Annotated in this window: 50 protein-coding genes and 1 riboswitch (2 of these 51 cut by a window edge); of the genes, 22 read left to right on the top strand and 28 right to left on the bottom strand. The window is 70.4% G+C overall.

What is annotated here, in order from left to right:
• The 5 genes in view from ACGFZQ_RS05675 to ACGFZQ_RS05655 are tightly spaced (at most 2 nt apart) and all read right to left on the bottom strand, a layout consistent with a single transcriptional unit that may run on beyond the window.
• A protein-coding gene (locus tag ACGFZQ_RS05675; RefSeq protein WP_393839329.1) for a NuoI/complex I 23 kDa subunit family protein crosses the window boundary here: on the bottom strand, nucleotides 1–264 show its 5' end (the start). 288 nt of this gene lie to the left of the window's left edge; the window shows 264 of its 552 coding nt (coding positions 1–264); it begins with the start codon at nucleotides 262–264; its stop codon lies beyond the left edge, outside the window.
• Between the two features lie 2 nt (nucleotides 265–266).
• Nucleotides 267–1,235 carry an NADH-quinone oxidoreductase subunit H gene (locus ACGFZQ_RS05670; RefSeq protein ID WP_393839328.1) on the bottom strand — a complete coding sequence of 323 codons (969 nt, stop codon included), beginning with the start codon at nucleotides 1,233–1,235 and terminating at the stop codon, nucleotides 267–269.
• Entirely contained in the window at nucleotides 1,235–2,929 is a 1,695-nt protein-coding gene (locus ACGFZQ_RS05665) for an NADH-quinone oxidoreductase subunit C (RefSeq protein WP_393839327.1), read from the bottom strand. The genes ACGFZQ_RS05670 and ACGFZQ_RS05665 overlap by 1 nt, the downstream gene beginning before the upstream one ends.
• Entirely contained in the window at nucleotides 2,926–3,537 is a 612-nt protein-coding gene (locus tag ACGFZQ_RS05660) for an NADH-quinone oxidoreductase subunit B (protein ID WP_393839326.1), read from the bottom strand. The genes ACGFZQ_RS05665 and ACGFZQ_RS05660 overlap by 4 nt, the downstream gene beginning before the upstream one ends.
• Nucleotides 3,528–3,938: an NADH-quinone oxidoreductase subunit A gene (locus ACGFZQ_RS05655; RefSeq protein WP_351693885.1), complete on the bottom strand. Its 411-nt coding sequence runs from the start codon at nucleotides 3,936–3,938 to the stop codon at nucleotides 3,528–3,530. The genes ACGFZQ_RS05660 and ACGFZQ_RS05655 overlap by 10 nt, the downstream gene beginning before the upstream one ends.
• Before the next feature lie 239 nt (nucleotides 3,939–4,177).
• On the opposite strand from ACGFZQ_RS05655, the gene ACGFZQ_RS05650 reads away from it, so the two are divergent.
• From ACGFZQ_RS05650 to ACGFZQ_RS05630, 5 genes are all read left to right on the top strand, one after another.
• Entirely contained in the window at nucleotides 4,178–5,368 is a 1,191-nt protein-coding gene (locus ACGFZQ_RS05650; RefSeq protein ID WP_393839325.1) for a sensor histidine kinase, read from the top strand.
• A 144-nt stretch (nucleotides 5,369–5,512) separates the two neighbouring features.
• Nucleotides 5,513–6,904, top strand: coding sequence for a sensor histidine kinase (locus ACGFZQ_RS05645; protein WP_393839324.1), 1,392 nt, complete (start codon nucleotides 5,513–5,515; stop codon nucleotides 6,902–6,904).
• Between the two features lie 188 nt (nucleotides 6,905–7,092).
• Nucleotides 7,093–7,800, top strand: a complete 708-nt coding sequence (locus ACGFZQ_RS05640; protein WP_351748098.1) for a response regulator transcription factor — start codon at nucleotides 7,093–7,095, stop codon at nucleotides 7,798–7,800.
• A 199-nt stretch (nucleotides 7,801–7,999) separates the two neighbouring features.
• Nucleotides 8,000–9,928, top strand: a complete 1,929-nt coding sequence (locus ACGFZQ_RS05635; protein WP_393839323.1) for a 2-oxoacid:acceptor oxidoreductase subunit alpha — start codon at nucleotides 8,000–8,002, stop codon at nucleotides 9,926–9,928.
• A complete protein-coding gene (locus tag ACGFZQ_RS05630) occupies nucleotides 9,921–10,982 on the top strand; it encodes a 2-oxoacid:ferredoxin oxidoreductase subunit beta (protein ID WP_393839322.1) in 1,062 nt (353 codons plus the stop codon). Before ACGFZQ_RS05635 ends, ACGFZQ_RS05630 begins: the two co-directional genes overlap by 8 nt.
• A 60-nt stretch (nucleotides 10,983–11,042) precedes the next feature.
• Here ACGFZQ_RS05630 and ACGFZQ_RS05625 read toward each other — a convergent pair whose 3' ends face one another.
• Complete coding sequence (locus tag ACGFZQ_RS05625) at nucleotides 11,043–11,462, bottom strand: winged helix-turn-helix transcriptional regulator (RefSeq protein ID WP_393839321.1); 420 nt, start codon at nucleotides 11,460–11,462, stop codon at nucleotides 11,043–11,045.
• A gap of 92 nt (nucleotides 11,463–11,554) precedes the next feature.
• Between ACGFZQ_RS05625 and ACGFZQ_RS05620 the strand changes: the two genes are divergently transcribed.
• The 3 genes from ACGFZQ_RS05620 (at nucleotide 11,555) to ACGFZQ_RS05610 (ending at nucleotide 14,019) form a co-directional block, all read left to right on the top strand.
• Nucleotides 11,555–12,406 (top strand): SDR family oxidoreductase, encoded by an 852-nt coding sequence (locus ACGFZQ_RS05620; RefSeq protein WP_393839320.1) that lies wholly within the window; start codon nucleotides 11,555–11,557, stop codon nucleotides 12,404–12,406.
• Between the two features lie 151 nt (nucleotides 12,407–12,557).
• The gene (gene rarD, locus ACGFZQ_RS05615; protein WP_393839319.1) at nucleotides 12,558–13,523 is read left to right on the top strand and encodes an EamA family transporter RarD; all 966 of its coding nucleotides are present in this window, start codon (nucleotides 12,558–12,560) and stop codon (nucleotides 13,521–13,523) included.
• A gap of 31 nt (nucleotides 13,524–13,554) precedes the next feature.
• Entirely contained in the window at nucleotides 13,555–14,019 is a 465-nt protein-coding gene (locus ACGFZQ_RS05610) for a VOC family protein (protein WP_393839318.1), read from the top strand.
• A gap of 51 nt (nucleotides 14,020–14,070) precedes the next feature.
• On the opposite strand, the gene ACGFZQ_RS05605 is transcribed toward ACGFZQ_RS05610, so the two are convergent.
• Nucleotides 14,071–15,348, bottom strand: coding sequence for a tetratricopeptide repeat protein (locus tag ACGFZQ_RS05605; protein WP_393839317.1), 1,278 nt, complete (start codon nucleotides 15,346–15,348; stop codon nucleotides 14,071–14,073).
• A 243-nt stretch (nucleotides 15,349–15,591) separates the two neighbouring features.
• Here ACGFZQ_RS05605 and ACGFZQ_RS05600 point away from each other — a divergent pair, with 243 nt between their 5' ends.
• Nucleotides 15,592–16,197: a flavodoxin family protein gene (locus tag ACGFZQ_RS05600; protein WP_393839316.1), complete on the top strand. Its 606-nt coding sequence runs from the start codon at nucleotides 15,592–15,594 to the stop codon at nucleotides 16,195–16,197.
• Here the strand turns inward: ACGFZQ_RS05600 and ACGFZQ_RS05595 are convergent.
• The 5 genes from ACGFZQ_RS05595 to ACGFZQ_RS05575 all read right to left on the bottom strand — a co-directional run bounded on the left by ACGFZQ_RS05595 (nucleotide 16,187) and on the right by ACGFZQ_RS05575 (nucleotide 21,778).
• Complete coding sequence (locus ACGFZQ_RS05595; RefSeq protein ID WP_393839315.1) at nucleotides 16,187–17,080, bottom strand: ABC transporter permease; 894 nt, start codon at nucleotides 17,078–17,080, stop codon at nucleotides 16,187–16,189. The genes ACGFZQ_RS05600 and ACGFZQ_RS05595 overlap by 11 nt on opposite strands.
• A complete protein-coding gene (locus tag ACGFZQ_RS05590) occupies nucleotides 17,067–18,095 on the bottom strand; it encodes an ABC transporter ATP-binding protein (protein ID WP_393839314.1) in 1,029 nt (342 codons plus the stop codon). The genes ACGFZQ_RS05595 and ACGFZQ_RS05590 overlap by 14 nt, the downstream gene beginning before the upstream one ends.
• Before the next feature lie 56 nt (nucleotides 18,096–18,151).
• Nucleotides 18,152–19,378 (bottom strand): outer membrane lipoprotein carrier protein LolA, encoded by a 1,227-nt coding sequence (locus ACGFZQ_RS05585; RefSeq protein WP_393839313.1) that lies wholly within the window; start codon nucleotides 19,376–19,378, stop codon nucleotides 18,152–18,154.
• 260 nt (nucleotides 19,379–19,638) lie between these two features.
• On the bottom strand, nucleotides 19,639–20,601 hold the full coding sequence (locus ACGFZQ_RS05580; protein WP_393839312.1) for a CHRD domain-containing protein: 963 nt from the start codon (nucleotides 20,599–20,601) through the stop codon (nucleotides 19,639–19,641).
• Between the two features lie 169 nt (nucleotides 20,602–20,770).
• Nucleotides 20,771–21,778 carry a polyprenyl synthetase family protein gene (locus tag ACGFZQ_RS05575; protein ID WP_393839311.1) on the bottom strand — a complete coding sequence of 336 codons (1,008 nt, stop codon included), beginning with the start codon at nucleotides 21,776–21,778 and terminating at the stop codon, nucleotides 20,771–20,773.
• Nucleotides 21,779–22,364: 586 nt separating this feature from the next.
• Here ACGFZQ_RS05575 and ACGFZQ_RS05570 point away from each other — a divergent pair.
• The gene (locus ACGFZQ_RS05570) at nucleotides 22,365–22,676 is read left to right on the top strand and encodes a CocE/NonD family hydrolase (protein ID WP_393839310.1); all 312 of its coding nucleotides are present in this window, start codon (nucleotides 22,365–22,367) and stop codon (nucleotides 22,674–22,676) included.
• 671 nt (nucleotides 22,677–23,347) lie between these two features.
• Nucleotides 23,348–23,544, top strand: a riboswitch (cyclic di-AMP (ydaO/yuaA leader).
• Nucleotides 23,545–23,549: 5 nt separating this feature from the next.
• On the top strand, nucleotides 23,550–24,038 hold the full coding sequence (locus tag ACGFZQ_RS05565) for a transglycosylase SLT domain-containing protein (RefSeq protein WP_351748118.1): 489 nt from the start codon (nucleotides 23,550–23,552) through the stop codon (nucleotides 24,036–24,038).
• 9 nt (nucleotides 24,039–24,047) lie between these two features.
• Here the strand turns inward: ACGFZQ_RS05565 and ACGFZQ_RS05560 are convergent, their stop codons facing one another.
• Nucleotides 24,048–24,854 carry an HAD family hydrolase gene (locus tag ACGFZQ_RS05560; RefSeq protein ID WP_351748120.1) on the bottom strand — a complete coding sequence of 269 codons (807 nt, stop codon included), beginning with the start codon at nucleotides 24,852–24,854 and terminating at the stop codon, nucleotides 24,048–24,050.
• Between the two features lie 148 nt (nucleotides 24,855–25,002).
• Between ACGFZQ_RS05560 and ACGFZQ_RS05555 the strand changes: the two genes are divergently transcribed.
• A complete protein-coding gene (locus ACGFZQ_RS05555) occupies nucleotides 25,003–25,590 on the top strand; it encodes a hypothetical protein (protein WP_393839309.1) in 588 nt (195 codons plus the stop codon).
• Nucleotides 25,591–25,695: 105 nt separating this feature from the next.
• Here the strand turns inward: ACGFZQ_RS05555 and ACGFZQ_RS05550 are convergent, their stop codons facing one another.
• Complete coding sequence (locus ACGFZQ_RS05550; protein WP_393839308.1) at nucleotides 25,696–26,892, bottom strand: FAD-dependent oxidoreductase; 1,197 nt, start codon at nucleotides 26,890–26,892, stop codon at nucleotides 25,696–25,698.
• Nucleotides 26,893–26,918: 26 nt separating this feature from the next.
• Nucleotides 26,919–28,163, bottom strand: coding sequence for an ATP-grasp domain-containing protein (locus ACGFZQ_RS05545; protein ID WP_351748126.1), 1,245 nt, complete (start codon nucleotides 28,161–28,163; stop codon nucleotides 26,919–26,921).
• A gap of 275 nt (nucleotides 28,164–28,438) precedes the next feature.
• On the opposite strand from ACGFZQ_RS05545, the gene fahA reads away from it, so the two are divergent.
• The 9 genes from fahA to ACGFZQ_RS05500 all read left to right on the top strand — a co-directional run bounded on the left by fahA (nucleotide 28,439) and on the right by ACGFZQ_RS05500 (nucleotide 38,832).
• Entirely contained in the window at nucleotides 28,439–29,656 is a 1,218-nt protein-coding gene (gene fahA / locus ACGFZQ_RS05540) for a fumarylacetoacetase (protein WP_393839858.1), read from the top strand.
• A gap of 281 nt (nucleotides 29,657–29,937) precedes the next feature.
• Nucleotides 29,938–30,876, top strand: a complete 939-nt coding sequence (locus tag ACGFZQ_RS05535) for a M56 family metallopeptidase (protein ID WP_351693949.1) — start codon at nucleotides 29,938–29,940, stop codon at nucleotides 30,874–30,876.
• Between the two features lie 166 nt (nucleotides 30,877–31,042).
• Nucleotides 31,043–31,591, top strand: a complete 549-nt coding sequence (locus ACGFZQ_RS05530) for a tetratricopeptide repeat protein (protein WP_393839307.1) — start codon at nucleotides 31,043–31,045, stop codon at nucleotides 31,589–31,591.
• Between the two features lie 379 nt (nucleotides 31,592–31,970).
• A complete protein-coding gene (locus tag ACGFZQ_RS05525; RefSeq protein WP_393839306.1) occupies nucleotides 31,971–32,762 on the top strand; it encodes a GntR family transcriptional regulator in 792 nt (263 codons plus the stop codon).
• Between the two features lie 34 nt (nucleotides 32,763–32,796).
• Nucleotides 32,797–33,024, top strand: coding sequence for a ferredoxin family protein (locus tag ACGFZQ_RS05520; protein ID WP_351693958.1), 228 nt, complete (start codon nucleotides 32,797–32,799; stop codon nucleotides 33,022–33,024).
• 16 nt (nucleotides 33,025–33,040) lie between these two features.
• Nucleotides 33,041–34,387 (top strand): ABC transporter substrate-binding protein, encoded by a 1,347-nt coding sequence (locus ACGFZQ_RS05515; RefSeq protein WP_393839305.1) that lies wholly within the window; start codon nucleotides 33,041–33,043, stop codon nucleotides 34,385–34,387.
• Nucleotides 34,384–35,295, top strand: a complete 912-nt coding sequence (locus tag ACGFZQ_RS05510) for an ABC transporter permease (protein WP_393839304.1) — start codon at nucleotides 34,384–34,386, stop codon at nucleotides 35,293–35,295. The genes ACGFZQ_RS05515 and ACGFZQ_RS05510 overlap by 4 nt, the downstream gene beginning before the upstream one ends.
• The gene (locus ACGFZQ_RS05505) at nucleotides 35,279–36,049 is read left to right on the top strand and encodes an ABC transporter ATP-binding protein (RefSeq protein ID WP_393839303.1); all 771 of its coding nucleotides are present in this window, start codon (nucleotides 35,279–35,281) and stop codon (nucleotides 36,047–36,049) included. Before ACGFZQ_RS05510 ends, ACGFZQ_RS05505 begins: the two co-directional genes overlap by 17 nt.
• Nucleotides 36,050–36,060: 11 nt before the next feature.
• Nucleotides 36,061–38,832: a fumarate reductase/succinate dehydrogenase flavoprotein subunit gene (locus ACGFZQ_RS05500; RefSeq protein WP_393839302.1), complete on the top strand. Its 2,772-nt coding sequence runs from the start codon at nucleotides 36,061–36,063 to the stop codon at nucleotides 38,830–38,832.
• A gap of 29 nt (nucleotides 38,833–38,861) precedes the next feature.
• Here the strand turns inward: ACGFZQ_RS05500 and recQ are convergent, their stop codons facing one another.
• Nucleotides 38,862–40,874 (bottom strand): DNA helicase RecQ, encoded by a 2,013-nt coding sequence (recQ, locus tag ACGFZQ_RS05495; RefSeq protein ID WP_393839857.1) that lies wholly within the window; start codon nucleotides 40,872–40,874, stop codon nucleotides 38,862–38,864.
• 321 nt (nucleotides 40,875–41,195) lie between these two features.
• Here recQ and ACGFZQ_RS05490 point away from each other — a divergent pair, with 321 nt between their 5' ends.
• Nucleotides 41,196–41,717 carry a hypothetical protein gene (locus ACGFZQ_RS05490; RefSeq protein ID WP_393839301.1) on the top strand — a complete coding sequence of 174 codons (522 nt, stop codon included), beginning with the start codon at nucleotides 41,196–41,198 and terminating at the stop codon, nucleotides 41,715–41,717.
• Between the two features lie 134 nt (nucleotides 41,718–41,851).
• On the opposite strand, the gene nuoN is transcribed toward ACGFZQ_RS05490, so the two are convergent.
• The 12 genes in view from nuoN to ACGFZQ_RS05430 are tightly spaced (at most 14 nt apart) and all read right to left on the bottom strand, a layout consistent with a single transcriptional unit that may run on beyond the window.
• The gene (gene nuoN / locus ACGFZQ_RS05485) at nucleotides 41,852–43,501 is read right to left on the bottom strand and encodes an NADH-quinone oxidoreductase subunit NuoN (RefSeq protein WP_393839300.1); all 1,650 of its coding nucleotides are present in this window, start codon (nucleotides 43,499–43,501) and stop codon (nucleotides 41,852–41,854) included.
• Complete coding sequence (locus tag ACGFZQ_RS05480) at nucleotides 43,498–45,069, bottom strand: NADH-quinone oxidoreductase subunit M (protein ID WP_393839299.1); 1,572 nt, start codon at nucleotides 45,067–45,069, stop codon at nucleotides 43,498–43,500. The genes nuoN and ACGFZQ_RS05480 overlap by 4 nt, the downstream gene beginning before the upstream one ends.
• Before the next feature lie 5 nt (nucleotides 45,070–45,074).
• A complete protein-coding gene (gene nuoL / locus ACGFZQ_RS05475) occupies nucleotides 45,075–46,970 on the bottom strand; it encodes an NADH-quinone oxidoreductase subunit L (protein ID WP_393839298.1) in 1,896 nt (631 codons plus the stop codon).
• A 14-nt stretch (nucleotides 46,971–46,984) separates the two neighbouring features.
• Nucleotides 46,985–47,284 carry an NADH-quinone oxidoreductase subunit NuoK gene (gene nuoK / locus ACGFZQ_RS05470; protein ID WP_046726439.1) on the bottom strand — a complete coding sequence of 100 codons (300 nt, stop codon included), beginning with the start codon at nucleotides 47,282–47,284 and terminating at the stop codon, nucleotides 46,985–46,987.
• A complete protein-coding gene (locus tag ACGFZQ_RS05465; RefSeq protein ID WP_393839297.1) occupies nucleotides 47,281–48,123 on the bottom strand; it encodes an NADH-quinone oxidoreductase subunit J in 843 nt (280 codons plus the stop codon). Before ACGFZQ_RS05465 ends, nuoK begins: the two co-directional genes overlap by 4 nt.
• A complete protein-coding gene (gene nuoI / locus ACGFZQ_RS05460; RefSeq protein WP_351693993.1) occupies nucleotides 48,120–48,722 on the bottom strand; it encodes an NADH-quinone oxidoreductase subunit NuoI in 603 nt (200 codons plus the stop codon). The genes ACGFZQ_RS05465 and nuoI overlap by 4 nt, the downstream gene beginning before the upstream one ends.
• Complete coding sequence (gene nuoH, locus ACGFZQ_RS05455) at nucleotides 48,715–50,088, bottom strand: NADH-quinone oxidoreductase subunit NuoH (protein ID WP_393839296.1); 1,374 nt, start codon at nucleotides 50,086–50,088, stop codon at nucleotides 48,715–48,717. The genes nuoI and nuoH overlap by 8 nt, the downstream gene beginning before the upstream one ends.
• Entirely contained in the window at nucleotides 50,085–52,589 is a 2,505-nt protein-coding gene (locus tag ACGFZQ_RS05450) for an NADH-quinone oxidoreductase subunit G (RefSeq protein ID WP_393839295.1), read from the bottom strand. Before ACGFZQ_RS05450 ends, nuoH begins: the two co-directional genes overlap by 4 nt.
• Nucleotides 52,586–53,932: an NADH-quinone oxidoreductase subunit NuoF gene (gene nuoF, locus ACGFZQ_RS05445; RefSeq protein WP_393839294.1), complete on the bottom strand. Its 1,347-nt coding sequence runs from the start codon at nucleotides 53,930–53,932 to the stop codon at nucleotides 52,586–52,588. The genes ACGFZQ_RS05450 and nuoF overlap by 4 nt, the downstream gene beginning before the upstream one ends.
• Nucleotides 53,932–54,789 carry an NADH-quinone oxidoreductase subunit NuoE gene (gene nuoE, locus ACGFZQ_RS05440; RefSeq protein WP_351740862.1) on the bottom strand — a complete coding sequence of 286 codons (858 nt, stop codon included), beginning with the start codon at nucleotides 54,787–54,789 and terminating at the stop codon, nucleotides 53,932–53,934. Before nuoE ends, nuoF begins: the two co-directional genes overlap by 1 nt.
• Entirely contained in the window at nucleotides 54,786–56,126 is a 1,341-nt protein-coding gene (locus ACGFZQ_RS05435; RefSeq protein ID WP_351740864.1) for an NADH-quinone oxidoreductase subunit D, read from the bottom strand. The genes nuoE and ACGFZQ_RS05435 overlap by 4 nt, the downstream gene beginning before the upstream one ends.
• Nucleotides 56,123–56,486 carry the 3' end of an NADH-quinone oxidoreductase subunit C gene (locus ACGFZQ_RS05430; protein ID WP_393839293.1) on the bottom strand. 380 nt of this gene lie beyond the right edge of the window, so 364 of the gene's 744 nt are visible here — the last part of the coding sequence; the start codon falls outside the window, past its right edge — the gene reads right to left on this strand; the stop codon is at nucleotides 56,123–56,125. Before ACGFZQ_RS05430 ends, ACGFZQ_RS05435 begins: the two co-directional genes overlap by 4 nt.

Here is a 56,486-nt window from a genome sequence, read left to right as displayed (position 1 = left end):
GTTGCGGCTGCGTTCGCGGCCGCCCGGGGTCGCCGCCGGGACGGTCTCCTTGTGGGAGTCGATGTAGATGCACCAGTCGGGGCACTCACGGGCGCAGAGCATGCAGACCGTGCAGTTCTCCTCGAACAGACCGATCACACCGCGGGTGCGGGGCGGGAGTTCGGGCAGGGCGTCCGGGTACTGCTCGGTGACCGTCTTCCGGGTCATCGTGCGCAGGGTGACGGCCAGGCCCTTGGCGAGGCCACTGCCGGGAATGGGGGCCACGGTTAGGAGATCACCACCTTGACGATGCCGGTGAGGGCGATCTGGGCGAGAGAAAGGGGGACGAGGAGGGTCCAGGAGAACTTCTGCAGCTGGTCCTCGCGCAGCCGGGGGTAGGTCACGCGGAGCCAGATCACGACGAAGGCGAGGAGCGCCGTCTTCAGAAGGGTCCACAGCCATCCGAGGCCGTGGGCTCCCCACGGCCCGTGCCAGCCGCCCAGGAAGAGGACGGTGGTCAGACCGCACAGGACGACGATCCCGGCGTACTCGGCGAGCAGGAAGAGGGCGAAGCGCAGGCCGGTGTACTCGGTGTACGCGCCGAAGATGATCTCCGTGTCGGCGACGGGCATGTCGAAGGGGGGCCGCTGGAGTTCCGCGAGGCCGGCGATGAAGAAGACCAGGCCTCCGGTGAGCTGCCAGGGCAGCCACCACCAGTGGAAGGCGCCGACGATGCCCGGCAGGGAGACCGTGCCGGCCGCCATCGCCACGGAGGCGGCGGCGAGCAGCATCGGGAGTTCGTAGGCGAGGAGCTGGGCGGCGGTACGCAGGCCGCCGAGGAGGGAGAACTTGTTCGCACTGGCCCAGCCGGCCATGAGCGAGCCGAGGACGCCGACGCCCATCACGGCCAGCACGAAGAACACACCCGCGTCCAGGATCTGGCCGACGGCACCCTCGCCGGGGCCGATCGGGATGGCGAGCAGCACGAGCAGATACGGGAGGAGGGCCACCGCGGGCGCCAGCTGGAAGATACGGCGGTCCGCGCCGGCCGGGACCACGTCCTCCTTCTGCGCGAACTTCACGCCGTCGGCGATCAGCTGGGCCCAGCCGTGGAAACCACCGGCGTACATCGGGCCGAGGCGGCCCTGCATATGGGCCATCACCTTGTGCTCGGTCTGACCGACGATCAAGGGGAAGGTGAGGAAGACGACGAACACGACGAGGAGTCGCAGGACGACGTCCAGAGCGTCGTTCACTACGGGCCTCCTGGGCGGTCTTCGCGGGGGGCGGGTTGTTCGGGGGTGGCGCTGTCCGGAGGCGGGACCGGGGCTTCGGGGCTGGGAGGAGCGTCGGGGGCGGGGGCGTCGGACACCGGGGCCGCAGGGGCGGGAGCGTCGGGGGCTGACGCGTCGGCGGAGTCAGGGGGTGAGGTTTCAGGTCCGGCGTCCTGGGAGGCCTCGGGGGCCTCCGGCGCGGCAGGGTCCGGCTCGGCCCTGGCCGGAGTGGTCGGCGCGGACGCGGCCGGCTCGGGCGGCGCCGACTCAGGCCCGGCCGACTCAGGCCCGGCCGACTCAGGCCCGGCCGACTCAGGCCCGGCCGACTCAGGCCCGGCCGACTCAGGTCCAGCTGACTCCGGCGCCGCCGACCCACGTCCAGCCTGCTCTGACCTCGTCGACTCCGACCCCGTCGGCTCCCCCGCCTCCGGCTTCTCGGTCTCGGGCCCAGCCCCGCGTGCCTCGGTCGGCTCGGTCGGCTCCGGCGGCTCCGTCGACGCAACCCGCCGCTCCTCGCCTCCTGATTCGTCGAAGGCCGGGCGGGCGTGGTGCCACGGGGCGTCGGCGCTGCGTGGGGTCGCGGGGCGTGCCGGGGTGGCCGGTTCTGCCGACGGTGCCGTCTGCTGTGCGCGCCGCGACGCGGAGCCGCCCGAGGCAGTACGTGCCCGGCGCGGCCCCCGGGGAGCGGCGGCCGTCGGCTCCTCCGCCGGAGCGGTCTCGTCTGCTGCGGATGCCGCCCGCTGCGAGGCGGAACCCTCACTCACGCTCCGCCCCCGGCGCGGACCCACCGACGGCTGTTCCCCAGAAACCGCCCGCTGGGAAGCGGAGCCCTCGGTCACGCTCCGCGCCCGGCGTGGGGTGGACGTCGGCTGTGCCTCGGCGGAGGCCGCCTCCACAGCCGGCGTCGCCTCCACCGCAGGCGTCGGCCCGGCCGGGTCCCCCGCCCCGGCCGTCTGGCTCGCCGAGCCCTCCGCTGCCGTGCGGGAGCGCCGTACCGGGCGTTCGCCGGGCGTACGGGTCGGGCGTTCGCCGGGCGGGCCGGCCAGGCGTTCGCCGGTGGGGCGTCCCGCTGCCGCACGGGCCGGGCGGGCGGGGACCGCGGGGAGCCGGCCCTTCAGGGGGCCCCATTCGTTGGGGTCGGGGACGCCCGGGGGGAGCATCTGGCGGCGCCTGGGGCCGCCGTGGTCGGACTCGCCGGGTTCCTTGGCGCCGGGCCAGGCCTTGGCGACGCGGGCGGCCAGGACGAAGTCCTTGCGGAGGGGGTGGCCCTCGAAGGTTTCCGGGAGGAGGAGATGGTCCAGGCCGGGGTGGCCGGGGAAGCGGACGCCGAACATCTCGTGGGTCTCGCGTTCGTGCCAGCGGGCGCCCGCGTAGACGCCGACGGCGGACGGGAGTTCGGGGGCGGAGTGCGGCACGGTCGTCCGCAGGAGCAGGCGGCGGACCGGGGCGAGGGCGACGACGTGGGCGGAGACGCGGAAGCCGGTGCCGGGTTCGTCGACCGCGCTCAGCCAGTCGAAGAAGGTGCAGTTCAGGGTCGTACGGGCGGTCTCCAGGGCGGCGAGCCAGGAGGCGGGAGGGACGTCGACCGTGAGGACCTCGTAGGACTCCTCGGCCGTGGCGTCCGGGCCGAAGAGTTCGTCCACGGGGGCGGGCAGCCAGCCGGTGGGGGCGGTCATCGCGCGTCCCCTTCGGCGGCGGGGGCCGGTGGCCGCACCAGGCCACTCTGGAGGGCAGCGGCGGACGGGCGGGGGGTGCCGTAGCGCTCGTCCAGGGACTCCGCCGCGATCTTCTCCTGGAGTTTGAGGATGCCCTGGAGGAGGGCCTCGGGGCGCGGCGGGCAGCCGGGGACGTAGACATCGACCGGGATGATCTGGTCGACGCCCTTGGTGACGGAGTAGGAGTCCCAGTACGGGCCGCCGCAGTTGCTGCACGCGCCGAAGGAGATGACGTACTTGGGCTCGGGCATCTGCTCGTACAGGCGCTTGACGGCCGGGGCCATCTTGTCGGTGACCGTGCCCGAGACCACCATCAGGTCGGCCTGGCGGGGCCCCGGCGCGAAAGGGATCACCCCGAGGCGGATGAAGTCGTGGCGGGCCATCGACGCGGCGATGAACTCGATCGCGCAGCAGGCGAGGCCGAAGTTGAAGACCCAGAGCGAGTATCGGCGGCCCCAGTTGAGGACGACCTTCATCGGCTCGGGGGCGAGACGGGCGAGCGCGCCCAACCGTTGCGGTTCCGGTAGCAGCACGGGCTCCGACGGCGTCACATCCGGCGTCACGTCCATGTCAGGACGCCCTTCTTGTATGCGTACAGCAGGCCGATGGCGAGGAAGCCGAGGAAGACGAACATCTCCACGAGCGTGGTGGCGCCATAGCCGGGGGCGGCGAAGACCGTCGCCCAGGGGAACAGGAAGATCGAGTCGACCGCGAAGATGACGTAGAGGAAGGCGTAGACGTAGTAGCGGACCTGAGTGTGTGCCCAGCCCTCGCCGACGGGGTCGACACCGCACTCGTAGGTCAGGAGCTTCTCGGGCGTGGGGACCACGGGGCGCAGCAGCCGGCCGGCTCCGAAGGCGGCGGCGACGAAGAGCACGCCGACGAGGGCCAGCAGTCCTACGACCGAGTAGGACGCGAAGTAGTCCGCGGCGACGACCACGGTCGGCTCACCGCTCACCGTCTCCCACATCGTCCGTCCCCTCACTCCCTCGACAGACAACGGGCCTTTCCCGGCCCCGCGTCGTGACTCAGTCAACTCTTGATTCGACGATCTGTACGCACGGGAGTCTAGGCCCTGATAAAGACACGGTAAGCAGCCCGTCACGCGGTGAGAGGTGACACCGGGGGCGACTGGTGGGGTTTTCCCCAGGGTGGCCCGGGCGGTGAACTCCATGGCATTGCGTCACGGCACACGGCACGCTGGCGCATATGACCGCACCAGCACCCCGTTCCCGCAGCCTGGCCGACGGCGGCGAAGACCGCGACCGGCTGCCGCCCGTCCGCTTCGCCTACGACGGTCACACCTGGAAGGAGATCGCGCACCTCCTGCTGAATCTGCCGGTATCGGTGTTCGGCTTCATCTATGTGTTCACGACGGTGTGGGTGAGCGGGGTGCTCACGATCACGGTGGTCGGCATCCCGCTGCTCGCCGCCACGCTGCTGGGCGCCCGGCAGCTGGGCAAGCTGGAGCGGGCACGCGCGCGTGCGCTGCTCGGGGTGCGGGTGGAGGAGCCGACTCCGCTGCCATGGACCAAGCGGGGTGGGGGCACTGGGCGGCTGTGGATGGCGCTGAAGGATCCGGTGGGCTGGCGGACGCTGCTGTACGACTTCATCCGGCTGCCCTGGGGCATCCTCACCTTCTGCACCGTGTTGACGTCGTTGTTCGTGCTGTGGCCGGTGCTGCCGTTCATCGCGCGCGGGCTGGCGAACGCGGACCGGGCGATGGTCCGCGGTCTGCTGTCACCCTCCGACGAGCTGGAGCGCCGGATCGCCGAACTGGAGTCGGACCGGGGGGTCGTGGTGGACACGGCCGCCGCCGACCTGCGGCGTATCGAACGGGATCTGCACGACGGCGCGCAGGCGCGCCTCGTCAACCTCGCCATGGGGCTCGGTCTGGCGAAGGAGAAGCTGCTGGAGGACCCCGACGGGGCCGCCGCGATGGTCGAGGAGGCGCACGGCGAGGTGAAGCTGGCCCTGCAGGAGCTCAGGGACCTCGCCCGGGGCATCCACCCGGCGGTACTGACCGACCGCGGGCTGGACGCGGCGCTGTCCTCGGTCGCCTCGCGCTGCACGGTACCGGTCCAGGTGACCGCCGACCTGCCGTCCAGACCGGCGCCCGCGATCGAGGGCATCGCCTATTTCACCGTCTCCGAGCTGCTGCAGAACATCAGCAAACACAGCGCGGCGCGCAGCGCGTCGGTCGACGTGTGGCGCACCGACGACCGGCTGCTGATCCAGGTGACGGACGACGGGCACGGCGGCGCGAGCCTGGACGGCGGCACCGGGATGCGCGGGCTCGCCGACCGGCTGGGCGCGGTGGACGGCCTGTTCGTCGTCGACTCGCCGGCCGGCGGTCCCACGACGGTCACCGCCGAGCTGCCCTGGCGTGACCGGGGGTAGGGAAAACCCCCCGTTCAAGATGCCGACGGCCTCCATGGTTCGTGGACCTGCGGCACAGCAGGGTGGAGGTACGACAGGGACAGGCCTGACGGGACGAGCTGGCACAGCTGGAACAGACAGCACAGGACGGACGGGACGGCACCGATGGCCACGGAGTACGGGCACGGGCACGGATACGGACAGGACGACGGGTACGGATACGGGTACGGCCATGGGCAGCGCCACGGGTACGGCTACGACCCGTCCGGTGAACGTCGGCATCGGGTGCCGGCCGTGCTGCGGGCGCCGTTCGAGGCGCGCAGCTGGCGTGAGTTCGCCTATGTGCTGGTGGGCCTTCCGATCGGCGTCGCGCTGTTCGTGTGGACCGTGACGATGGTGTCCCTCGGCGTCGGTCTGCTGGTGACCTTCATCGGGATCCCCCTGCTGGCCGTGGCCCTCGCCGGCTGCCGGGGTTTCGGGGCGCTGGAGCGGGCGCGGGCGCGCGGGCTGCTGCGCCTGGAGGTGGCCGACCCGGAACCGTTGCGGATGCGCAAGCCCGGGATGATGGCGTGGATCGGCGCGGTGCTGAAGAGCGGCACGTCCTGGCGCCATCTGCTGTACGCGGTCCTCCAGTTCCCCTGGTCGATGTTCTCCTTCGTCGTCGCGCTCGACTTCTGGGCGTACGGCTGGGCCCTGCTGACGTATCCGCTGTGGTTCTGGGTCTTCCCGATGTACGCCGGGCAGGGCGGTCTTCAGCTGTACGGCGACGCGCATCACAGCGTCTACCTCGACAACCCGTTCGAGATCACCGTGACCGCGCTGGTGGGGCTGTTGTTCACGCTGGCCACGCCGTGGATCGTACGGGCGCTGACGCTGGTGGACCGGCTGATGGTGCACGGGCTGCTCGGGCCCTCGAAGCTGGCGTCGCGGGTGGTGGAGCTGGAGTCCGACCGGGGGGTGGTCGTCGACACGGCCGCGGCCGACCTGCGGCGCATCGAGCGGGACCTGCACGACGGGGCACAGGCCCGGCTGGTGGCGCTGGCCATGGATCTGGGGCTGGCGAAGGAGAAACTGCGGGAGGATCCGCAGGTCGCGGCGCGGATGGTGGACGAGGCGCACGGTGAGGTGAAGACCGCGCTGCAGGAGCTCAGGGACCTGGCCCGGGGGATCCATCCCGCGGTGCTCACCGACCGGGGACTGGACGCGGCGCTGTCGGCGGTGGCCTCACGGTGCACGGTGCCGGTGCGGGTGGAGGTCGACCTGGCGGAGCGGCCGGCGGCGGCGATCGAGGGGATCGCGTACTTCACGGTGTCCGAGCTGCTGCAGAACATCAGCAAGCATGCGCGGGCGAGTGCGGCGGCGGTGGATGTGTGGCGGAGCGAGGACCGGTTGATGTTGCAGGTCGTGGACGACGGGGTGGGGGGTGCGGACACGGCCAAGGGGTCGGGGCTGGCGGGGCTGGCCGAGCGACTGGACGCGGTCGACGGGATCGTGCTGGTGGACTCGCCGGTGGGCGGGCCCACACGGGTGACGGCGGAACTGCCCTGGCGGGGCTGAGGCCTCGGATCTCCGCCCCCGCCGCCCCTTACCCGTTCCCTCACCAGGGGGCTCGGCCCCCTTCCACCCCCGGCACCCGGGGCTGCCGCCCCAGCCCCCGCGGCGGGCTGAATTGGCTCGTCTGCTCTCATGACCGCGCCGCGCTCCGATGCGAATGCTGGAATGCTGGTCTTTCGGACAGGGCAGGCATGTACGCCGGACGGGGTGTGGGGGGCCGGGAGATCGTGGAGGACAGAGTGCGGGTGGTCATCGCCGAGGATTCCGTGCTGCTCAGAGAGGGGCTGACCCGGCTGTTGACCGACCGCGGACATGATGTTGTCGCGGGTGTCGGCGACGCGGAGGCGCTGGTCAAGACCATCGCCGATCTCGACGCGCAGGGTGCGCTGCCGGACGTGGTGGTGGCGGACGTACGGATGCCGCCGACGCACACCGACGAGGGTGTGCGCGCAGCCGTACGGCTGCGGAAGGCTCATCCGCAGCTCGGGGTGCTGGTGCTGTCGCAGTACGTGGAGGAGCGCTACGCCACCGAACTGCTGGCCGGTTCCAGCAGGGGCGTGGGCTATCTGCTCAAAGACCGGGTCGCCGAGGTCCGGGAGTTCGTGGACGCGGTCGTTCGGGTCGCCGAGGGCGGTACCGCGCTCGACCCCGAGGTGGTCGCGCAGCTGCTCGGGCGCAGCCGTAAGCAGGATGTGCTGGCCGGACTGACCCCGCGCGAGCGGGAGGTGCTGGGGCTGATGGCCGAGGGGCGGACGAACTCGGCGATCGCCCGGCAGCTGGTCGTGAGCGACGGAGCCGTCGAGAAGCACGTCAGCAACATCTTCCTCAAGCTGGGTCTCTCCCAGAGCGACGGGGACCACCGACGGGTTCTGGCCGTTCTGACCTATCTGAACTCCTGACGGGCCGACACCGTGTCGGAGCCGGAAGGCAGCCGGGGGGAGAGAAAATCATGACAAGTCAGGGCGACAGGTCGTCTCAAAACGCCGTCCATCATGTGAGCGGGCACGGGAAGGCGACCCTAACCGACGTAGGGTTGATTGCGGGATGGTCCGTGGGACGACCCCGCCCGGACAGCCGCCTCGAAGGAGGTCCAGTTCAGTGACCAGCCAGGTCAGCAGGACAACGGAACAGGCCGACGGAACCGTCGTGGGAGAACAGCGCAGGCCGGGCGGTGTGAAGGCCGTCCGGCGCCTCGATCGGGTGATCATCCGGTTCGCGGGGGACTCGGGTGACGGTATGCAGCTCACCGGTGACCGGTTCACGTCGGAGACCGCGTCCTTCGGTAACGATCTCTCGACCCTCCCCAACTTCCCCGCCGAGATCCGCGCCCCGGCAGGCACCCTGCCCGGGGTCTCCTCATTCCAGTTGCACTTCGCCGACCACGACATCCTCACCCCCGGGGACGCGCCGAACGTGCTGGTCGCGATGAACCCGGCCGCGCTGAAAGCCAACATCGGGGACCTGCCGCGCGGCGCGGAGATCATCGTCAACACGGACGAGTTCACCAAACGGGCGATGCAGAAGGTCGGCTACGACGCCTCCCCACTGGAGGACGGCTCACTGGACGGCTACAGCCTCCATCCGGTGCCGCTGACCACCCTGACGGTGGAAGCCCTCAAAGAATTCGACCTCACCCGCAAAGAGGCCGAGCGCAGCAAGAACATGTTCGCGCTCGGCCTCTTGTCATGGATGTACCACCGGCCCACCGAGGGCACGGAAAGATTCCTCAAGGAGAAGTTCGCCCGCAAGCCCGAGGTCATGAACGCCAACCTGGCGGCCTTCCGCGCGGGCTGGAACTTCGGGGAGACGACCGAGGACTTCGCGGTCTCCTACGAGATCGCCCCGGCGACCACCGCGTTCCCGGTGGGCACCTACCGCAACATCTCCGGGAACCTGGCCCTGGCCTACGGCCTGGTCGCCGCGTCCCGCCAGGCCGACCTGCCGCTCTTCCTCGGCTCGTACCCGATCACCCCGGCCTCCGACATCCTCCACGAACTGTCCAAGCACAAGAACTTCGGTGTGCGGACCTTCCAGGCCGAGGACGAGATCGCCGGGATCGGCGCGGCACTGGGCGCGGCCTTCGGCGGCTCGCTCGCCGTCACCACCACCTCCGGCCCGGGTGTGGCGCTGAAGGCGGAGACGGTGGGGCTCGCGGTGTCGCTGGAGCTGCCGCTGCTGGTGGTGGACATCCAGCGTGGCGGGCCGTCCACCGGGTTGCCGACCAAGACCGAGCAGGCCGACCTGCTCCAGGCGATGTACGGCCGCAACGGCGAGGCCCCCGTCCCGGTGATCGCTCCGCGGACCCCGGCCGACTGCTTCGACGCGGCGCTGGAGGCGGCCCGGATCGCGCTGACGTACAGAACCCCGGTGATGCTTCTGTCCGACGGCTACCTGGCCAACGGCAGCGAGCCCTGGCGCATCCCGGAGCTCACGGAACTCCCCGACCTGCGCGTCCAGTTCGCCCAGGGACCGAACCACACCCTCGACGACGGCACCGAGGTCTTCTGGCCGTACAAACGCGACCCGCAGACACTCGCCCGCCCGTGGGCGATCCCGGGCACGCCCGGTCTCGAACACCGTATCGGCGGCATCGAGAAGCAGGACGGCACGGGCAACATCTCCTACGACCCCGCCAACCACGACTTCATGGTCCGCACCCGGCAGGCCAAGATCGACGGCATCGACGTACCTGACATCGAGGTCGACGACCCGGACGGCGCGCGCACCCTGGTCCTGGGCTGGGGCTCGACCTACGGGCCGATCACGGCCGCGGTACGGCGGCTGCGCCGGGCCGGCGAGGCGATCGCACAGGCGCACCTGCGCCACCTCAACCCCTTCCCGCGCAACCTGGGCGCGGTCCTGGGGGGTTACGACAAGGTAGTGATCCCCGAGATGAACCTCGGCCAGCTCGCCACCCTCATCCGGGCGAAGTACCTCGTGGACGCGCATTCGTACAACCAGGTCAACGGCATGCCGTTCAAGGCCGAGCAGCTCGCCGAGGCGCTCAAGGAGGCCATCCATGACTGACACCGCCGACGGACTGCTCCAGCTCGTCCCCAAGGCCGCGGCCAAGCAGTCCATGAAGGACTTCAAGTCCGACCAGGAGGTGCGCTGGTGCCCGGGCTGCGGTGACTACGCGATCCTGGCCGCCGTGCAGGGGTTCATGCCGGAACTCGGGCTGGCGAAGGAGAACATCGTCTTCGTCTCCGGCATCGGCTGCTCCTCCCGCTTCCCGTACTACATGAACACCTACGGGATGCACTCCATCCACGGCCGCGCCCCCGCCATCGCCACCGGGCTCGCCACCTCCCGCCGGGACCTGAGCGTCTGGGTCGTCACCGGGGACGGCGACGCCCTCTCCATCGGCGGCAACCACCTCATCCACGCCCTGCGCCGCAACGTCAACCTGAAGATCCTCCTCTTCAACAACCGCATCTACGGGTTGACGAAAGGCCAGTACTCACCGACTTCCGAAGTCGGGAAAATCACCAAGTCGACACCGATGGGCTCATTGGACGCCCCCTTCAACCCGGTGTCCCTGGCGATCGGCGCCGAGGCCTCCTTCGTGGCCCGCACCATCGACTCCGACCGCAAGCACCTCACCGACGTGCTGCGCCAGGCCGCCGCCCACCCCGGCACGGCCCTGATCGAGATCTACCAGAACTGCAACATCTTCAACGACGGCGCCTTCGACACCCTCAAGGACAAGCAGTCCGCCGAGGAAGCGCTGATCCGCCTGGAGCACGGACAGCCCATCCGCTTCGGCACCGACGGCGCGCGCGGAGTCGTACGCGACCGGCGAACCGGCGACCTGACGGTGGTCGACGTGACCCCGGACAACGAGTCCGAGATCCTCGTCCACGACGCCCACTCCCCCTCCCCCACCACGGCCTTCGCGCTCTCCCGGCTGGCCGACCAGGACACCCTGCACCACACGCCCATCGGCGTGCTGAGATCGGTGGAACGGCCCGTCTACGACGTCCAGATGTCCGAGCAGCTGGACACGGCGGTGGAGCAGCACGGCAAGGGCGACCTGGGGGCGCTGCTGGCCGGCGGGGACACCTGGACGGTCGTCGGCTGACCGTCACCGAGCAGTGAGCGCGAACCGGGCCCGGACACTGCGTCCGGGCCCGGTTCGCGTTCAGGCGCGCTTCGCCTCGTCGTACGCCTCCCGGGCCCGGGTCACGTCCGCCATCCGCCGCTCGGTCCACAGCGCCAGGTCCCGCACCTGCCGGGCCGCCTCGCGGCCGAGGTCGGTGAGGGAGTAGTCGACCCGGGGCGGGATGACGGGCTTGGCGTCCCGGTGGACCAGGCCGTCCCGTTCCAGGGTCTGGAGGGTCTGGGTGAGCATCTTCTCGCTGACCCGGCCGATGGCGCGGCGCAGTTCGCTGAAGCGGTGGGGGCGGTCGAGGAGCTCGATCAGGACCAGCACGCCCCAGCGGCTGGTGACGTGCTCCAGGACCAGGCGGTACGGGCACATCACCTCACCGACGACGTACTTGTCGGTCCTCCCGGCGGGCGCGTCGGGGCGGTTCTCGACTTCAGGGGTACTTACGGCCATGGCAGTACCTTACTTCAAAGTGGGTACTTTCTTTCAGTTAGCGCACCTCCTAGGGTTAGTGACATCGGAACCCCACAAGGAGATCGCAGACCATGAGCATCGTTGTCACCGGAGCCACCGGACACCTCGGCCGTCACGTCGTGACGCAGCTGCTGGAGAAGGTCCCGGCCGAGCAGATCACCGCCGTCGTCCGCGACAAGGCCAAGGCCGCCGACTTCGCCGCCCGGGGCGTCAACCTCGCCGTCGCCGACTACAACTCCCCCGAGACCTTCGACGGCCTCTTCGCCGCCGGCGACAAGGTCCTGCTGATCTCGGGCAACGAGTTCGACAAGGGCCGCCCGCAGCAGCACAAGGTCGTCATCGACGCGGCCAAGGCGGCCGGCGTGGCCCTGCTCGCGTACACCAGCGCCCCGGGCAGCCTGACGGCCTCGCTGGTGGACGACCACCGCGCCACCGAGGAGCTGCTGCTCGCCTCCGGCCTGCCCTACACCCTGCTGCGCAACGGCTGGTACCACGAGAACTACACCGAGAACCTCGCCCCGGTCCTGGAGCACAACGCCGTCGTCGCGGCCGCCGGTGAGGGCCGGGTCTCCTCGGCCTCCCGCGCGGACTACGCGGCCGCCGCCGTCGCCGTACTGACCGGTGAGGGCCACGAGAACCAGACGTACGAGCTGGGCGGCGACGTCGCCTGGAGCTTCGACGAGTACGCGGCCGAGATCGCGCGGCAGACCGGCAAGGAGATCGTCTACAACTCCGTGCCCGGCGAGGTGCTCCAGACCATCCTCACCGGCGCCGGCCTGCCGGAGGCGTTCGCCACCATCCTGGTCGGCGTCGACGCGTCGATCACCAAGGGCGAACTGGTCGTCGACTCCGGCGACCTCTCCCGCCTGGCCGGCCGCCCGACCTCCCCGATCTCCGAGGCCGTCGCGGACGCACTGAAGTAGGCCCGAGCCAGGCAGGCCCAAGAGGGCTGCGTGGTGCCCGGTATGGCCCACCCCCGTCTGTCATGACCGTATGGCGATACGGCCATGACAGACGGGGGTGCTCGGCGCTACCTTCGTCCCGGTGTGCTGGAGCTGGGCGTAAGGAGGGCCGGTGGCCGAGATATCGAGGGGTGAGCGGCGGAAAGGACTGGTGAACGGCTTCGCGGCCTACGGGATGTGGGGCCTGGTCCCCCTCTTCTGGCCGTTGCTGAAGCCCGCCGGGGCCCTGGAGATACTGGCCCACCGGATGGTGTGGTCCCTGGCCTTCGTCGCCGTCGCGCTGGCCTTCGTACGACGCTGGGCCTGGGCCGGTGAGCTGCTGCGGCAGCCGCGCCGACTGGCACTGGTGACGGTCGCCGCCGCCGTGATCACCGTCAACTGGGGTGTCTACATCTGGGCCGTGAACTCCGGGCACGTCGTCGAAGCCTCACTCGGCTACTTCATCAACCCTCTGGTGACCATCGCCATGGGCGTGCTGCTGCTGAAGGAACGGCTGCGGCCCGCCCAGTGGACGGCGGTGGGCGTCGGCTTCGCCGCCGTGGTCGTGCTGACCGTGGGTTACGGGCAGCCGCCGTGGATCTCACTCGTCCTCGCCTTCTCCTTCGCGACCTACGGACTCGTCAAGAAGAAGGTCAACCTCGGCGGCGTGGAGTCACTCGCGGCGGAGACGGCGATCCAGTTCCTGCCCGCGCTCGGCTATCTGCTGTGGCTGGCCGGCCACGGCGAGTCCAGCTTCGTCAACGACGGTGCCGGGCACGCCGCCCTGCTGGCCTCCACCGGCATCGTCACCGCACTCCCGCTGGTCTGCTTCGGCGCCGCCGCGATCCGCGTCCCGCTCTCCACGCTCGGTCTGCTGCAGTACCTGGCGCCGGTCTTCCAGTTCCTGCTCGGCATCCTCTACTTCCACGAGGCGATGCCCGCCGAGCGCTGGGCCGGCTTCGCCCTGGTCTGGGTCGCCCTCGCCCTGCTCACCTGGGACGCGCTGCGCACCGCCCACCGGTCCGCGCGGGCGCTCGCGGCGGCGGCCGCGGCCCGGCCGGTGACGGTGGCCGCGGAGACTCCCAGAAGTCAGGTGTGAGTCCGACGGCCGTCGGCTATAAGTGGGCGGCATGACGCAGACGCCCGCACCCCTGCACTGGAAACTCGTCATCGACGCCCGCGACCCGCACGCCCAGGCCGACTTCTGGGCCGCCGCACTGCACTATGCGGTCGAGGACAACAGCGCGTTGGTCGAACGCCTGCTGGAGCTGGGCGCGCTGCCCGGCGCGGCGACCGTGGAGCACCACGGCCGTGCCGCCTTCCGTGACCTGATCGCCGTACGGCATCCGGACGACCCGTTCGACCAGGAGCGCGGGACCGGGCTGGGGCGGCGGCTGCTGTTCCAGCGGGTGCCGGAAGGAAAGTCCGGCAAGAACCGGCTCCACATGGACCTGCACGCCGAGGCGGGCAAGCGGGCGGACGAGGTGGCGCGGCTCGAAGGGCTGGGCGCGACGGTGGTACGGCATGTGTCCGAGCCGGCCGGGGAGTGGACGGTGATGGCCGACCCGGAGGGAAACGAGTTCTGCGTGCAGTGACTGACCGACTGGCCGGCCAGCTGGCCGGCTGTTCGACCGACTGGCTGACGCTCAGGCCTTCTCGGCCGCGCGGCGGGCGCGGTCGGTGAGGCGGGCCATCCGGGCGCGGGCGGACTCCAGTTCCTCCGGGTCGTCGGCGGCCGGGCCGCCCTCGGTGGTGAGCTGCGCCCACAGGTCGATCAGGTCGCGGCCGAGGCGCAGCCCGTGCTCCGGGTCGCGCACCGCGCGCCAGGCGGTGGCCGCGCTCCGCACGTTCCCGTACGCCCCCTCGCCGTCCCGGGCCTGCCGGTGCTGCCGGGCCAGGTCGAGGGAGAGGTGGAAGGCGCGCAGCGGGTCGCCCGCCAGGTAGGCGATGTAGGCAGTCAGCTCGCGCAGGTGCAGCACCTCGGTGTGACCGTCGCCGAGGGTCGCGGAGGCCTCGGCGACGGTGCGCTCCGCGAGCTCGGCCGCCACTTCGATACGTCCCGCCCGGACGGCCTCGTTGATCCGCGACACCGGCTCGGTGAGCAGCGCGGCCCCCTCCGCGGTCACGGTCACGGGCTCGTCCCCGAGCACCTCCTCGGCGACGGCGTCGAAACCGCGGGCCGGGGTGTGCCTGGGGTCGGGGTCGAAGACACCGGTGGACTCGGGTTCCACGAGAGGCTCGATGAGGGGCTCGATGCGGGGCTCGATGCGGGGTTCGGCACGAGGATCGGTCCTGGGCGCCGCCGGCTGGGGCCCGGTGACGGGCTGAGCGGGTACGACGGCGGGGGCTGGGGTTCCGTCCATGACGGGCGGCGGGCCGAACACCCCGGTCGGCGGCTGGACCGTGCCCGGCGCCGGCGGTGCCACGACCGGCGGTTCGGGGACCGCCCGTAGGGGGAACGCGGGGGCCGCTTCCGTAGCCGCCACTTCCATAACCGCCGCCTCCGCGCCCGGGGCCGGCGTGCCCGCGCCCGGCGGTTCGTCGACGGAGTGCAGGAGATGCGTCGGCCGGTCCCGGCGGGGCTGCTGTGCCGATTCCTGGGGGACGGGCGCGTCCGGCGTACCGGGCACGGCCATCCGTACCGGGTCGCCGGTGAAACTGCTGGAGCCGTCCAGGTTCACCTGGAGGCGGACGACATAGCCGATGCGGCTGTCGTGAACGGTGGCGAGGACGGGACGGCCGGTGGCGTGGGCAACGCGCTGGAGGTGGTTGAGGACCGCCTGCTGGGGCTCCTCCCCGGGCGCGGGGAACAGCGGTACACCGTCCACGGTCGCGGCGCCGCCCGTCACGCGGACCTCGACCGGCTGCGCCGCCCGGTCGGTCTGCTGAGCTTCCCGCTTCGTCTCGCGGCTGAGTCGGGACATCGGCCCTCATTCCCCCGGCGTCACCGTCCGGTCGTACCCGTGCGTACGGTCAAGTCTGGCCGCTCCCCTCGGCCCACGCGTCACCGCGACGTCACAGCCTCGCATCAGGAAGGGGGCCATCCGGTGTCCCGGCGCCCGGGCGCCCCGGTATCCGGCGCGACGGCGACCCCTGGCCAACTTGAATGCGCACGCATAAGATGCAAACACAGTTATTCATCGCGCGCCGCTCACCTGGGGGATCTCGTGACTCGCCGTTTCCTGTTCGTGCTGGGCAGTTCCCGTCCCGACGGCAACACCGAACTGCTGGCACGCCGAGCCGCCGAACAGCTGCCCGAGGACGTCGAACAGCGGTGGATCAGCCTGGCCGACCATCCGCTGCCGGACTTCGTGGATCGGCGACGCGACGCCGACCATGTGCGGGCGCCCTCCGACACCAACACCGGGCTGCTGCTCGACGCCACGCTCGCCGCGACCGACATCGTGATCGTCTCGCCGGTGTACTGGTACTCGGTGTCCGGCCTCACCAAGCGCTACCTGGACTACTGGTCGGGCTGGCTGCGCACCCCCGGTACCGACTTCAAGGCGACCCTGGCAGGGCGCACCCTGTGGGGGGTGGCCGTGCTGGCGGACCACGAGCCGTCCGTCGCCGATCCGTACGCCGGCCTGCTCCACAACTCGGCCGCCTACATGGGCATGCGCTTCGGCGGGGTACTGCTCGGCAACGGCAGCGCGCGAGGGGATGTCCTCAAGGACACCGAGGCGCTGGCGCGGGCCAAGGAGTTCTTCGCCGGGGAGGCGCCCCTGGCCCGCTTCTCTGCGGGCGAGGCTGCTCCCGCCGTTACGCCGTGATGTCCTTCGTCGTGAACCGGGCCCAGGCCGCGGACCCGAACACCGCCACGTACAGGGCCTGCAGCTCCAGGTTTCTGATCAGGTCGTCCCAGTAGACGGGGTCGCGCACCAGGTCGGCAAAGGACAGCCAGTAGTGGGAGAAGAAGTACGGCTGGAGCGCGTGCAGCTGGGGTATCTGGTCGAGGATCTGGACGGTGATCAGCAGACCGACGGTGGTCGCCATCGCCGCGATGCCGCTGCTGGTCAGCGTGGACACGAACAGGCCCAGCGCCGCTATGCCGGTCAGGGAGGCCGCCACCACCAAGGCGATCAGCAGGGCCCGGCCGAGGCCCTCGGTGAACGAGATCCGGGTGCCGGAGATGGTGGTCAGGTCGCCGAGCGGGAAGAGGATCGCGCCGACGGCGAGGGCGGAGGCGGCCACCACCAGGGTGGCCAGCAGACAGAAGGCCATCGTCGTCGCGTACTTGGTGAGCAGCAGCCGGGTGCGGCCCGCCGGGGCGACCAGCAGATAGCGCAGGGTGCCCGCGCTGGCCTCGCCGGCGATCGCGTCCCCGGCCACCACCCCGACGGCCATCGGAAGGAAGAACGGGAGGGTTGCGGCCAGTGCCGTGAACACCAGGAACATTCCGTTGTTGGTGATCTGTGCGATGAACGCGGGGCCGCCGCCCCCGCCACCGCCACCGCCGACCTGGCCGTCGCCCCCCGTCTCGATCTTGACGGCGACTCCGACCAGGACCGGCACCGCCGCCAGTACGCCGAGCAGCGCGAGGGTGCGCCAGCGCCGCAGGGTGACAGCCAGCTCGCTGCGGAGCAGGCCGAGGGTCCACAGCGGGTTCGACCGTACGGCCGTTCGTTCCACGACCGCCACGTCAGCCTGCGACATCGAAGCCCTCCCCGGTCAGCGCCACGAACGCGTCCTCCAGCGAGGCCCGTTCGAGTGTGAAGCCGCGTACGCGCACGCCCGCCGCGACGAGCGCCGCGTTGACCTCGGCGAGGTCTCGCTCGGGCGGCTCGCCGGTGACCCGGTCCTCGGCGGTGACGACATCCGGGACGCCCTGTTCCTTGAGCACCCGGGCCGCTTCGCCGGTGTCCGGAGTGGTCACCACGAGCCGGCCGCGGGCCCCGGCCGCCAGGTCGGCCACCGCGCCCTGGGTGATCAGCCGGCCCTGCGCCATCACGGCGGCGTGGGTGCAGACCTGCTCGATCTCGTCGAGGAGGTGGGAGGAGAGAAAGACGGTCGTGCCGTCCCCGGCCAGCTCCCGCACCAGGGAACGGATCTCCCGCATGCCCTGCGGGTCGAGGCCGTTGGTCGGCTCGTCCAGGACCAGCAGCTTGCGGGGCTGGAGCAGTGCGGCGGCCAGCCCCAGGCGCTGTTTCATGCCCAGGGAGTAGGCCTTCGCCTTCTTCGCGGCCGCGGCCGTCAGGCCCACCCGGTCCAGCGCGGTCTCGACGCGGGTGCGCCGGGTACGGGGGTCGGCGGTCGGGTCGGCGGCGTCGTACCGCAGCAGATTGTCACGGCCGGAGAGGAAGCCGTACAGCGCCGGGCCCTCGATGAGGGCGCCGACCTGGGGCAGTACGGTGCGGGAGGCGCGTGGCATCGGGCGGCCCAGGACGCGGGCCGTGCCCGAGGTGGGTGTGATCAGGCCCATCAGCATGCGGATGGTGGTGGTCTTGCCGGAGCCGTTCGGACCGAGGAAGCCGAAGACGCTGCCCGCCGGGACGGTCAGGTCGAGACCGTCCACGGCGAGCTGTCCGCCGCGGTAGCGCTTGGTGAGGCCGCGGGTGTCGATGACGCTCGCGGGTGCCGGGCCGTGTTGACCCAGGCCGTCCTGGCCCTGGTCGTCCTGGCCCTGGTCCTGGTCCTCCGACTCCGGCTCCGTGGCGGACGGTTGGTCCATCGGCTCCCTCGATTCGTCGTGCGGCCCAGGCTACCGGGGTACCCGTCCCGCCCTTGCTACCCCGCGTTCGCCGCCTTCACCAGCGCCGCCTTGTCCACCGCGCCGACGTAGACCTTGCCGTTGTCCGTGATCAGGGCGTTGATCAGCCGGGTGGAGAAGACCGTGCCCTTGCCGAACTTGCCGGAGACCGGGTCGCCGAGCGAGCCGAGGAAGCCGCCGAGGTCACCGCCGGAGGCGGAGTCGGTGGGCAGCCCGCCCTTGCTGCCGCCGTCCAGGACGGCTATGGAGTTCCAGCCCTTGCCGAGGACGTCGAAGCCGTTCTTGCCGAGCTCCTCGGGAGTGTCCTTGCCGGGCGACTTCGTGATCTTGTCGCCCTTGTCGGCCCGGTTCACCTTGTCGAGGCTGTCGCCCTCGGTGACCTTGGCGCCCTTGGGCGGGGTGAAGTCGAAGGTCGAGGCGGCCGGCTTGGCGAAGCTGACCTGGGTGTAGCCGGCGTCGATCACGGCCGCGCCGCCGCTCGACGGGGTGAGCGTGAACTTCAGCGGGGTACCGGTCTTGGCGTCCACCGCGATGCTGATCGCGCCGACCGTCGTACCGGACTGCTTGGGCTTGATGACGAGCCGGTAGGCGTCGCGGCCGGCCACCTGGGCGGTGCCGTCGACCTTCACCGACGTGGTGTCGTCGACCGACTTGAGGACCTCGTCGGCGAAGTCCTTGGGCGTGGCCGGGGCTTCGTGCTGCTCGGCCTTGCCGGAGTCGGCGGCGGTGGAGTGGTAGACCTCGTTGGACTTGCTGTCGTAGCCCCACACGTCCTTGCCGTTGTGGATGAGGCTGTACTCGGCGCCGCTCTCCAGCAGCGACACCTTCTGCTTCTCGGGGCCGTCGGCGGCCACGCGCAGCGTGTGCGTGCCGGAGGCCAGCTCGGTGAGCTTGGTCGACGGGTCGGCGGACGAGCCGTCGCCGCCCTGGGCCGCGCCGGACATCAGGCCGCTCTCCAGACCGCCGAGGTCGGGCAGGCCGAGGTCGGTGCTGATCTTCACCGTGCCGGACAGCTGCTGCACGTCCGACTTGGCGATCTTGTTGATGAGTTCCTGAGCGGTGATCTTCGGCAGGTTGGGGTCGCCGGAGTCGGCGAGCGCCGGAACCAGCCCGATCGTGGCCGCGGCCACCCCCATGACCGCGACCGGGACGACGTATCGCGCGGCCTTGCGCCGCCGCTCGGCGCGCAGCTCGTCGTCGGCCTGCGCGGCCCCCGTGCTGTCCTCGGTTTCGTACGGTGCCATGTGTGCCTTACCTCCGTCGTCGGCGGCGGCTGTGCTCGCACGTGTTCCCACCCTGAGCCGCCATTCTCACCCGAATCGGTGAGCGGTGGTGATTTCCGTGGTTTCCATCTCACCAAATCGGGGCGTCTGAAGCGTCAGACCCGGGAGCCAACTCCGCGTACGCCTGCGGTATGACACAAGGGTGGAGGCACCTCCCCCGACCCGTAGGGGTCGTGCGGCGAAGGCGCCTCCTGTCACTTGCTGTCACGTGGCCTGTTCACTCAGTGTTGCCGCACGAACACGTAGTCGGCCCGGTAGGGGACGCCGACGACGACGCCCGGGGTGCAGGAGCCGGCCGGGGCGACGCCGCCGACGGTGTTCAGGCGCAGGATCTCGCCGGTGTGGGCGAGCAGGCCGTGCTTCTTGCCCGACCGGGTGGTCCTGAGGTCCAGCTCGGGGATGTTGCCGTCGCCGTTCGGCGTCTTGGTCAGGACGGTTCCGGTGACCGCGCTGCCGTCGGGGGCGACCCACTGCGGGGTGCCGGAGCCGGGTGCGACGAAGGAGTGCCGGATGCCGGCGCCGAGCTTGGCGCTGACGTCACGCTGGGCGAAGGCGTAGCCGCCGCCGTCGGCCGCCTTGCACTCGTAGATCTGCTTGCCGGTGATGACGGAGGCCTGGAGGCCGCCGCCCCTGAGGTCGGTGACGGTGGTGACGGCGTGCAGCTGGCCGCGGACCGCCCCGCCCGGGAACTCGGCGGTGTGCAGGTTGGCGTAGAAGGCGCCGGGGTCGGTGGTGAGCTGTTTGAGCAGGGCCTTGTCGGTGACCTTGACGCTGCCGGTGACACTGTGGCCCTTGGCCTTCTTCAGCAGCTTCCCGAAGCCGATCTTCACCCCGCCGTTGGTGCCCTTGGCGCCCTGGTGGATGTGCAGGTCGGTCGGCCTGCCGGTGCCGCGCCAGGTCACGGCGACGGTCACCTTGTCCCCCTTGACCTGGATGAACTCCAGCGCCACGCCGTCCTTGTCCCCGACGGCGGGCCCACCGGCGACGGGCACCTCGCTGGCGCCGCGCAGACTGGCGACGAGGACGACGGAGCGGGCGGAGCCGGTGGAGTTGTGACTGATGGAGCCGAGCCGGGCCGAGCTGTGGCTGGTGACGGCGGATGCCGGGACGGCGGCACCGCCGAGAGCGGTCACGGTGACGGCTGCGGCGACGAGGCTCTTGCGGCGCGTTGCATTGATGACCATGATTCCGTTTTCTCCCCCTGTGTCAGCCGACGCCCCCTGCGTCAGCTTCTGGGGAGGAGTACGGAACGGATCCTAGATTGGACTCAGTCCAGCCATGTGACGTGCGCCACAAGGAGTCCTTCTTGGGCTCGATCCCTCGGGAAACCGAGTCGGCAGAACGGGCAGGGGACTATCCCGCCCGGTGCACCACCGCGTCGCACAGCTCCAGGAGCGTCACCTTCGCGTCGCATTCGGTCAGCGGGGCCAGTGCGGCCCGAGCCTCCTCCGCGTACCGGACGGTGTCCCGGCGCGCCTGCTCCAGCGCCGGATGCGCCCGCAGGGCCGTCAGGGCCTCCGCGTGCCGCGCGTCATCCGTGAGGTCGGAGTCCAGCAGCTCGCACAGTGCGACGTCCTCGGCCAGCCCCAGCCGCGCCGCCCGCTCCCGCAGCCGTAGCACCGGAAGCGTGGGGATGCCCTCGCGGAGGTCGGTCCCCGGGGTCTTGCCGGACTCGTGGGAGTCGGAGGCGATGTCCAGGACGTCGTCGGCGAGCTGGAAGGCGACACCGAGGCGTTCGCCGTACTGGGTGAGGACGTCCACGACCGTCTCGTCGGCGCCTGACATCATCGCGCCGAAGCGGCAGGAGACCGCCACCAGCGAGCCGGTCTTGCCGCCGAGCACGTCGAGGTAGTGGTCGACCGGGTCACGCCCGTCCGACGGCCCCGCCGTCTCCAGGATCTGGCCCGTCACCAACCGTTCGAACGCGAGGGCCTGGACCCGCACCGCCTCGGGCCCGAGATCGGCGAGGATCTGCGAGGCGCGGGCGAAGAGGAAGTCACCGGTGAGGACGGCGACCGAGTTGCCCCAGCGGGTGTTGGCGCTGTCGACCCCGCGCCGCACGGCCGCCTCGTCCATGACGTCGTCGTGGTACAGCGTGGCGAGGTGGGTCAGCTCGACGACCACGGCCGACGGCACGACGCCCGGCGCGTACGGGTCACCGAACTGCGCGGCCAGCATCACCAGCAGCGGCCGGAACCGCTTCCCGCCGGCCCGCACGAGGTGCTGCGCGGCTTCCGTGATGAACGGGACCTCACTTTTGGTGGCTTCGAGCAAGCCCTCTTCGACAGCCGTCAATCCGGCCTGGACATCGGCTTCCAGAGCCTGGTCCCGCACGCTCAGCCCGAACGGCCCGACGGTCACGAGGGGTCTCCTGTCTGCTGGTGTCCACTGGCGATTACACGGTTTGTCGATAGGTCGCTGCCATCACTCAAGTCAGCGTATCCGGTCAGGTTTCGATCACCGAGGGCGCCCACCGTTACACCCCGGGCGCTATCGGATCACGACCGGTATGTTTTTGATCAGCCGATACGATCTGACATCCAATGACTTAACAGGAAGTACCGACAGTTGTCGCGAACCGGGGTGTAAGCCGTGTCCCCGACCGAGGCGTGAACCGCGTCCCGGACCAGCGCCGTCACCCAATCGGACGCCGGACCGTCCGACAGGCCACCGGCCATGGACGGTCACACCCTCTCCGCCCGACATCACCTGCCCGGAGGTACCCCCTTCGCCGCCCGCCAAAGCCGACGGGGGCACATCGCGCCGATCCGTGCCCATACCGCCATCCCCATCTCCATCCTCATCCCCTACGAGATCACGCATGAGGACCTCCGCACGCCCTTCGTCTTCCGAACGTCGCCTTCACGCGCACGCGCGCGTGGTGTCCACCGGCGGACGAGACCGCCCATGCACGCAGCTCGCGCCCACCTCCCCGACTCGCGGCCCCATGCGTCACGGGCACGTCTCGGGCGACGGGCGGGGCGGGCCCGCGACCGTCGAGCGGCCGACAGTGCGGCCCCGGTGCAACGCGAGCGCCGGCAGGGCCGGCGTCTCCTGGGACGGCTGCATCTTCCTCCGGACGGCGGCCCTCGCGCCCGAGCCGCTCAAGGCGGTCGCCGTGGCCCGCTCCACGGACGGCCACCATGACAACGACGCGCGGTACGGCGGAGGTTCCGCCCTCACGGTGGACACGCACGCGTGGACGGCCACCTTGCCCGCCGCCGGGTCGGTGAGCCCGCCGCCCCCTCCGCCGACGTGACCGGAATCACGTACGCCCGTCACGTGTGAACTCCTGGCGCACTCCTGGGCCTTCGGCCGCCCGATGGCCTTCGAGGCTCCCGAGCGAACGAAGCCGCCGGGCCTCCACTTCCTCACCGCGCACGATCAGCGGCACGCGCGCGTAGCCGGACCGTGCGGAGTTCACGAGGGCACACCGGAGAGGCGCCCAACCGGATGAAGCGGATGCACAGAATCCGCTGCCGACCCACACCCGATCGGATCCCACCGACTCGCCCCCGACCGAGCCGGAATTCCACCGAATGAGGCAATTCGGACAATCTCGTGAATTGCCTGTGGCGTGGGTCACTCCCCCCATCCCAATCAAGGCAATCCACGCGAATGGCAGCTAGACGCTTTTCCACCGATGCCCGGAAAGACGGATTTCGTAAATCCCTCTTGTCCGATTCGCCGCAATTGCCGTTTCGTGAAGTGGGTCACGTGGCCCGGAGTGCCATAGGGACGGTAAGGCGACCCTTTCTTTCCTTTCCCTGTGGGCGAGTTGGGGCTTGGCAGCCGCAAAGGATCAAGTGCCCCATACTACTCAGATCAAGGTCAATCGGTGTGTTGTGTGAATCAGGTACTTGTTCCGGACATGTGCTCTCGCATACGTTCCCGCTCGCCGGGCGGACGCCGAATCCTGCCGCCGCCCGTCGTGACCCATCGACGAGTCCATTCGCACGGCAGGAGCGGGGAAACCAGGTAAGTCGCCGGACCGGGCGACCGACGTCACCGACGGACGTCGTACCGGAACGGCTAGGGGTTAAGTCGCCTCGCCTCAGGGCGGGCGCGGCCGGGCACTCCCCGGGCCCGAACCCGACAGCTCACCTCGCAGGCGACGGAGAGGAACCACGCCATGTCTGCTGCCGCTCAGCACCGCTGTCCCCGCCGTAACCGCATCATCCGCACGCTCGCCATCGCCGGCACCGGCGCCGCCGTTCTCGCCCTCCCGCTCATCGGGGCGACGGCCGCTTCCGCCGCCACCTCCACCACCTCGACGGCCTCGACGACGCTCGCCGGGTACCCGAACAACCTCGACGGCTGGATCCGCGAGTCGCTCGCGATCATGGCCGAGAAGCACATCCCGGGCAGCTACAACGGCATCTACCGCAACGTGATGCGTGAGTCCTCCGGCAACCCGCAGGCCATCAACCTCTGGGACTCCAACGCGGCCGCCGGCATCCCGTCCAAGGGCCTGCTCCAGGTGATCGACCCGACGTTCAAGACCTACCACGTGGACGGGACGTCGTTCGACATCTACGACCCGGTCGCGAACATCACCGCCGCCTGCAACTACGCCGCCGCGCGGTACGGCTCGATGGACAACGTGCACGGCGCGTACTGACCGGCGCCGTCAGCCGAAGAGTCTCTCGAGGACGACGGCGATGCCGTCGTCCTCGTTCGACAAGGTGATCTCGTCGGCCACCGTCTTGAGTTCGGGATGGGCGTTGGCCATGGCCACCCCGTGGGACGCCCAGTCGAACATGGGGATGTCGTTGGGCATGTCCCCGAAGGCGACGGCCTGTTCGGGGCTCAGTCCCAGATGGTCGGCGGCCAGCGCCAGGCCGGTCGCCTTGGTCACCCCGCACGGCTGGAGTTCGACGGTTCCCGGGCCCGACATGGTGACCGTCGCCAGCGATCCCACCACCGCGCGCGCGGTCGCCGCCAGTTCGTCGTCGGACAGGGTGTGGTGGCGCAGCAGCACCTTGCTGATGGGCGCGCACCACAGGTCGTCGCGCCGGCCGACCCGCAGCGCGGGAAGCGTGGGGTGGGGCATCAGATAGCCCGGCTCGATGAGCGTGAGCCCGTCGACGCCGTCCTGGTCGACCGCCGCATACACCTGCCCGACCTCGGCCTCGATCTTGCCGAGGGCGGTCTCCGCCAGTTCCCGGTCCAGGGTGACCGACCACAGCAATCGGTCCGCGCCGGCGTCGTACACCTGCGCGCCCTGGCCGCAGACCGCGAGTCCCGTGCAGCCGAGGTCGTCCAGGAGGGGGCGCACTCTCGGCGCGGGGCGGCCGGTCACCACGAGATGCCGGGCGCCGGCCCGGCCGGCCCGCGCGAGCGCGGCGAGCGACCGTTCCGACAGGGTGTCGTCGGCGCGCAGCAGCGTGCCGTCCAGGTCGGTGGCGATCAGTGCGTACGGGGTGGGTGCGACCATGATCAGAGAATACGGACAGCACGCCCCTGAGACTCACTGTGCGTTTCGGCCTCAAGTGGCGCCCGCCGTCGCCGTGATGGGGCGTTGTCAGTGGGGCGCGTTACGTTGGCGGTGGGTTGATCGCACCGATCGGACGGGGGCGGGCGTGGTGACGGACGGACCGGAAGACTTCCGGGCGCATCTGCTGGAGGCGGCGACCAGGGTGCTGGAGCGGTTCCCGCGGGAGCTGCGGCCGGAGATCTACGCGCTGTCGTTCCGCATCTGGCGTGTCGAGCACGACGACCGCAGACCGTACGTGGCGATCGGCTACAACACCGAGAGCCAGTACGAGGCCGAACGGAACCCGGCGGACCCGCGCGAGGCGCGCTGGAACTACGCGTGCTGGCTCCTCGACGGCTTCGAGATGCTCGGCAACTGTCCCGAGGACCCGGTCGGCGGCGCACTGTACGCCGAAGAGGTCCGGCGGCTCGGACTCTGGTTCGACGGGGACGGCAGCGACGCCGAACTGGACGCGAAGCATGACCTGTTGGGGCTGCACTTCGCCGACGCGTGCATACGGCTGGCTCAGGATCTGCATGCCGGGGGCCGCATCGAGAAGGTACTCGGGCGGCCGCTGCCGGTGGTGGTCTTCGACGTGTACTGGCCAGGCTGGGAGGTCGAGGCCACGGAGGCGGCCAACCCGCACGAGCTGATCGAGGAGTTCCTGGCCTGGCAGCGGGCGGCCGAGGAGACGTAGCCCCGGAGCCGGGTGGCGGCCCGGCCCCGGGGTGGATGGCGGCCCGGCGCCAGAGGCGGGTGGCGGCCCGGCCCCGGGCGGGGGTGGCTTGCCTCGGGGCGGGTGTCAGGCGTGGGCGGCCGCCAGGTGCTTGGCCAGACGCGGCGAGGCGAACTCCGTACCGCACACGAACCGCATCACCGGTCCGTACGACGCCGCCGCGGGCAGGCCGGTGAAGTACAGGCCGGGCACGGAGGAGACGTATCCGGCGCCGAGTTTCGGGGCGCCGCGGCTGACCGCGACGCGGGTGCGCAGCTCGGGGCCGAGGAAGTCCATCGCCGCGGTGTCCACGCGGTAGCCGGTGGCCGCGACGACGTGGTCGGCGGTGAGCCGGTCGGCACGGCCGTCGTGGGTGCGGACGGTGAGCACGGGGGCGCCGTCGGAGGTGTCGGTGCCGGTCACGCCGGCGACCTCGTGGACCTGGACCTTGCCCTCGAAGCGGTCGCGCAGCCACCAGGCGCCGAGCGGGCCGAGCACCCGGCGGACCAGGTAGTGGCGGGTCCGCGCGGGGAGGTAGCGGTAGGGGTGCGGGTAGTAGCTGAGCGCCCACAGCGACCAGGCCCGGCCGAACGGGGACTCCGGACGCAGCCGGGGCTGGTCCCAGGGCGGGGCGCCGAAGTCGACCTTGCCGCGTCCGCGTGAGACCACCCGCACCTGGGCACCCGCCTCGGCCGCGAGAGCCGCCGTCTCCAGCGCGGACTGCCCGGCCCCGACGACGATCAGTTCCTTGCCGGAGAACCGGGTCAGGTCGTGGTGCTGGGAGCTGTGCGAGACGGGCCCCGCGGGCCCGTCCGCCGCCGCTCCCGCGAGCTCCGCGGGAAGGTGGGCGAGCCCCGACAGACCGGTGGCGACGACCACCGCGCGGGCCGTGAACAACTCCCCCGAGTCCAGCTTGAGTTCGAACCCGGCCGCCTTGTCGCGGTCCACGGAGACCACCCGAACCCGCTCCAGCTCGGGCACCAGCTGCTGCTGGAACCACTCGCCGTAGCCGATGAAGGTCTCCACCGGGATGATGTCCTCGTCGGTCACCAGCCTGCGCAGGCCCGCCGCATCGCAGTAGTCGGCGAGGGTGTGCCCGCGCTGCGGGCAGTCGAGGTTGGAGGCGGCGGGCGTCGACTTCAGGATCATGCCCTCGGGCATGTGCTCGCGCCAGCTGACCATGGGGTCGCCGAAGACCCGGACGGGGATGCCGCGCGCTCGCAGATGGGCGGCGGTGGACAGGCCGAAGGGCCCGGCACCTATGACTGCTACCGGTTGGATCACGAAGTCCCTCCCCAGGAACGTGGTGCCTACTTCGTGGAGGTGCTGGAGCCGCGGCGGTTGGTGCGCCACAGCTGATAGAGGTGCTTCGCGCCCGGACGCACGAAGCGGGCGAGCATCGTGACGAACGGCAGCGGGTCGTCACCCGCGAGCCAGGCCAGCTCGGTCCCGCTCGGCCGCTCGGGTGCGTGCGGCGTCGTATAGCCGCTGCGGCGGTAGGCGAGGAGGGCGGGCAGGTCGATGTTCTCCACGACGTACCGGTGGCCGGCGCGCTGTTCCCCCTCCGGAACGCGGCGTCCGGTCAGATCCAGGTGCATGGCACGGACCACGTCCACCCCCGACTCGCTCTCGAAGAGCCGGAACTGGGCGCCCATGCGCGGGTTGAAGTCGAGCAGCTTGTACTGCCCGTCGCGGCGGTCGAAGCGCAGGTCGAGGTCGATGATGCCGCTGAAGCCGATCTCTTTGATGAAGCGCGCGGCAAGGTCGGCGAGTTCCGGGTTGTCGACGACGTACGCGTTCGCGGTCATGCCCGCATGCGGTGGCCACGAGCGCACCTTGACGCCGGTGAACAGGGCGCGCGGGTTCGAGTCGGCGTCGAAGTAGGCGTGCACGATCCAGTCCTCGGCGTCCTCCCTCGGGAGGTACTCCTGGAGGATGACACCCGGATGGGTGCCCCAGTCACGCGCGAGAGTGAGCAGTCCCTCGCGGGTGGCGATCTTCGTCGTGCCGTTGACGGCGGGTTGACTGCGCCGGACGAACGCCTCGCGGTTCTTGGCGACGATCGGGAAGCGGGCCTTCTCGGCGAAGTCGACGATCTCGTCGTACGACTGCGGGAAGGCTGCCGCCGGACTGGGGATGCCGTGTTCCACACAGAGTTCGTGCAGCCCCTGCTTGCTGGCGAGCCGGCGGGGCAGTGCGGACTCCACGCGCGGGAAGAGGAAACGGTCGCCGAGCGCGTCCTGGTGCTCGGCGATCAGGACGGCGGCCTCCTCGTCGGTGGGGATCAGCACGGTCGGACGGCCGATGCGGCGGCCGATCCGCAGCAGTCCCTCGACCAGATGATCCGGTTCCTCGGCGCCTGTTGTCGGCCACACGAACGCCCGTTTGAGATAACGGGAGGAGGCCGCCGGCGTGTAGGCGTCCTCCGTGATCGCGTACATGGGAACGCCCAGGCGGCCCAGACTGCGAATCGCGCCGACCCCGCCGTGGTGCAGCGGATAGTCGCCGAACTTGACGATCAGGCCCGGCACGTCGCGATCCGCATCGAACGGCACGCTGACGGCATTCCTGGCCACGGGTCCCCCCACGTGTCCCCCCTACGGACCGGACCCACCCCGTCCGTGTCCCCCAAAGGACGCTAAGCCGGAATTGACCCCTCCGACAAGGCCTATTCGGACATTGCGAACTCTTTAGACACTGCCACGACAGCCAACTCACCCGTAACGTGTGGCGCGACCACATGGAATGCCGCGCAACACCAGAGCGACGTGACCACATAGTCGGCCCGGCGCGGCACGGATGAGAGCGAGGCAGCCACCCCATGCCCCCCTTGCCCCCCTTCGAGGTCCCCGAGGGTGACCCCTTCGGCCCGCACAATCTCCCGTATGGCGTGTTCTCGACTCCCGAGAGCACGGAACGGAGGGTCGGCGTCCGCCTCGGCGACCACGTCCTCGACGCCGGCGGCGCGGCTCTCGCGCTCGGCTCCCCGTACGCCTCGCTGCTGGCCCGCCCTACCCTCAACCCGCTGCTGGCCGCGGGCCGCACCACCTGGTCGGACGTACGGCGCGCCCTGACCGCCTGGGTGACCGTGCCCGCGCACCGCGAGGTGCTCGAACCCCTCTTCCACCCGCTGTCCGATGTGGCCCTGCACCTGCCCTTCGAGGTCGCCGACTACGTCGACTTCTACGCCTCGGAGAACCACGCCCGGAACGCCGGCCGCATCTTCCGCCCCGACGCCGCGGAACCTCTCACCCCCAACTGGAAGCACCTGCCGATCGGTTACCACGGCCGCGCGGGTACGGTCGTGGTGTCGGGGACGGACGTCGTACGGCCCGCGGGCCAGCGGAAGACGTCTTCGGACCCCTCGGAGGCGCCGGTGTTCGGCCCGTCGGTCCGGCTGGACATCGAAGCAGAGGTCGGCTTCGTCGTCGGCGCGCCGTCGGAGCAGGGGCGGCCGGTGGCGCTGGGCGACTTCCGGGAGCACGTGTTCGGGCTCACGCTCCTGAACGACTGGTCGGCGCGCGACATCCAGGCATGGGAGTACGTCCCGCTCGGCCCGTTCCTCGGCAAGTCGTTCGCCACCTCGATCTCGGCGTGGATCACCCCGCTGGACGCGCTGGAGGACGCACGGGTCGCCCCGCCGCGGCGGACGCATCCGCTGCTGCCGTACCTCGACGACTCCGCCGAGGAGCCCGCGGGTTACGACCTGCGGATGTCGATCGCGATCAACGGTCAGGTGGTGTCCGACCCGCCGTTCTCCACCATGTACTGGACCGCCGCCCAGCAACTCGCCCACCTGACCGTCAACGGCGCCTCACTGCGCACCGGCGACCTGTACGGATCGGGCACGGTGAGCGGTACGGAACCCGCGGAGCGCGGATCGCTGCTGGAACTCACCTGGAACGGGCGGGACCCGCTCGAACTCCCGGACGGCAAGCGGGCGTACCTGGAGGACGGCGACGTGGTGACGCTGTCCGCGTGGGCGCCCGGGCCGGGCGGGAGCCGGGTGGGACTCGGCGAGGTCAGCGGGCGGATCGTGGCGGGGTGAGGGTCGGTCGGGCCGGGCAGCGCGCATAGGGGCAGGGGCGCGCTGTCCGCCGGGGTTCGGCGAGGTGGACACCCGGATCCTCGTCGGCGCCTGACTCGGGGGCTCCGTCCCGTCATACTGACGGGACACGCACCATGCGAGGCGCCCGCACGCGCACCATGCGAGGCGATGGCGCACGCATCACGTGATGCGCCGGCGCACGCACCCTGTCGCGCAACGGCGCATCACCCCGCACCACCCGCCACCCGCACATCTCTCCGATCGGGAAACGGAGCCGCGGCATGACCGTCTGCCTGCTCCTGCTGAGCGTCGTCGCCCTGACGGCCGCGGTGCCCGCGCCGCGTGCGCTGGTGCAGTCCCTGTGGCCCGAGCGGGAGCCGGTGGTCGCGCTGTGGGTGTGGCAGTGCCTGGTCGCCACCGTGCTGATGTGCTGCCTGGCCGCGCTCGTCCTGGGCGCGGCGGCCGTCTTCCACACCGTGCGCGACCGGGTGTTCGCGCCGGCGCCACCGGCGGTCACCGCGGCGTACGACCTGTCCGTCGCGCCCCTGTGGGCGGTCGCCCTCACGGTGCTCCTCGCGTGCGGGGCCGCGTGGACGACGGCGATGCTCGCCCGCGAGCTGGTCGAGGCCCGGCGCCACCGTGACCAGACCCGCGCACACCTGCGCGAACGGGCACCGGAACTGCCGGCGGGGCTGCCGGCAGCACGCGGGCCGATGCTGGTGCTGGAGGACGAATACCCGGACGCCTGGTGGATGCCCGGACATCCACCGCAGCTGGTCGTGACGACCGGGGCACTGCACCGCCTCACCGACCACCAGCTCGACGCCGTACTCACCCACGAGCGGGGCCACGCCCGCGCCCACCACGACTGGCTGCTCCACCTGTCCAGCGCGCTGGCCACGGGCTTTCCGCGCGTGCCGCTGTTCTCCCACTTCTGCGACCAGACCCACCGGCTCGTCGAACTCGCCGCCGACGACGCGGCATCCCGCCGCTGCGGCCACCTCACGACCGCCCTGGCCCTGATCGAACTGAACCAGCACCGCGGGGTCCTGTCCTGCGCGTCCAGCCGCCGGCTGCTCGGCGAGCGGGTCGACCGGCTCCTGGAACCACCACCACGGCTGCTGCGCCGCCAGCGGGCCCTGACGACGACGGTGGCCGCGCTGGTACCTCTGCTGCCACTGCTGATCACGTTCGCACCGGGGCTGACGGCGCTCGGGTAGGGCATCTGTCGTTGCCTGAACTTCAGGCGAAGGCGCGCAGCGCAAGGCACGGCCGGGCGGGCCCTGGGTGGGCTCGAGCTTCAGCCGTCCGCGAAATCCCCCGGCCGCCGCCAGAGACTCGGAGATAGCCTCGGCACCGCCATCGTCCGACGGGGAGGGACAGGACATGCAGGGCAGGCAAGGGCAGGACTGGGTCGCGCACGCGGGAGAGCTTTTCGAAGTGGCGATGTTCGGCGGCGACACATCCGCGCTGGACCGTTCCGACGACGTGCTGGACGCTGTCGAGGCGCCGCTCTCCATGGCGCGGGGCAAGGTACTGCACGTGCGCTTCCTGAACGACCGCGAGGAGAACGGCCAGGAACTGGTGCTGTTCGAGCGGGCGGCCGAGCTGTACCAGCGGCTGGGGGACGTGTCGGGTGAGGCTGGCGCGTTGTTCTGGATCGGCTGCTGGCACCAGGTGGTGAAGGGCGACGGCACCACCGGCAGGCCGTACTTCGAGCAGTCGTACGCGCTGGCGAAGTCCGTTGACGACCGGATGACGATGTCCTACGCGATACGCCATCTTGGCTTCGACGACCGGGACGCGGGCGACTTCGACCAGGCCCGTGAACGGCTGACCGAGTCGGTGTCGCTGCGCCGGGCGATCGGCTTCAGGCCCGGGGAAGCGGCCGGCCTGGTGGCACTGGCCTACCTCGCGGCCGAGACCGGGAACTGATCGGTCGCGCTCCATCACCTCGACGAGGCGGAAGCGGTAGCCGAGAGCTGCGGCGCCAAGAACGTGGCGGGGTGGATCGAGCAGGCCCGCACCGCGATCCGGGCCCAGCCTTCGGACGGCACGGTAGTCCGCGTCGAGGACTGAAGTCCGGTCCAGCCGGCCCCACCGGCTTTCCGTGGGACCGCCGCGCTCTCATGCGCCTGATCATCCGAGATCTGCTTTCGCCACGGTCCCGGGGTGCGGGTGAACCCGCATCCTGGTGGCAGATCTTCGCCACACCGCCCCGAAGCACCAGCTCAGGGATGTGTCCGATGAGGTCTCAGGTGGCGCAACAATCCGGCAACACCCCATTCCCTACCTCATAGGTATGGTTCGAGCCATGCCAGCCACCGACCGCATCCGAGACCACGCCGGTCAGGGCGCCGCCACCACGGTCGCCGCCCACCGGACGCGTCGCCGGCTGCGTGCGGACCAGGCCCGGCAGCTCGCCGACCTTCTGCGCCACCAGATCCTCGCCGGCGCCTTCCCCGACGGCAGCCTCCCCCACGAGACCACTCTCGCCACCGACTACAGCGCCACCCGCAACACCGTCCGCCAAGCCCTGGACCTGCTGCGGGCGGAAGGCCTGGTGGACCGCCTCCCCGGCGTGGGCACCGTGGTCGTCGCCCGGAAATACCCGCACGGGCTCGACCGTCTGATGGGCCTCGCGGAGACCCTCCGCGAACACGGCCGAGTCACCAACGAGGTCCGCACCATGGGCCCCGCCCCGGCACCCGCCCCCGTCGCCGAACGCCTCCGCGTCCCGCCCGGCGCCGACGTCCTCTACATCGAACGCCTGCGCCGACTCAACGGCCTCCCGCTCTCCCTCGACCTCACCTACATCCCCCTCGACATCGGCACCGCGCTCCTCGGCGCCGACCTGGAGAACAACGACGTCTTCCGGCTCCTGGAGTCGATCACCGGCCAACCCCTGGGCCACGCCGAGATCACCCTGGAAGCGGTGAACGCGGACGCCCACTCCGCCGCCGTACTCCAGGCCCCGCGCGGAGCGGCCGTCCTGATGCTGGAACGGCTCACCCACCTCGCCGACGGCCGGCCCGTCGACCTGGAGTTCATCCGCTTCCGCGGCGACCGCATCACCATGAGCGGCCTCCTGCGCCGCTCCCTCTGACCCCTTCCGCTTGACCCGTTTCCTGGAGACAGCCATGCCTTTGGCGCCCCAGCGGGCCGACGTGCCCGTGACCATCGACCAGTCGAAGTGCATCGACGGCTGCACGCTCTGCGTGGACATGTGCCCGCTGGACTCCCTCGCCATCGACGAGAGCAACGGCAAGGCCTACATGCACGTCGACGAGTGCTGGTACTGCGGCCCGTGCGCGGCCCGCTGCCCCACCGGAGCCGTGACGGTCAACATGCCCTATCTGCTCCGGTGAGAGGCCCACAACTCCCATGAAACGCACAGCGATCGCCGCATCCGCAGCCCTCCTTCTGCTGCCCTTGTCGGCCTGCGGCGGCAGCGCCGTGGCGGGCGACAGCAAGACGGTCACCGTCACCGTCGGCTACCAGTCCAAGACCATCAACACCGTCACGGCGGGCACCCTGCTGCGTTCTCTCGGCTACTTCGAGCAGCAGCTCAACGCCCTCCACGACGGCCACACCTACAAGGTCGACTGGCAGGACTACGCCACGGGCGCACCGATCACCGCGCAGATGACCGCCGGGAAGATCGACATCGGCTCGATGGGCGACTTCCCGCTGCTGCTCAACGCGGCCCGCGGCAAACAACTCGGCCGGCCCACGCGTCTGGTCTCCGTCACCGGCTACAACCTGCGCGGCGGCCTCAACACCGTGGTCACCGGCCCCGACTCCAAGCTCACCTCGCTGACGGACCTGAAGGGCAAGAAGGTCTCGACGAGCATCGGCTCCGCCGCCGACGGAACCCTGGTCCGCGCCCTCCAGCGCGCCGGCATCGACCCGGACAAGGGCATCTCCAAACTCAACCAGCAGCCCGCGGTGGGCGCTTCGGCCCTGACGGCGGGCAGCGTGGACGCGCTGTCGCAGTTCGTGGCCTGGCCGGGGTTGCTCGCCTACCAGGGCAAGGCGAAGGCGCTGTACGACGGCGCCCAGCTGAACCTCCCCACCTTCCACGGCGTCACCGCCCGCGAGGACTTCGCGAAGCAGCGGCCCGCCGTCCTGGAGGCGTTCCTCAAGGCCCAGGCGGAGGCCACCGACTACCTCAACGCCCACCCGGTGACCGCAGCCGAGAAAGTCGCCGATGCGACCGATCTGCCCGCCGAGGTCGTCTACCTCTACAACGGCGCGCACGGCATCGCCACGTTCGACCCCGCCGTCAAGCCCGCGCTCGTCTCCGCGCTGAAGCAGGACGTGTCGGTTCTCAAGGCCGCCGAGCTGACCGGTGACGTGGACGTGGACTCGTTCGTCGACGACCAGTACGTGAAGAAGGCCCTGGGCAGCTCCGACTACGCCAAGCGGCTCGCCGCCACGCCGGCGGCGTCCGCGAGCGAGGTGTGGCCCAAGGTCAACGAGAAAACGACGAGCTTCAGCTCCCCCAAGGAGTTGCTCGCGTACGTCGCCAAGCACAGTGACGGCATTCGCGCCGCATACGTACCCGACGCCACCACCGGCACGCTCTGGTTCGCCGACAAGTCGGTGTGGGTGGCCGACGGTGAGCAGGTGCTGCCGTTCGTGACCCGGGCGACCGCGCAAGCGTACGTCGACGCACACGGCGGCGCCGAGGTCGTCAGCTATGCCGACGCGTTGCGGCGGGCGTCGTGAGCCGGTATGTCCTGCGGGTGGCGTCGCTGGCCGCCGCCCTCGGGTTGTGGCAGTTGCTGACCAGCCTCAAGGTCGACCTATGGCTGCGTTTCTCGCAGTTCCCGACGGTCACCGACATCGCTCATGCTTTCGCGGACCGGATCTCCGGCGGCGACTACTGGACGGACCTCACCGACAGCCTCACCCGGATCCTCACCGGCTTCCTACTGGCCGCCGTCCTGGGTGTGGCGACGGGCGTGCTCGTGGCCCGCTCGCGCCTCGCCGAGGACCTGCTCGGCCCGGTCCTGGAGGTGATCCGCCCGATCCCGGCGATCGCTCTCGTGCCCATCGCGATTCTGCTCTTCCCCTCCAATGAACAGGGCATCGTCTTCATCACCTGCACCGCCGCCTTCTTCCCGGTCCTGGTCTCCACCCGGCACGCGGTGCGCGCCCTCACCCCCGTGTGGGAGGAGGCGGTGCGCACCATGGGCGGTGGCCGGTGGCGGATCCTGGGTTCGGTCCTGCTGCCAGGTGCGCTGCCCGGGATTTTCGGTGGTCTGTCGGTCGGTATCGGTGTCTCGTGGATCTGTGTGATCTCCGCCGAGATGATCTCCGGCCAGTACGGCGTCGGTTACCGCACCTGGCAGGACTACACGATCGTCAACTACCCGGGTGTGTTCGTCGGGATGGTCACCATCGGTTTGCTCGGCTGGGTCACCTCCACGGCCGTCGAGCTCCTCGGCCGGCGTCTGACCCGCTGGCTGCCCCGTACGTCGTACGTCCCCGGTGGCCGGCCCCGCACTTCGGTGGCCGCCGTCGCCGCCCCGGTCGCAGTGGCGGCCGACGGCGAGTCCCAGAAGCAGGCCGATGCCCAGCAGCAGGGCCGCAGTGACACCGACCAGGAGGCGCGCGATGAGCACTTCGTCTGACGTGGCTGCTCCGGCGCTCGCGCGAGGGGCCCGGCTCACCCTGGGTACGGCTGTGCTCGGCCGTCCGGACGTGGCGGTGCTGCACGGTGTCGAGCTGGATGTCCGTCCCGGCGAGATCCTCACTGTCGTGGGTCCGTCGGGATGCGGCAAATCGACGCTGCTGCGGACGTTCGCCGGGCTGCTGTCCCCCCTGGCCGGGACGGTCGAGCAGGACGGCGAACCGTTGACGGGGCCGTCGGCCGACCGGGCGCTGGTCTTCCAGGAGGATGCGCTGCTGCCCTGGCGCACGTTGCGGGGCAATGTCGAACTGCCGCTCGCCATCAAGGGAGTCGGGCGCTCCGAGCGCCGCTCGCAGGCTGATTCCTGGCTGGGCCGGGTCGGGCTGGCCGCGCAGGCGGGGCAGTTGCCGCACCGGGTGTCCGGTGGGCAGCGCCAGCGGGCGCAGCTGGCGCGGGCGCTGGCGGGTTCGCCCCGGGCCGTGCTCATGGACGAGCCGTTCGGCGCGCTCGACGCCCAGACCCGTTCCGGCATGCAGGACCTGCTGGTGGAGGTGTTGGGCGGGACGGGTGCGACCGTCGTCTTCGTCACCCATGACGTGGACGAGGCGCTCTTCCTCGGCGACCGGGTCGTTCTGCTCGCCGCCGGCCGTGTGGCCTCTGTATATGACGTTCCGCGTCCCCGTGACCGGGGCGCCCTGGACGACCCGGCCCGTGTGGCCCTGCGCCGCGCCGTCCTCTCCTCGCTCGGCATCTGAAAGGCATCCCGGTGACCACCCCCGCGAACGCCCCCGCGCCCGCCCCCCTGGAGATTCCCGCCGTCACCGACGTCGAGGAACTGACCTGTGACGTTCTCGTCGTCGGCGGTGGTACCGCCGGCACCATGGCCGCCCTGACCGCCGCGGAGCGCGGTGCGAACGTGCTGCTCATGGAGAAGGCCCACGTCCGGCACTCCGGGGCGCTCGCCATGGGGATGGACGGCGTCAACAACGCGGTCGTCCCGGGGCGCGCCGAGCCCGACGACTACGTCGCCGAGATCACCCGTGCCAACGACGGGATCGTCGACCAGTCCACGGTCCGGCAGACGGCGACGCGTGGTTTTGCCATGGTCCAGCGCCTGGAGTCGTACGGGGTCAAGTTCGAGAAGGACGAGCATGGCGCGTACGCGGTCCGCCAGGTGCATCGCTCCGGTTCGTACGTACTGCCGATGCCGGAAGGCAAGGATGTCAAGAAGGTCCTGTACCGGCAGTTGCGGCGTCGTGAGATGCGTGAGCGGATCCGTATCGAGAACCGGGTGATGCCGGTGCGGGTGCTGACGGCGCAGGGGCGCGCGGTGGGCGCGGTGGGATTCAACACGCGCACCGGCGCGTTCGTGACCGTGCGCGCGGGTGCGGTGATTCTTGCGACCGGTGCGGCCGGGCGACTGGGGCTGCCCGCCTCCGGCTACCTGTACGGGACGTACGAGAATCCGACCAACGCCGGTGACGGTTACGCCATGGCCTACCACGCCGGTGCCGAGCTGACCGGGATCGAGTGTTTCCAGATCAATCCCCTGATCAAGGACTACAACGGGCCTGCCTGCGCGTACGTCGCCAACCCGTTCGGCGGTTACCAGGTCAACCGGCACGGTGAGCGGTTCGTCGACTCCGACTACTGGTCGGGGCAGATGATGGCCGAGTTCGCCGCCGAGGTCGCCTCCGACCGCGGCCCGGTCTACCTGAAGCTGAGCCATCTCCCCGAGGAGTCGGTGTCCGCCCTGGAGTCCATCCTGCACTCCACGGAGCGGCCCACCCGTGGCACTTTCCACTCCGGGCGGGGGCACGACTACCGGACCCATGACGTCGAGATGCACATCTCGGAGATCGGCCTGTGCGGCGGGCACTCCGCCTCCGGGGTCCGGGTCGACGACCACGCCCGGACGACCGTTCCCCGGCTGTACGCCGCCGGTGACCTGGCCTGCGTCCCGCACAACTACATGATCGGCGCGTTCGTCTTCGGGGATCTCGCCGGCGCGGACGCCTCCCGGTACACGGCGTACGAGGGGGAGCTGCCGGCCGATCAGGTGCGTGAGGCGCACGAGTTGATCTACCGTCCGCTGCGCAACCCGGACGGCCCGCCGCAGACCCAGGTCGAGTACAAGCTGCGCCGCTTCGTCAACGACTACGTGGCTCCGCCGAAGTCCGGGGCCCGGCTCTCCCTCGCCCTGGAGTCCTTCGAGCGGATGCGGGACGACATCGCCGCCATGGGTGCCCGCACCCCGCACGAGCTGATGCGCTGCGCCGAGGTGAGTTTCATCCGCGACTGCGCGGAGATGGCCGCTCGTGCCTCGCTGGCCCGTACGGAGTCCCGCTGGGGTCTCTACCACGACCGGCTCGATCACCCCGAGCGTGACGACGCCTCCTGGTTCCACCATCTCGATCTGCACAAGTCCCCCTCTGGTGCGATGGAGTTCACGGCTCGTCCCGTGGCTCCGTATCTGGTGCCGGTCGAGGAGTTCGCCCCGGTCGGCGGTCCGTCCCGGCACATCGGCGAGGTGCGTCCGCTGGACGTTGCCACGGCGGGTGCCCGTGATGTGCCGCCGGTGGCCACGGGGCCGGTGGCGGCCGGCGCCGTCCGGCCCGTGGAGCCCGACCGGGCCGAGCCGGCCCCGCCCCGTCTTCTGGAGCTCCTCGCCCTCGCCGAGGAGGAGCCCGAACTCGCCGTCCTTGAGCCCTATTTGACCGATCTCGATGCCTCGGTCCGCCGTACCGCCATGTCGGTGCTGACGGAGACGGCCCCGGTGGGTACCGGGCGGGCGCTGGCCGGCGCGCTGGCCGATCCCGATGTCGGGGTGCGTTCGGTCGCCGCGGCCTCGTTGCGTGAGCTGGTCGAGACGCTTCCGCCCGAGCCGGCGTTGCGGGATGCCCTGGCCGGCGCGCTCGCGGTGGCCGACCCGGTCGTCCGGGCCGCGGCGCTGGACGTGCTGCGGGCGCTGCGCCTGGGCGACGCCGGCCTGTTCGCCGCCTCTCTGCCCGACGCCGATCCGGCGGTGCGGATCGAGGCGGTGCGGGCGCTGGTCTCGGTGGACGCCGCCGAGGCGCTGGCCGATGCCGTCGCCGACCCGTCCCGGGAGGTACGGGTGACGGTGGCGAAGGCCCTCGGGACAGTGGGAGCCGCCGGAGCCGCCGCTCAGGTGGACGGTGTCCTGAACGCCCTCACCGACCTCGCCGGTGACCCCGACGTACTGGTCCGCGGCGCCGCCTACGAGGCGCTTGCCGGCGTCGGCTGCCCGCCGCCGTTGGCCGGGAGGGCCGTGGCCGCGCTGGCCGACCCCGCCTGGCAGGTGCGCGTCGGTGCCGCCCGGGCGCTGGGCGCGGCCGGTGCCGCCGTGGCGGTGCCCGCCCTCGCCAAGTCGCTCGCCGATCCGAACGCCGACGTCCGCAAGGCCGCCGTCCTCGCCCTGACCCGGCACGCCGGTGCCGAGGAAGCCCGCGCGGCGCTGGCCACGGCGACGGCGGACTCGGACGCGGATGTCAGGGCGTATGCGGCGCGGAGGCTCTGAGCAGGGCCCCGCGCCTTGGCTGGACCGGGCTATATCCAGTCCTCCGGCTCCGGCTCCGCGTCCATCTCGGGCCAGTGGTCCTCCTCCCCGGCCCCCGCCGCTGCGGGGGCCGGGGAGGACGGTGTCTTCAGGGAGGCCAGCACTCCGAGCACGCCCTCCCCGTAGGTGATGAGCTTCTTCTCGCCGACACCGCCGACGGTGGCCAGTTCAGCGATCGACTCGGGCCACCGGCCGACGATCTCCCGGAGCGTGGCGTCGTGGAAGATTACGTACGCCGGTACGCCCTGTTCACGGGCTTGTTCGGCGCGCCATGCGCGGAGTGCCTCGAATGCGGGGAGCAGGTCCTCGGGCAGCTCTGCCACAGCCGCCTTCGCCTTGCCCTTGCCGGAGGACCCGGACGTCCCGGAGGACCGGGAGCCCACGGGCTTCTTCGGCTCCTTGCGGAGCAGAACCTCCCGTTCCCGCCGCAGTACCGTCCCGCTGGCCTCGGTGAGCACCAGGGTGCCGTACTCGCCCTCGACGGTCAGCAGCCCCTGGGCGAGCAGCTGCCGGACGACGCCCCGCCATTCGCCTTCGTCGAGGTCGGTGCCGATGCCGAAGACGGACAGCTGGTCGTGGTCGAACTGTATGACCTTGGCAGTGCGCTTGCCGAGCAGGATGTCGACGATCTGGACGGCGCCGAACTTCTGCCCGCGTTCGCGCTGCAGTCGTACCACCGTGGAGAGGACCTTCTGGGCAGCGACGGTGCCGTCCCAGGTCTCCGGCGGGGTGAGGCAGCTGTCGCAGTTGCCGCAGCCCTCTGGGGCGGGGTCCTGGCCGAAGTACTTGAGCAGTTGCCCGCGGCGGCACTGGGCGGTCTCGCACAGGGCGAGCATCGAGTCGAGGTGCGCCTGGGCGCGGCGGCGGAACGCCTCGTCGCCCTCGCCGGACTGGATGAGTTTGCGCTGCTGTATGACGTCGTTGAGGCCGTAGGCCATCCAGGCGGTGGAGGGCAGGCCATCGCGGCCGGCGCGGCCGGTCTCCTGGTAGTAGCCCTCGACGGACTTGGGCAGGTCGAGGTGGGCGACGAAACGGACGTCGGGTTTGTCGATGCCCATGCCGAAGGCGATGGTGGCGACCACGACCAGGCCGTCCTCGCGCAGGAAGCGGGACTGGTGGGCCGCGCGGGTGCCCGCGTCCAGGCCGGCGTGGTAGGGGACGGCGTCGACGCCGTTGCGGGTCAGGAATTCGGCCGTGGCTTCGACCGACTTGCGGGAGAGGCAGTAGACGATGCCCGCGTCGCCTTCGTGTTCCTGGCGGAGGAAGGTGAGCAGCTGCTTCTTGGGGTCGGCCTTGGGGACGATCCGGTACTGGATGTTGGGCCGGTCGAAGCTGGCCACGAAGTGCCGGGCGGCCGGCATGTGCAGCCGCTGGGTGATCTCCTCGTGGGTCGCGTGGGTGGCGGTGGCCGTGAGCGCGATGCGCGGGACGTCGGGCCAGCGCTCGCCGAGGAGGGAGAGCGCCAGATAGTCGGGGCGGAAGTCGTGGCCCCACTGGGAGACGCAGTGCGCCTCGTCGATCGCGAAGACGGCGATCTTGCCGCGGGCGAGCAGGTCCAGCGTGGAGTCCAGGCGCAGCCGCTCCGGCGCCAGGTAGAGCAGGTCGAGCTCTCCGGCGAGGAACTGGGCCTCGACCACGCGTCGCTCGTCGAAGTCCTGGGTGGAGTTGACGAACCCGGCGTTCACGCCGAGGGCGCGCAGGGCGTCCACCTGGTCCTGCATGAGCGCGATGAGCGGTGAGACCACGATGCCCGTACCGGGTCTGACCAGGGCGGGGATCTGGTAGCACAGCGACTTTCCGCCGCCGGTGGGCATGAGGACGACGGCGTCTCCGCCGGCCACCACATGTTCGATGATCGATTCCTGCTCGCCCCGGAAGGCGTCGTACCCGAAAACCCTGTGCAGCGTGGCCAGTGCCTCGCTGTCCGCCGGTCCGGGCGTCTGCCGCGTCCCCGGCGGCTCGGTCGTCCCTGGCATCTCGTCGGTTCCGCCCGTCCCACCCATCGTCGTGTCCCCCGTACGTCGTCCCTCGACCACTGCCTCCACGATAGGGGCACGGACCGACAGCGCCGGAGTTATCCACAGGCCCGCCGCCCGCGGAGGGGACACGGAGACGGACACGGGGACGGACGCGAGGAGGGACACGAGGAGGCTTCGGGGACGAGGTCCCCCGTCGGGCCGTGCTCTCAGCTCTCAGCCCTTTGGCCGTCCTCGCGTGGCGGCCCGGAAGCGGCGCGGGCCATGCTGCACGGGCGGGACCGGGGAGGCCCGCGTTGTACGGAGGCGCCGCACTCGCGTGCCTCTTCCGCCCCAAGGAGCATCAGGATGTCTCTCAGGTCCCGCACCGCCGGCGCCGTTCTGGCGCTGGCCGTGCCGTTCGCTCTGGCCGCGGTTCCCGCCGGCGCGGCTCCCGTCCCCGAGGCCGACCCGTTCGTGTGGACGGATCTGACCCCGACGTACACGGCGACCGCGGACTACCAGTACGAGCCGTTCGCGGTCACGGACGGGTACAAGCACACCGGCGACTGCACCAAGGACACCGCGACCGGCAAGGGAGGCGCGGGCCACCACTACGTGAACCTCGCCCTCGTCGGCAGCCTCGACCTGGCCGAGCCCGCGGGGCTCCTCTACGAGACCGACGGCGACGGCGGCCGTGCCCTGGTGGGGGTGGAGTGGATCGTGCGCGCCGACACCGCTACGACCGCGCCGACGCTGTTCGGGCAGACGTTCCAGGGTCCGGCGACGCTGCCCGGCGTCGGATCCGTGTACACGCTGCGCGCCTGGATCTGGAAGGACAACCCGAGCGGTCTGTTCGCGCCGTGGAACCCGACGGTGACCTGCCCGTAGCCGCGGCCGGCCCGGTGACGCGCCGGTAGCCCATATCACTTTGGTCCCGCGGCCCTGTGGCCCTGTGCCGCGCACGCGCGCGTGGGCCCCGGTTCCTCGCGGAGGAACCGGGGCCCACGGCCGTACCGGCGCGGTCAGCGCACGAAGACTCCCGCCTGGCTCGCCAGGTCCAGGAAGTACTGCGGTGCGACACCGAGCACCAGCGTGACCGCGACGCCGACGCCGATCGCCGCCATGGTCAGCGGTGACGGGACGGCGACCGTGGGGCCGTCGGGCCTGGGCTCGCTGAAGAACATCAGCACGATCACGCGGATGTAGAAGAACGCGGCGATCGCCGACGAGATCACACCGACGACGACCAGCGGGGCCGCCCCGCCCTCCGCCGCCGCCTTGAACACGGCGAACTTCCCGGCGAAGCCGGAGGTCAGCGGGATACCCGCGAAGGCCAGCAGGAACACCGCGAAGACGGCCGCGACCAGTGGTGAGCGGCGGCCGAGGCCGGCCCACTTGGACAGGTGCGTGGCCTCGCCGCCGGCGTCGCGCACCAGGGTGACCACGGCGAAGGCGCCGATGGTCACGAAGGAGTACCCGGCCAGGTAGAAGAGGACGGACGACACGCCGTCCTTCGAGGTCGCGATGACACCCGCGAGGATGAATCCGGCGTGCGCGATCGACGAGTACGCGAGCAGTCGCTTGATGTCGGTCTGGGTGATCGCGACGATCGCGCCGCCCAGCATGGTGATGATCGCGACGCCCCACATGACCGGCCGCCAGTCCCAGCGCAGGCCGGGCAGGACGACGTACAGCAGGCGCAGCAGCGCGCCGAACGCGGCCACCTTGGTCGCCGCGGCCATGAAGCCGGTCACCGGGGTGGGCGCGCCCTGGTAGACGTCGGGCGTCCACATGTGGAAGGGGACCGCGCCGACCTTGAAGAGCAGGCCCATGACGACCATGGCGGTGCCGATCAGGAGCAGTGCGTCGTTGCCCATGGTGTCGGCGAGGGCGGGGTCGATGCTGGTGACGGTGCCGTCGACGACCTGGGAGATGGTGGAGTACGACACCGAGCCGGCGTAGCCGTACAGCAGGGCGATGCCGAACAGGGTGAACGCGGAGGCGAAGGCGCCGAGCAGGAAGTACTTGACCGCGGCTTCCTGCGACATCAGGCGCTTGCGGCGGGCCAGGGCGCACATCAGGTAGAGCGGGAGGGAGAAGACCTCCAGGGCCACGAAGAGCGTCAACAGGTCGTTGGCCGAGGGGAACACCAGCATGCCGGCGACCGCGAAGAGGAGCAGCGGGAAGACCTCGGTGGTGGCGAATCCGGCCTTCACCGCGGCCTTCTCGCTGTCGCTGCCGGGCACGGAGGCGGCCTGTGCGGCGAAGGAGTCGACGCGGTTGCCGTGGGCGGCCGGGTCGAGGCGACGTTCGGCGAAGGTGAACAGGCCGAGCAGGCCGGCCAGCAGGATCGTGCCCTGCAGGAACAGGGACGGTCCGTCGACGGCGATCGCGCCCATCGCGGCGATGTGTGCCTTGGTGGTGCCGTATCCGTCCGCGGCCAGTGCGACGACCGCCGCGAAGGCCGCGCACAGCGCGACGGCGGAGACGAAGACCTGCGCGTAGTAGCGGGATTTGCGCGGGACGAACGCCTCGACGAGCACCCCGACGATCGCCGCGCCGAGCACGATCAGGGTGGGGGACAACTGTCCGTATTCGATCTTCGGCGCGTCGATCTTCGAGATCGGCTCGGCCGCGGTTGTCCACAGGCTGTGGACGGCTGTTGCGCTCACTTGGCCGCCTCCACTGCGGGCTTGGGGTCGGTCTTGTGTACGTCCGACATGGTCTGTTTGACCGCCGGGTTGACGATGTCCGTGACGGGCTTCGGGTAGACGCCCAGGAAGATCAGCAGGACGATCAGCGGGGTGACGACCACGAGTTCACGCGCGCGTAGGTCGGGCATCGCGGAGACCTCCGGTTTCACCGGGCCCGTCATCGTCCGCTGGTAGAGGACGAGGGTGTAGAGCGCGGCGAGGACGATGCCGAGGGTGGCGATGATGCCGATGGCCGGGTAGCGCGTGAACGTGCCGACCAGGACGAGGAACTCGCTCACGAAGGGTGCGAGACCCGGCAGCGACAGGGTGGCCAGGCCGCCGATCAGGAAGGTGCCGGCGAGCACCGGGGCGACCTTCTGCACACCGCCGTAGTCGGCGATGAGCCGCGAGCCGCGCCGGGAGATCAGGAAGCCGGCGACCAGCATCAGCGCGGCCGTGGAGATGCCGTGGTTGACCATGTAGAGGGTGGCGCCGGACTGGCCCTGGCTGGTCATCGCGAAGATGCCCAGGATGATGAAGCCGAAGTGCGAGATGGACGCGTAGGCGACCAGGCGCTTGATGTCCCGCTGGCCGACGGCGAGCAGCGCGCCGTAGATGATGCTGATCACGGCGAGGACGAGGATGGCGGGTGTCGCCCACTTCGAGGCCTCCGGGAACAGCTGGAGGCAGAAGCGGAGCATCGCGAACGTGCCCACCTTGTCGACGACCGCCGTGATGAGGACGGCGACCGGGGCGGTGGACTCCTGCATGGCGTTGGGCAGCCAGGTGTGCAGTGGCCACAGCGGCGCCTTCACCGCGAAGGCGAAGAAGAAGCCGAGGAACAGCCAGCGTTCGGTGCTGGTCGCCATGTGCAGCGAGCCGTTCGCGCGGGCCTGCGCGATCTCGGCGAGGGAGAAGTTCCCGGCGACCACGTAGAGGCCGATCACCGCGGCCAGCATGATCAGGCCGCCGACGAGGTTGTAGAGGAGGAACTTCACGGCCGCGTACGACCGCTGGGCGGCCGCGTTCTCGTCGGAGCCCGCGTGGGCACGGTCCCCGAAGCCGCCGATGAGGAAGTACATCGGGATCAGCATGGCTTCGAAGAAGATGTAGAAGAGGAAGACGTCGGTGGCCTCGAAGGAGATGATCACCATCGCCTCGACGGCCAGGATCAGGGCGAAGAAGCCCTGGGTGGGCCGCCACCGCTTGCTGCCGGTCTCCAGCGGGTCGGCGTCGTGCCAGCCCGCCAGGATGATGAACGGGATCAGCAGGGCGGTCAGGGCGAGCAGGGCGACCGCGATGCCGTCGACGCCCAGTTCGTAGCGGACACCGAAGTCCGCGATCCAGGCATGGGATTCGGTGAGCTGGTAGCGGGCGCCGCCCGGGTCGAAGCGGACCAGGACGACGATCGCGAGCACCAGAGTGGCGAGCGAGACCAGCAGCGCGAGCCATTTGGCGGCGGTGCGTCGCGCGGCCGGTACGGCGGCCGTGGCGATCGCCCCGACGGCCGGGAGCACCGCCGTCGCTGTCAGCAGAGGAAAGGACATCGGTATCAGACCGCCCTCATCAGCAGGGTCGCGGCGACCAGGAGGGCAGCGCCGCCGAACATCGAGACCGCGTACGAGCGCGCGTAGCCGTTCTGGAGCTTGCGCAGTCGGCCGGACAGCCCGCCGAAGCCCGCCGCCGTTCCGTTGACGACCCCGTCGACCAGCGTGTGGTCGACGTAGACCAGGGAGCGGGTGAGGTGTTCGCCGCCGCGGACCAGGACGACGTGGTTGAAGTCGTCCTGGAGGAGGTCGCGGCGGGCCGCGCGGGTGAGCAGCGAACCGCGTGGGGCGACGGCGGGAACGGGACGGCGGCCGTACTGCAGGTAGGCGATGCCGACGCCGATGACCAGGCACACCATGGTGGCGCCGGTGACCGTGGCCGCGCTGAGCGGGGAGTCGCCCTCGCTGTGGCCGGTGACCGGCTCCAGCCAGTGCAGGAAGCGGTCGCCGATGCTGAAGAACGCGCCGCCGAAGACCGAGCCGATCGCCAGCACGATCATCGGGATGGTCATGACCTTCGGGGACTCGTGCGGGTGCGGCTCGTGACCGTGCTCGTCGGGCTGCCAGCGCTTCTCGCCGAAGAACGTCATCAGCATCACGCGCGTCATGTAGAACGCGGTGATGGCCGCGCCGAGCAGGGCGCAGGCGCCGAGGATCCAGCCCTCGGTGCCGCCCTTGGCGAACGCCGCCTCGATGATCTTGTCCTTGGAGAAGAAGCCGGACAGGCCCGGGAAGCCGATGATGGCGAGGTAGCCGAGGCCGAAGGTGATGAAGGTGACCGGCATGTACGTGCGCAGGCCGCCGTACTTGCGCATGTCGACCTCGTCGTTCATGCCGTGCATGACGGAGCCCGCGCCGAGGAACAGCCCGGCCTTGAAGAAGCCGTGCGTCACCAGGTGCATGATCGCGAAGACGTAGCCGATCGGGCCGAGGCCGGCGGCGAGCACCATGTAGCCGATCTGCGACATGGTCGAGCCGGCGAGGGCCTTCTTGATGTCGTCCTTCGCGCAACCGACGATCGCACCGAAGAGGAGGGTGACGGCGCCGACGACGGTGACGACGAGTTGTGCGTCCGGCGCCGCGTTGAAGATCGCTCCGGAGCGGACGATGAGGTAGACGCCCGCGGTCACCATGGTCGCCGCGTGGATGAGGGCCGAGACCGGGGTCGGGCCCTCCATGGCGTCCCCGAGCCAGGACTGCAGCGGCACCTGGGCGGACTTGCCGCAGGCGGCGAGCAGCAGCATCAGGCCGATCGCGGTGAGCCTGCCCTCGGAGGCGTCGGTGGCGTGACCGAGGACCGGGCCGAAGGCGAACGTGCCGAACGTGGTGAACATCAGCATGATCGCGATCGACAGGCCCATGTCGCCGACCCGGTTGACCAGGAACGCCTTCTTCGCGGCGGTGGCCGCGCTGGGCTTGTGCTGCCAGAAGCCGATCAGCAGGTAGGAGGCGAGACCGACGCCCTCCCAGCCGACGTACAGCAGCAGGTAGTTGTCGGCGAGGACGAGCAGCAGCATCGCCGCGAGGAACAGGTTCAGGTAGCCGAAGAAGCGGCGGCGGCGCTCGTCGTGCTCCATGTACCCGATCGAGTACAGGTGGATGAGCGAGCCGACGCCGGTGATCAGCAGGACGAACGTCATCGACAACTGGTCGAGGCGGAAGGTGACGTCCGCCTGGAAGCCGGCCACCGGGACCCAGGTGAACAGGTGCTGCATCAGGGTGCGGTGTTCGGCGTTCTTGCCCAGCAGGTCGGCGAAGAGGATCACGCCGAACACGAAGGAGGTCGTCGACAGGAGCGTGCCGATCCAGTGGCCCACGCCGTCCAGGCGGCGGCCGCCGACCAGCAGGACGGCCGCTCCGAGCAGGGGCGCCGCGATCAGCAGCGCGATCAAATTCTCCACGATTCAGCGACCCCCTACAGCTTCATCAGGCTGGCGTCGTCGACCGAGGCCGAGTGGCGGGTACGGAACAGCGACACGATGATCGCGAGCCCGACCACGACCTCCGCAGCGGCGACGACCATCGTGAAGAAGGCGATGATCTGGCCGTCGAGGTTGCCGTGCATCCGGGAGAAGACGACGAACGCGAGGTTGCAGGCGTTGAGCATCAGCTCGATGCACATGAAGACGACGATCGCATTTCGTCTGATCAGCACACCGGTGGCGCCGATCGTGAACAACAGGGCGGCGAGATAGAGGTAGTAGACCGGGTTCACTTCGACGCCTCCTCGGGCCGCTTGAGGTTCTCCGGCTCGATCGGGGTCCGCTCCAGCCGTTCCTCGGCACGCTGTTCCAGGGCCCGCAGATCGTTGAGGGCCTCCGCGGACACGTCACGGATCTGACCGCGGTCGCGCAGCGTCTTGTTGACCGTGAGCTCGGACGGGGTGCCGTCGGGCAGCAGGCCGGCGATGTCGACGGCGTTGTGCCGGGCGTAGACGCCGGGGGCGGGCAGCGGCGGCAGGTGCTTGCCGTCGCGGACGCGCTGTTCGGACTGCTCGCGCTGGGTCTTGGCGCGCTCGGTGCGCTCGCGGTGGGTGAGCACCATGGCGCCGACGGCCGCGGTGATGAGCAGGGCGCCGGTGATTTCGAAGGCGAAGACGTACTTGGTGAAGATGAGGGCGGCGAGGCCCTCCACATTGCCGTTGGCGTTGGCCTGGCCAATGCCGTTGAAGTTCTTGAGGGAGGCGTTGGCGATGCCCGCGAAGAGCAGGACGCCGAAGCCGACCCCACAGAGAAGGGCCAGCCAGCGCTGGCCCTTGATGGTCTCGGTCAGGGAGTCGGCGGCGGTCACGCCGACCAGCATCACGACGAAGAGGAACAGCATCATGATCGCGCCGGTGTAGACGACGATCTGCACGATGCCCAGGAAGTAGGCGCCGTTGGCGAGGTAGAACACCGCCATGACGATCATGGTGCCGGCGAGACAGAGGGCACTGTGCACGGCCCTCTTCATGAGGACGGTGCACAGGGCGCCGATCACGGCGACGGTGCCGAGGACCCAGAACTGGAAGGCCTCGCCGGTGGAGGTGGCGTAGGCGGCGAGCTGCGCGCTCATGCCTCCACCCCCTCTTCGTCCGGCTTCTCGCCCTTCGAGACGGCCACCTGCTGGACGGTCCCGGGCGCGGCCTCGGTCACCAGGCCCCGGTAGTAGTCCTGTTCGTCGGTGCCCGGGAAGATCGCGTGCGGGCTGTCGACCATGCCGTCCTCCAGACCGGCGAGCAGCTGCTCCTTGGTGTAGATCAGGTTGGCGCGGCTGGTGTCGGCGAGCTCGAACTCGTTGGTCATCGTGAGCGCGCGCGTGGGGCACGCCTCGATGCACAGGCCGCACAGGATGCAGCGGGCGTAGTTGATCTGGTAGACGCGGCCGTAGCGCTCGCCCGGCGAGTAACGCTCCTCGTCGGTGTTGTCGGCGCCCTCCACGTAGATGGCGTCCGCGGGGCAGGCCCAGGCACACAGTTCGCAGCCGATGCACTTCTCCAGGCCGTCCGGATGACGGTTGAGCTGGTGCCGTCCGTGGAACCGCGGAGCCGTGGTCTTCTTCTGCTCCGGGTACTGCTCGGTCAGCCGCTTCTTGAACATGGCCTTGAAGGTCACGCCGAAGCCGGCCACGGGGTTCAGGAAACCGGGCTCGGTCTCCTTGGGCTCCTCAGCCATCGGACGCCTCCTTTCCATCCGTAGATCCGTCACTGACAGTGTCCGGCCCACCACTGACAATCAGCTCCCGTTCCCGGCGCGGGCTGCGCCGGGGCACCGGCGGCAGTTCCTGTCCGGGCAGCGGCGGTACGGGGAATCCGCCTGCCATCGGGTCGAACGCGACCGGTTCGGCGGCGGGCTGCGCGGCCTCCTTGCCGCCCTTGTCGCGGAACATGTCGACGACGAAGGACAGGAGCAGCAGCGCGAGGACTCCGCCGCCGACGTAGAGGGCGATGTCGGCGAAGCCGTAGTTCTCGTTGCGGAGGGTCCGTACGGTGGCGACGAGCATCAGCCAGACGACCGAGACCGGGATGAGGACCTTCCAGCCGAGCTTCATCAGCTGGTCGTAGCGCACCCGCGGAAGGCTGGCGCGCAGCCAGACGAAGACGAACAGCAGCACCACGACCTTGGCGACGAACCAGAGCATCGGCCACCAGCCGTGGTTGGCGCCCGCCCAGACGGTGCTGATCGGCCAGGGGGCGCGCCAGCCGCCGAGGAACAGCGTCGTCGACACGGCGGAGACCGTCACCATGTTGACGTACTCGGCGAGCATGAACATCGCGAACTTGATCGACGAGTACTCGGTGTTGAAGCCGCCGACCAGGTCGCCCTCGGACTCCGGCATGTCGAAGGGGGCGCGGTTGGTCTCGCCGACCATGGTGACGACATAGAGGATGAACGAGACCGGCAGCAGCAGGATGTACCAGCGGTCGTGCTGCTGGGCGACGATCGTGGACGTCGACATGGAGCCCGAGTACAGGAACACCGACGCGAACGCGGCGCCCATGGCGATCTCGTAGGAGATCATCTGTGCGCAGGAGCGCAGGCCGCCGAGGAGCGGGTAGGTGGATCCGGAGCTCCAGCCGGCGAGGACGATGCCGTAGATGCCGACGGAGGCGACCGCGAGGATGTAGAGCATCGCGATCGGCAGGTCGGTGAGCTGCATCGTGGTGCGGTGGCCGAAGATCGAGACCTCGTTGTCGGCCGGTCCGAACGGGATGACCGCGATGGCCATGAACGCGGGGATGGCCGCGACGATCGGCGCGAGGATGTAGACGGCCTTGTCCGCGCGTTTGACGATGAGGTCTTCCTTGAGCATCAGCTTCACGCCGTCGGCGAGCGACTGGAGCATGCCCCAGGGGCCGTGCCGGTTGGGGCCGATGCGCAGCTGCATCCAGGCGATGACCTTGCGCTCCATGACGATGGAGACCAGCACGGTCACCATCAGGAAGGCGAAGCAGAAGACCGCCTTGACGACGACCAGCCACCAGGGGTCGCGGCCGAACATGGAGAGGTCTTCAGCAGCGAGGTACGGGTACGGGCTCATGCCTCCACCTCCTTCGGGGCCTCACCGGCGGTGGCCGCCGGGCCGATACGGACGAGTGCGCCGGGCAGCGCCCCGGTGTCGGAGGCGACGCCGCCGCCCACGGAGTTCAGCGGGAGCCAGACCACGCGGTCGGGCATCTCGGTGATCCTGAGCGGGAGTTCGACGGTGCCGGCGGCCGAGGTGACGGCGACGAGGTCGCCGTTCTCGATGCCGGCCTCTGCGGCGGTCGCGGCGGACAGGCGCGCGTGGGCGGTGTGCCGGGTGCCGGCGAGGGCCTCGTCACCTTCCTGGAGGACGCCCTGGTCGAGGAGGAGCCGGTGTCCGGCGAGCACGGCCTCCCCGGCCGCGGGCCGTGGCAGCGGTCCGGCCGTCTCCAGCGGTTCGGAGGCCTTCGGCCCGTCCCAGGCGCCGAGCCGGTCGAGCTCCGCGCGCGTGGTGCGCAGGTCGGGCAGGCCGAGGTGGACGTCCATGGCGTCGGCGAGCATCTGCAGCACGCGTGCGTCGGTGGGCGCCAGCCGCCGGGTCATCTGCTCGGGCTTGAGGGCGGCCTCGAAGAACCGCACCCGGCCTTCCCAGTTGAGGAAGGTGCCGGCCTTCTCGGCGACGGCGGCGACCGGGAGGACGACGTCGGCGCGCTCGGTGACCTCGCTGGGCCGCAGCTCCAGCGAGACCAGGAAGCCGACGGCCTCGAGTGCCGCACGCGCGCGTGCCGGGTCGGGCAGGTCGGCGACCTCGACGCCGGCCACCAGGAGGGCGGAGAGTTCGCCGCGGGCGGCGGCCTCGACGATCTGGCCGGTGTCGCGGCCGTAGCGGAGCGGGAGTTCGGACACGCCCCAGGCGGCGGCGACCTCGTCACGCGCGCGTGGGTCGGTGGCCGGGCGGCCGCCCGGCAGCAGCGACGGCAGCGCGCCCGCCTCGATCGCGCCGCGCTCCCCGGCCCGGCGCGGGATCCACACCAGTTGTGCGCCGGTGGCGGTGGCGGCCCGTACGGCGGCGGTCAGGCCGCCGACGACCGACGCCAGCCGCTCGCCCACGACGATGACCGCGCCCTCGGCGCGCAGCGCCTCGGCGGCCTGTGTGCCGGGCTCCTCCAGGCCGACGCCGCCCGCGAGGGCGTCCAGCCATTCGGTCTCGGTGCCGGGGGCGGCCGGCAGCAGGACGCCGCCCGCCTTCTCCAGGCCGCGCGTGGCGTGGGTGGCGAGGGAGAACACCTTCTGCTTGCGCTTGCGCCAGGCCTTGCGCAGCCGCAGGAAGACGCCGGGGGCCTCCTCCTCGGACTCGAAGCCGACCAGCAGCACGGCCGGTGCCTTCTCCAAGGCGGTGTAGGTGACGCCCGTGCCGTCGAGATCGCGGCCGCGGCCGGCGATCCGCGCGGCCAGGAAGTCGGCCTCCTCGCTGCTGTGCACGCGCGCGCGGAAGTCGATGTCGTTGGTGTCGAGGGCGACGCGCGCGAACTTGCTGTACGCGTAGGCGTCCTCGACGGTGAGCCGGCCGCCGGTGAGGACGCCGGCCCGGGAGCGGGCGGCGGCCAGTCCCTGGGCGGCCGCGTCGAGCGCCTCCGGCCAGGAGGCGGGTTCGAGCACGCCCTGGGCGTTGCGGACCAGCGGGGTCTCCAGGCGGTCCTTCTGCTGCGCGTAGCGGAACGCGAAGCGTCCCTTGTCGCAGATCCACTCCTCGTTGACCTCGGGGTCGTTCGCGGCGAGCCGCCGCATGACCTTGCCGCGCCGGTGGTCGGTGCGGGTGGCGCAGCCGCCCGAGCAGTGCTCGCACACGGACGGCGAGGAGATCAGGTCGAAGGGGCGGGAGCGGAAGCGATACGCCGCCGAGGTCAGCGCGCCCACCGGGCAGATCTGGATGGTGTTCCCGGAGAAGTACGACTCGAACGGGTCGCCCTCGCCGGTGCCGACCTGCTGGAGCGCGCCGCGTTCCAGGAGCTCGATCATCGGGTCGCCGGCGACCTGGTTGGAGAACCGGGTGCAGCGTGCGCACAGCACGCACCGTTCGCGGTCGAGGAGCACCTGGGTGGAGATCGGGAGGGGCTTCTCGTAGGTGCGCTTCTTGCCGTCGAAGCGGGACTCGGCGTTGCCGTGCGACATCGCCTGGTTCTGCAGCGGGCACTCGCCGCCCTTGTCGCAGACCGGGCAGTCCAGGGGGTGGTTGATGAGCAGCAGCTCCATCACCCCGTGCTGGGCCTTCTCGGCGACCGGGGAGGTGAGATGGGTCTTCACCACCATGCCGTCGGTGCAGGTGATCGTGCAGGACGCCATGGGCTTGCGCTGGCCCTCGACCTCGACGATGCACTGGCGGCAGGCGCCGACCGGGTCCAGCAGGGGGTGGTCGCAGAAGCGCGGGATCTCGATGCCGAGTTGTTCGGCGGCGCGGATGACCAGGGTGCCCTTGGGCACGCTGATCTCCACGCCGTCGATCGTCAGCGTGACGAGGTCCTGCGGCGGGACCGCCGCCGTTCCCCCGGAGGAGGGGGAACTCGTGGTCACGGTCATGCGTTCACCTCCGGGCGGTCCGCCCAGGCCGTCGACTTGGCCGGGTCGAAGGGGCAGCCCCGGCCCGTGATGTGCTGTTCGTACTCCTCGCGGAAGTACTTCAGCGAGGAGAAGATGGGGGACGCGGCGCCGTCGCCGAGGGCGCAGAAGGACTTGCCGTTGATGTTGTCGGCGATGTCGTTCAGCTTGTCGAGGTCGGACATCACGCCCTTGCCGGCCTCGATGTCGCGCAGCAACTGCACCAGCCAGTAGGTGCCTTCGCGGCACGGGGTGCACTTGCCGCAGGACTCGTGGGCGTAGAACTCGGTCCAGCGGGTGACGGCGCGCACGACGCAGGTGGTCTCGTCGAAGCACTGGAGGGCCTTGGTGCCGAGCATGGAACCGGCGGCCCCCACTCCTTCGTAGTCGAGAGGGACGTCGAGGTGCTCGTCGGTGAACATGGGCGTCGAGGAGCCGCCCGGTGTCCAGAACTTCAGGCGGTGGCCGGTGCGCATTCCGCCGCTCATGTCGAGGAGCTGGCGCAGGGTGATGCCGAGCGGTGCCTCGTACTGGCCGGGGCTGGCGACATGGCCGCTGAGGGAGTAGAGCGTGAAGCCGGGTGACTTCTCGCTCCCCATCGACCTGAACCAGTCCTTGCCCTTTTGCAGGATGGCGGGAACCGAGGCGATGGACTCGACGTTGTTCACAACAGTCGGGCAGGCATAGAGCCCTTCGACAGCCGGGAAGGGAGGACGCAGTCGCGGTTGACCACGGCGGCCTTCGAGCGAGTCGAGCAGTGCGGTCTCCTCACCGCAGATGTACGCGCCGGCGCCGGCGTGCACGGTGAGGTTCAGGTCGAGACCGCTGCCCAGGATGTTCTCGCCGAGGTAGCCGGCCGCGTAGGCCTCGCGCACGGCCTCGTGCAACCGCCGCAGGACGGGGACGACTTCACCACGCAGGTAGATGAAGGCATGCGACGACCGGATGGCGTAGCACGCGATCACGATGCCCTCGATGAGGCTGTGCGGGTTCGCGAAGAGGAGCGGGATGTCCTTGCAGGTCCCGGGCTCCGATTCGTCGGCGTTGACAACCAGATAGTGCGGTTTGCCGTCTCCCTGCGGGATGAACTGCCACTTCATCCCGGTCGGGAATCCCGCGCCGCCGCGGCCGCGCAGCCCGGACTCCTTGACGTAGGCGATCAGGTCGTCCGGAGACATGGCGAGCGCCTTGCGGAGCCCCTCGTATCCTTCGTGCCTTCGGTAGACGTCCAGGGACCAGGACCGGTCCTCGTCCCAGAAGGCCGACAGCACGGGTGCGAGCAGCTTCTCGGGGCTGGTGTCCTTGAGGTCGGGTACCACCGTCATCACTCCCCCTCCTCGGCGGCAGGCCCTGCCGGGTGCGACGGGTCGGAGGCCGAGGTCTCCTGCGGCGCGTCATGGGAACTGAGGTGCTCGGCCGGTGACGGCTCGTGCACCGTCCGGTCCTGCGGACCCGGGCGTGGATGGACCACGCGCGCGGGTGCGGACTCTCCCCTGGCCAGGCGGAGGCCCACCAGGGACGCGGGTCCGGCGCTTCCGCTCTCCTCGACGGCCCCGGGACGCTCGTCGGGGAAGCCGGCCAGGATCCGCGCGGTCTCCTTGAAGGTGCACAGCCGGGCCCCGCGCGTGGGCTCGACGTCCCGGCCCGCGCGCAGGTCGTCGACCAGGCGTCGGGCGCTCGCCGGGGTCTGGTTGTCGAAGAACTCCCAGTTGACCATCACGACCGGCGCGAAGTCGCAGGCCGCGTTGCACTCGATGTGCTCCAGGGTGACGCTGCCGTCGTCGGTGGTCTCGCCGTTGCCGACGCCCAGGTGCTCCTGGAGGGTCTCGAAGATGGCGTCGCCGCCCATCACCGCGCACAGGGTGTTGGTGCAGACGCCCACCTGGTAGTCGCCGGAGGGCTTGCGCCGGTACATCGTGTAGAAGGTGGCGACCGCGGTGACCTCCGCCGTGGTCAGCTCCAGTACGTCGGCGCAGAACCGCATCCCGGTGCGCGTGACGTGTCCCTCCTCCGACTGCACGAGATGCAGCAACGGCAGCAGGGCGGACCGGGAGTCGGGGTAGCGCGCGATGATGTCGCGCGCGTCCGTCTCCAGCCGGGCCCGGACGTCGTCCGGATAGGCGGGCGCGGGCAGCTCGGGCATGCCCAGGCTGACGCCCCGCTCCGAAGAAGAGGTGTTCACCGGTCGACGCCTCCCAGTACCGGGTCGATGGACGCGATGACGACGATGACGTCGGCCACCTGGCCGCCCTCACACATCGCCGCGATGGCCTGCAGGTTGGCGAAGGACGGGTCGCGGAAGTGGACCCGGTAGGGGCGGGTGCCGCCGTCGGAGACGACGTGCGCCCCGAGTTCGCCCTTGGGTGACTCGATGGCCGTGTAGACCTGTCCGGGCGGGACCCGGAAGCCCTCGGTGACCAGCTTGAAGTGGTGGATCAGGGCCTCCATGGAGGTGCCCATGATCTTCTTGATGTGGTCGAGGGAGTTGCCGAGTCCGTCCGGTCCCAGGGCGAGCTGCGCGGGCCAGGCGATCTTCTTGTCGGCGACCATGACCGGCCCGGGCTGGAGCCGGTCCAGGCACTGCTCGACGATCCTGAGCGACTGGCGCATCTCCTCCAGGCGGATCAGGAAGCGGCCGTAGGCGTCGCAGGTCTCGGCGACGGCGACGTCGAAGTCGTAGTTCTCGTAGCCGCAGTAGGGCTGGGACTTGCGCAGGTCGTGCGGCAGGCCGGTGGCGCGCAGGATGGGGCCGGTGGCGCCGAGGGCCATGCAGCCGGCCAGGTCCAGATAGCCGATGCCCTGCATACGGCCCTTGAAGACGGGGTTCCCGGTGGCGAGCTTGTCGTACTCGGGGAGGTTCTTCCGCATCTTCTTGATGAACTCGCGGATCTGGTCGACCGCGCCGGGCGGCAGGTCCTGGGCGAGTCCGCCGGGGCGGATGTACGCGTGGTTCATCCGCAGGCCGGTGATCAGCTCGAAGAGGTCGAGAATCATTTCACGATCACGGAATCCGTAGATCATGAGCGTGGTGGCGCCCAGCTCCATGCCGCCGGTGGCGATGGCGACCAGGTGCGAGGACATCCGGTTGAGCTCCATCAGGAGCACCCGGATGATCGTGGCGCGGTCGGGGACCTGGTCCTCGATGCCGAGGAGCTTCTCGACGCCGAGACAGTAGGCGGTCTCGTTGAAGAAGGACGTCAGGTAGTCCATGCGCGTGACGAAGGCGGACCCCTGCGTCCACGTGCGGTACTCGAGGTTCTTCTCGATGCCGGTGTGCAGATAGCCGACGCCGCAGCGGGTCTCGGTGACGGTCTCGCCGTCGATCTCCAGGATCAGCCGGAGCACCCCATGGGTGGAGGGGTGCTGGGGACCCATGTTGACGACGATGCGTTCGTCGTCGGCGCGGGCCGCGGACTGGACGATCTCGTCCCAGTCGCCACCGGTGACCGTGTATACGGTGCCCTCGGTGGTCTCGCGCGCCGAGGCGGTCGACGCGGCGGATGTTGACTGTGTGCTCACGAGTACGACCTCCGCTGGTCCGGAGCCGGGATCTGGGCGCCCTTGTACTCGACGGGGATGCCGCCGAGGGGGTAGTCCTTGCGCTGCGGATGGCCCTGCCAGTCGTCGGGCATGAGAATCCGGGTCAGGGCCGGGTGACCGTCGAAGACGATCCCGAAGAAGTCGTAGGTCTCCCGTTCGTGCCAGTCGTTGGTCGGATAGACCGAGACCAGGGACGGGATGTGCGGGTCGGCGTCCGGGGCGCTGACCTCCAGGCGGATCAGCCGGTTGTGGGTGATCGAGCGCAGGTGGTAGACGGCGTGCAGCTCGCGGCCCTTGTCGTGGAGGTAGTGGACGCCGCTGACGCCGGTGCACAGCTCG

Source organism: Streptomyces sp. NPDC048254, from assembly GCF_043201895.1.
In the GTDB taxonomy this organism is placed as follows: Bacteria; Actinomycetota; Actinomycetes; order Streptomycetales; family Streptomycetaceae; genus Streptomyces.
The sequence above is the reverse complement of the archived record's forward strand: the minus strand, read 5'-3'. Positions and strand labels throughout refer to the sequence as shown.

What these genes read in the sequence shown, in the direction of transcription:
- ACGFZQ_RS05640 (WP_351748098.1), top strand. Translation starts at nt 7,093, where the DNA reads ATGTACGCCGGACGGGGTGTGGGGGGCCGGGAGATCGTGGAGGACAGA.
- nuoF (WP_393839294.1), bottom strand. Translation starts at nt 53,932, where the DNA reads ATGACGGTGGTACCCGACCTCAAGGACACCAGCCCCGAGAAGCTGCTC.
- nuoI (WP_351693993.1), bottom strand. Translation starts at nt 48,722, where the DNA reads ATGGCTGAGGAGCCCAAGGAGACCGAGCCCGGTTTCCTGAACCCCGTG.
- ACGFZQ_RS05515 (WP_393839305.1), top strand. Translation starts at nt 33,041, where the DNA reads ATGAAACGCACAGCGATCGCCGCATCCGCAGCCCTCCTTCTGCTGCCC.
- ACGFZQ_RS05520 (WP_351693958.1), top strand. Translation starts at nt 32,797, where the DNA reads ATGCCTTTGGCGCCCCAGCGGGCCGACGTGCCCGTGACCATCGACCAG.
- ACGFZQ_RS05570 (WP_393839310.1), top strand. Translation starts at nt 22,365, where the DNA reads ATGCGTCACGGGCACGTCTCGGGCGACGGGCGGGGCGGGCCCGCGACC.
- ACGFZQ_RS05665 (WP_393839327.1), bottom strand. Translation starts at nt 2,929, where the DNA reads ATGACCGCCCCCACCGGCTGGCTGCCCGCCCCCGTGGACGAACTCTTC.
- ACGFZQ_RS05595 (WP_393839315.1), bottom strand. Translation starts at nt 17,080, where the DNA reads ATGTCGCAGGCTGACGTGGCGGTCGTGGAACGAACGGCCGTACGGTCG.
- ACGFZQ_RS05620 (WP_393839320.1), top strand. Translation starts at nt 11,555, where the DNA reads ATGAGCATCGTTGTCACCGGAGCCACCGGACACCTCGGCCGTCACGTC.
- ACGFZQ_RS05655 (WP_351693885.1), bottom strand. Translation starts at nt 3,938, where the DNA reads ATGTGGGAGACGGTGAGCGGTGAGCCGACCGTGGTCGTCGCCGCGGAC.
- ACGFZQ_RS05525 (WP_393839306.1), top strand. Translation starts at nt 31,971, where the DNA reads ATGCCAGCCACCGACCGCATCCGAGACCACGCCGGTCAGGGCGCCGCC.
- ACGFZQ_RS05505 (WP_393839303.1), top strand. Translation starts at nt 35,279, where the DNA reads ATGAGCACTTCGTCTGACGTGGCTGCTCCGGCGCTCGCGCGAGGGGCC.
- ACGFZQ_RS05605 (WP_393839317.1), bottom strand. Translation starts at nt 15,348, where the DNA reads ATGTCCCGACTCAGCCGCGAGACGAAGCGGGAAGCTCAGCAGACCGAC.
- ACGFZQ_RS05465 (WP_393839297.1), bottom strand. Translation starts at nt 48,123, where the DNA reads ATGAGCGCGCAGCTCGCCGCCTACGCCACCTCCACCGGCGAGGCCTTC.
- ACGFZQ_RS05450 (WP_393839295.1), bottom strand. Translation starts at nt 52,589, where the DNA reads ATGACCGTGACCACGAGTTCCCCCTCCTCCGGGGGAACGGCGGCGGTC.
- ACGFZQ_RS05530 (WP_393839307.1), top strand. Translation starts at nt 31,043, where the DNA reads ATGCAGGGCAGGCAAGGGCAGGACTGGGTCGCGCACGCGGGAGAGCTT.
- ACGFZQ_RS05660 (WP_393839326.1), bottom strand. Translation starts at nt 3,537, where the DNA reads ATGGACGTGACGCCGGATGTGACGCCGTCGGAGCCCGTGCTGCTACCG.
- ACGFZQ_RS05625 (WP_393839321.1), bottom strand. Translation starts at nt 11,462, where the DNA reads ATGGCCGTAAGTACCCCTGAAGTCGAGAACCGCCCCGACGCGCCCGCC.
- ACGFZQ_RS05490 (WP_393839301.1), top strand. Translation starts at nt 41,196, where the DNA reads ATGTCTCTCAGGTCCCGCACCGCCGGCGCCGTTCTGGCGCTGGCCGTG.
- ACGFZQ_RS05645 (WP_393839324.1), top strand. Translation starts at nt 5,513, where the DNA reads ATGGCCACGGAGTACGGGCACGGGCACGGATACGGACAGGACGACGGG.
- ACGFZQ_RS05565 (WP_351748118.1), top strand. Translation starts at nt 23,550, where the DNA reads ATGTCTGCTGCCGCTCAGCACCGCTGTCCCCGCCGTAACCGCATCATC.
- ACGFZQ_RS05650 (WP_393839325.1), top strand. Translation starts at nt 4,178, where the DNA reads ATGACCGCACCAGCACCCCGTTCCCGCAGCCTGGCCGACGGCGGCGAA.
- ACGFZQ_RS05630 (WP_393839322.1), top strand. Translation starts at nt 9,921, where the DNA reads ATGACTGACACCGCCGACGGACTGCTCCAGCTCGTCCCCAAGGCCGCG.
- ACGFZQ_RS05535 (WP_351693949.1), top strand. Translation starts at nt 29,938, where the DNA reads ATGACCGTCTGCCTGCTCCTGCTGAGCGTCGTCGCCCTGACGGCCGCG.
- ACGFZQ_RS05590 (WP_393839314.1), bottom strand. Translation starts at nt 18,095, where the DNA reads ATGGACCAACCGTCCGCCACGGAGCCGGAGTCGGAGGACCAGGACCAG.
- ACGFZQ_RS05585 (WP_393839313.1), bottom strand. Translation starts at nt 19,378, where the DNA reads ATGGCACCGTACGAAACCGAGGACAGCACGGGGGCCGCGCAGGCCGAC.
- ACGFZQ_RS05610 (WP_393839318.1), top strand. Translation starts at nt 13,555, where the DNA reads ATGACGCAGACGCCCGCACCCCTGCACTGGAAACTCGTCATCGACGCC.
- ACGFZQ_RS05560 (WP_351748120.1), bottom strand. Translation starts at nt 24,854, where the DNA reads ATGGTCGCACCCACCCCGTACGCACTGATCGCCACCGACCTGGACGGC.
- ACGFZQ_RS05580 (WP_393839312.1), bottom strand. Translation starts at nt 20,601, where the DNA reads ATGGTCATCAATGCAACGCGCCGCAAGAGCCTCGTCGCCGCAGCCGTC.
- recQ (WP_393839857.1), bottom strand. Translation starts at nt 40,874, where the DNA reads ATGGGTGGGACGGGCGGAACCGACGAGATGCCAGGGACGACCGAGCCG.
- nuoH (WP_393839296.1), bottom strand. Translation starts at nt 50,088, where the DNA reads ATGAGCCCGTACCCGTACCTCGCTGCTGAAGACCTCTCCATGTTCGGC.
- ACGFZQ_RS05480 (WP_393839299.1), bottom strand. Translation starts at nt 45,069, where the DNA reads ATGTCCTTTCCTCTGCTGACAGCGACGGCGGTGCTCCCGGCCGTCGGG.